The organism is Flammeovirga sp. SJP92 (genome assembly GCF_001583495.1).
Taxonomy (GTDB): domain Bacteria; phylum Bacteroidota; class Bacteroidia; order Cytophagales; family Flammeovirgaceae; genus Flammeovirga.
In genome coordinates, this window is record NZ_LQAQ01000043.1 from 57,672 (window position 1) to 112,059 (window position 54,388).

A 54,388-nucleotide genomic window follows, 5' to 3' on the forward strand; every position below is an offset into this window, starting at 1 on the left:
ATTTTATTCTATGATGCCAATGATATTCAATTATCAACAACTGTAGAGGAAGTAACAACAGAAGATACAGCAAAGAAGTATGAAGCTTGGCATTGGAATGTTATCACAATCAATGGTAATGATTCTACTGAAATTAGAAAAGCATTAGATGCCGCTCATGCCGAAAGAGAACGCCCAACTTTGATTATTGGTAAGACGATAATGGGAAAAGGTGCTGTTCAAGAAGGAGGAGAAAATTTTGAGGGGAAATGTTCTACACACGGTCAGCCTCTTTCAAAATCAGGTGCAAGCTTTGAGCAAACTATTAAAAATTTAGGGGGAGATCCTGATAACGCTTTTGAAATTTTTGATGAAGTAGCTTCTTATTACCAAAAGGTAATTGACATTAAAGAAGATCAAGCACGTCAAGCAAAAGCACAGGAAGAAAGCTGGAAAGAGGAATACCCTCAACTAGCGGAGAAGTTGGAGAAATTCTATGCAAGAGATACTTCAAGTGTAGATTGGGCAAACATCACACAAGTGGAAGGTGCAGCAACAAGAGCAGCATCAGGTAAAGTAATGTCTCATCTAGCGACTCGTTTAGATAACATGATTGTGGCTTCTGCAGATTTAGCGGATAGTGATAAAACGGAAGCTTTCTTGAAGAAAACAACTCCATTCCAGAAAGGTGATTTCTCTGGAGCGTTCCTTCAAGCAGGTGTTTCTGAGTTGACAATGGCGGCAATCATGGTAGGTATGGGCTTACATGGAGGTGTGATTCCAGTTTGTGCTACATTCTTCGTATTCTCGGATTACATGAAGCCGGTATTAAGAATTGCTTCTCTGATGAAAACACCAGTGATCTTTATGTGGACTCACGATTCATTCAGAGTGGGTGAGGATGGACCAACGCACCAACCTATTGAGCAAGAAGCACAACTTCGATTATTAGAAAAATTAAAAAATCACTCTGGGAAAAGAAGCTTTATTGCATTGCGTCCAGCAGATTGTTTTGAAACGACAGAAGCTTGGAAATTTGCAGTAGAATCAGTGGACCGCCCTGTAGGTCTTATTTTCTCAAGACAAAATATTAATGAAGTGGCTCCAAGCACTCAACGTTTGGAAGACCAATCAAAATTGAATAAAGGTGGATATGTTGCGGTTCAAAATGCTGCGAATGTAGATATTCAATTAATTGCAAATGGATCGGAAGTAGGGACGTTAGCAGAAGTTGCAAAAATATTGAAATCAAAATATGATCTTTCATCTAAAGTAGTTTCTGTGCCATCTGAAGGATTATTCAGAGATCAGCCTAAAGATTACCAGAATGAAGTCATTTCAGAAGGTGTGAAATCTGTAGGTTTAACGGCAGGGTTACCAATTACTTTAGAGCAATTGGTCGATGGAGAAGTATATGGATTAGATCATTTTGGATACTCAGCACCTGCTTCAGTCTTGGATGAAAAATTTGGTTTTAAACCAGAAGGACTGGCAGAAAAAATTGCTCAACAACTAGAAATGGTATAGCTAAAATAGATTCTGCGATAAGAACATTGGAAAGGAATTTACATTCACGAAACCTAAGCCAGTAAATACCTTTCCGGTTTTACTCTGTAAAAATGGACCCTCTATGAGGATCCATTTTTTTTGTTCTAAAATCCAATATATATTTCAAATGACTCCTATAAAAACTCAGTAGTAATACTATCATTGTTTTCACCAAGAAAAGGAGACCCTTTCGTATTTTTAATCACTTTACCATCAATTTTAATCGGACAGCGCGTAGTTTGATATTGATAATTGTCAGACATTTCAACAGTTTGCAGCATGTCCAGTACCTTAAATCCATCATGCTCAAAAAGTCTTTCCCAATTCATCACATCGGCACACCAAATATCTGCGGGTTCTAAAATTGAAAGCCAGTGTTCTGTCGTATTTGTTTTCAGATGATTGGCTAATTTTTGTTTGATTTCATCTCTTTGATCATACCAAGAGTTGAATTCTTGGTACTCCAATAAGTCCGGACAATCTAACAGTTCACCCAATTTGGGAATAGCTCCCATGGCTAGTGAAAGAAAACCGTTGGATGTTTCATAAATTCCATATGGAGCACCCAAGTAGGCATGGGCATTATTACTTTCCGTTCGTTGTGTAGGTTGTCCTCCGTCATGATAGAAAGTAGTGACGGTTTCAAATTGAAGATCAAGCATTGATTCAAGCATATTGACGCTCACTTTGCAACCTTTTCCTGTTTTTCCTTTTTGAACTAAACCTGCTAAAATTCCTTGTGCTAGATGTCCACCCGATAACATATCAGCCATAGCCAAACCTAATGGAACAGGTCCTTTGTTGGCGTTACCACTTAATGTTGTAACACCCGAAATTGCTTGAATTAGCAAATCTTGTCCCGGCTTCTTTTTCCAAGGACCTTCAGTACCATAGCCAGAGATTTCACCGTAGACGATATTGGGATTTAAAACTTTGACGGTGTCATAATCTAAACCTAGTCTTTGTATCACTCCTGGTCGAAAGTTGTGCACCAATACATCTGCTTTTGAAATCAATTGCAGTACTTTTTTCTTATCAAGGTTATTTTTTAAATCAGCACAGAAGCTCTCTTTATTTCTATTGATTGCCCTGAAGATAGAAGACTCCCCGTTCATGTTTACATTTGAAATATACATTGAACGACAAGAATCTCCCGTTTCCGGCTTCTCCACCTTAATTACTCTAGCACCAAGATCTGCGAGTTTTAAAGTACAGCATGGACCGGAAAGGTATTGGCTGAGATCAATAATGAGTACGTCTTGTAGTGGTTTCATTTCATTAAATTAAATTCTTTTGAAATCTGTTCAGTATGTTCACCCACACGAGGAGCTGCAGTTTTTGAGAACAGCTTTTGATCGTTGATTTGAATGGGAGATCGGGTCGTATGTACTTTTTCACCATTGGTCAGCGTAACCACTTGATCAAAAGACAAGACTTTATAACCTTCATGTTCGAGAAGGTTTTTGTAATCCAATACCTCAGCACACCAAATATCTTCAGCTTCCATTTTCTTGATCCAATGTTCAGATGAATGAGAGGCAAAAAAGTGCTTTAATATAAACATAATTTCATCTCTATTTTCAAACCATAAATCAGGATCTTGGTATTGCAGAAGTTGTTCGCATTCCAATACCTCACCTAGTTTAATCAATGATCCCATGGCTAACACAATATGTCCATCGGAAGTAGGGTATACTCCGTAAGGGGCACTTAAATAGGCGTGGGCATTTCCTTCTTTTGTTCTTTCAGGCAGGGCTTTTGGTTCATTCAAATAGGTAGTGATCACCTCAAATTGAAAATCAAGCATTGATTCTAAAAGGCTCACTTCGATTAATGCTCCTTTCCCAGTTTTATTTCTTCTGACTAATCCCGCCAAAATTCCTTGAGTAAGGTGTGTGCCACAATAAATATCAGCTACAGCCAATCCCATTGCAGTTGGCGTGTCATTTCTATCACCTGTAAGGTGAGTGAGGCCTGAAACACTCTGTGCCAGAAGGTCTTGTCCTGGTTTTTTTACCCAAGGCCCTTCAGTTCCATATCCCGTGACCGAAGCGTAAATCAGTGCAGGGTTGATCGCTTTGACAGTAGTATAATCCAATCCAATTTTTTCCATTACGCCAGGTCGGAAGTTATGCGTCATTACATCGGCTTGAGCGATCAACTTTTTGACGTTTTCAAGATCTTCAGGATCTTTCAAGTTGGCGGCATAGGATTCTTTATTTCGATTGACAGTATGAAATACCAAACTGCTATTGTCAACAAATAGGTTTTTGATTGCGATTTGCCTTCCACCTTCACCATGGATTGGGCGTTCTATTTTAATCACTCTAGCACCTAAATCTGCTAGTTTTAAGCCAGCGGAGGGGCCTGCCATAAATTGACAGAATTCAAGTACTAGAATTCCTTCTAATGGAAGCATTTTATATAAATTAAGATTGTAAAATGCACTGTAAACTAAGTTATCATCAACTTTCAAATGATGATCCTACTATCATTTAAGGTCCTACTTTCAATCATCTTTCTTCTTCATTTTTGTCTTGAAACAAAAACGAAGCAAAAAATTCAAGGCTTAGAAGTCAAAAGCTAAATTTCATTCCTTTCACCTAAATGATTTTAAACTCGCTAAAGCTCAAACAAGAAAATCATTCTTAACGGCTCAATACATGAAATTCTTAACACTTTTCCCTTCAAGGCCGATAAAAGTACTACCATACAAATTTTGTAGTAAGACCACTAGTACGAATGTTAAAGGGAAGTGTTATTTGTGGTCTATTGATCATCAGAAATCTCCTGATTTCTAAACACTATAAATATTTGAAACGTAGTTTACAGTGAATTAAGTACTAAGCCAAAAATAAATGATAATTAATTCTTAGTTATTTTTTGTGAGTACAACGCTCAAAAACGTATAAATAGTGGTTCTATTTAAAGTTTTTGCAAGGCAGTAATCGGAAAAAATAATATGAATTAGTATTATATAATTTTGTCTTAGTACTTAAGATTATTTATTCGTTGGTAACACAAAGTGACTCTTCGTAAATACTATTCAAGAGATCAAGTAATTTTCTTTCATCACCTCCATGCATCATATATTCTCTGATTGGTGCACCTGCACGATCTTGGAAATACATATGTCCGTGATACCTTGGTCTTAAAAAGGCTCTGTCTAATGCAGGTAGAGTGTCTTTGAAAAACTGATCTGATACTGCGTTGGTATGTTCATCCAACCAAGCAGCTCTATGTCCAGGTTGACCGCCATTATCGAAGAAAATGCCTTTTTGATTGTCTGGGTGAGCGGCATATTCAGCAAACTTACTTGCCCATTCTACTTCTTTACATTTAGACGAAATTGCTAATCCGGTACCGCCTAAAGTTGAAATCAATTTTTGCTCATTGATGGCCACCATATCATGAAACTTCAATAGTTTTCTAGCATATCCTTTTCTAGAATAATTCGTGTATCCATAAGCAAAAGGAGAATAGATGTACTCATCAGTTTGTGTCATTTTTTCATACACTGTAATGGGGTTCCAATCATAGCTTTCAGGTCGAATATTTTCACCCAGATCTCTTAACATTCTCAATGCTTTCAAGCCGACTTCATCAGATATTACTTTATCTTTTGAAACACAGACATCTTCACCTAAAGTTGAACAGACCATGTAAAAGCTCATCAATGTATCTTGTGGAATACCTGGTATGGCTACTTTACCCGTTTTCGATAATTCGACTAAATCATCCCATGTTTCAGGTAATTTCAAACCTTCTTTCTCAAAAAGATCAGGACGGCTAGCAGCAACAGGAGTAGCAGCATCAATAGCTAACGCCCATTGCTGTTGGTCATAACTGTAACTTTCATGAGATCGGCCAACACTGTTTTCAGCTTGGTCATCCAAAAAAGCTTTACTGAGTAATGTATTTAGGGGTTGAATTACTTGAGTTCTTGCTGCAAAACCAGCCCATGGGTGATCAATAATTAAGAAATCAAATCTTTCTGCCAACTGATCGATAGGTTCATCAGCAAAAGCTTGCAATGATCTTTTCTCCCATTTTATATCTACTTCAGGATGAAGTTCTGAAAAACGCTGTGCACAGGCTACAATGGATGTAAAACCTCTTGAGTGGTTCCAAGTAATGCCTTTTAATTGTTTCATATTTATTTTGTTTTATAAAATAGTTTATTCATAATTCATATAGATGGCTCTCTTCTGCAGGTACTGTTCAATACCATAAATGCCATCTTCGCCACCAATACCACTTGTTTTATGCCCTGAGTGAAAGCCTTGTATATAACCTACAATTCCCTTGTTGATGAAAATAGTGCCTACTTGAAGTTCATTGATTGACTTCATAATTGTTTTATGATTTTGAGTGAAAAGGTAAGCGGATAAACCTTCCTCTCTTTCATTTAATGTCGCCTTCGCTTCCTCATAACCTGAGACTTTCATGATGGGCAGTACCGGGCCAAACAATTCATTTTGAAGTGTAGCATGGTCTTTCTTGACATTGGTTAAAATGGTAGGTTCGTACCAGTTCCCGTTTTCAAAATAATCACCCTCTGGCTTTTTACCACCAAGCACTAATTCAGCACCTTGCTCCACGTTTTCCATCACTAATTCATGTACTCGGCTTAACCCTTTGGTACTGACATTGGGTCCCATATTCACATTGGTCATTGGATCACCTACAGTAATTTGCTTCGTTCTTTCAATGACCTTTTCAGTAAATTCATCCGCAATTTTTTCATGAACAAAAAGCATTTCATTACAAATACAAACCTGTCCACAGTTAGCGTATCTTGATATTACAGCCGCTTCAACGGCTTTTTCGATTTCGGCATCATCCATCACAATAAACGGTGCTTTTCCACCTAATTCAAGCACTAATCCTGCTACATTTTGAGCGGCAGATTGGTAGATAGCTTGACCAGCTCTAGTACTTCCAGTCATAGAAACCAGTTTTGTAATAGGGCTTTCCACCAATTGTTTTCCAACAGTATGTCCCCAGCCCATTACTAAATTAATGACTCCTTTAGGTAGTCCCACTTGATGAACTAATCGGCAAAATTCTGAGGCAGTAATCGGTGTAAGTTCTGAAGGCTTGATCACCATTGTATTTCCTGTGACCAATGCAGGACCAATTTTACGTCCAATCAAGGCGAGTGGATAATTGAAGGCCATCAATCCAACGGTAACACCATAAGGTACTTTATGAATGCTTAATTGTTCATTGGGCATATCGGATGGAAATATACTTCCTTCTATACGGCGTCCAGCTTCCGCGGAGTAGTTGATGTATCGAATGGTATCATCTACTTCACCATAAGCTTCGGCAAGAGTTTTTCCTTGTTCCATTACCAAAAGCTTTGCAAAGTGATCTCTTTCTTTGTGCAGTTGTTCAGTAATAGCATAGAGATAGTTGGCTCTTTCAGTGGCGGGTAGCATTTGCCATTTGAATTGTGCTTTTTCGGCAGTTTCGAGGGCAGTATCAACATCAGCTGGCGTACTGCAGTACATTCTAGCAAAAACTTGATTATTGGCTGGGTTTTCTACATCAATATAATCTCCCTGTTCAGTGTTCACCCATTCGCCATTAATATAGCATGGATAAACTTTAATGTTTTGTGTTGTTGTATTCATTCTATTAATTAAATTTTGGCTCTCTTTTTTCTACAAAAGCAAGGTTGCCCTCTTTGGCGTCTTCTGTCTCATAAAGTGTATCCACCAATTGACTCTCTAATTTTAATCCCAAATCCAGTGAGAGTTCCAATCCTTTGTAAACACATTTTTTTGTAGCGGTAATGGCTTGAGAAGGACCTTGAGCAATTTTCTCAGCAAAAGCTTTTACTTCCTCTCTAAATGTATTTTTGGGGTACAAATAGTTAACTAAACCAATTTCTTTTGCCTCTTGAGGTTGAATAGGATCTCCTGTTACAAGCATTTCTAAAGCTTTCCCTCTACCAATTCGTCGAATCAGTCGTTGTGATCCACCATTTCCAGGAATTAAGCCTAACTTAATTTCAGGCAGGCCCAATAAATAATTTCCTTCTTGTGCGATGATAAAATCACAGGCCATGGCTAATTCTAATCCTCCACCAAGAGCATGTCCATTGATACTTGCAATCACCACTTTTTTACTTGTAGATAATAGCTTCGCTGAAAGCTGAGCATGTTCCACCATGAGTTTATTTTGCTCCGTGGTATTCGCTTGAAATATTTTAACATCAGCACCAGCACAAAAGAACTTTTCCAGTTCACTTTCTACTACAATTACTTTAATTTCATCATTTACTTCTGCCGTTTTGATACAGAAAATGAGTTGCTGCATAAACACTAGGTCATAACAATTGGCCTTTGGTCTGTTGATTTTAATGTACCCTACACGGTTCACCACATGAAGAGTAATAAATTGATCTGTTGTTGCTTTCATTTAGATTTTCCATTTGCATTTCACATTTTCGAATATCTCGGGTTGCATATTATTCCCCAAGCAAATGGGTGTTGAAAAACCAATTGTCTATAGCAAGTCTATGACAGAATAGGCTGTTTTAGGTAGTGGGAGGCCCATTTTTCAATTTATTTTTAAAGGATTGTCCATGAATATAGTTTTTATAATTTGAATAAAAATGAGTATTATGAAGTAGTTATAAAACTGTAATATTTTTAAAGATGATCAACAGCAGCAGACTTCTCTTCATGGTATTTATTGCCTTCTTTTTTTTCAATTGTGAACTAGAAAAAAACTATACAAAAGGCTCTTTTGGAGAGGATATAGCCTTTCTCAGGATGTATATAGATGATTTGGTGATTTTAGAAGATGGTCAAAGTCTGGTAGCAGTATCACCAAAATATCAAGGTCGTGTTTTCACTACTTCCACAAATGGATATAAGGGTAAAAGTCTTGGTTATTTCAATAAAGATTTAATTGCTTCAAAACGTCCACAACTTTCAAAAATTGGAGGTGAATCTAGAATGTGGTTTGGCCCCGAAGTAGGAGAGTTTTCTATCTTTTTTCCACCAAATACAGTACAATCTGGAGAGAATATGAGAATCAGTCAGGCATTGGACACTACTCTTTTTAAAGTTACCAGAATCACAGCCAAAGAAAGTATTTCATCGAGCATTATGGAGATAGAGAATGCGTTTGGGACCACTTTTAAGATTGATGCATCGAGGCATATAACGTTGAACACTAAAGATCAGACAGAGAAAGCGTTATCCATTTCTATCCCTAATACAGTCAATTTTGTTGGTTTTTCAGCATCTACGGAAATAACAAGTTTAGACCGACAACAGTGGCAAAAGGAATCTGGTTTACTGCCTATTTGGGATTTAGGTTGTATGTTGCCCTCAGAGAATCAGTGGGTTATTATTCCAACAAATAATACTGACTTGAAAAGTGTAACAAATTATTTCACACCCCAAGAAGGAAGAGTTGTTATCAAAAATGGAATTGTATTTTATAAAGTTGACGCCAATTACTTAAACAAGATGGGCATCCCAAAGGAATACATTAAGCCAGTAATGGGAAGCTACTCCCCAGAATTGAACTTATTGAATATTGTGACCTATACCTTTGAAAATGATAGTCTTTATGTTAATTCAGATTGGGAGTCTAAAAACAATTATAATGGTGATGTAATGAATATTTTTAATGGAGAAATCAACTTGGAGCTTGATCGTAACTGGCCATTTTTTGAATTTGAATCCTTTTCAGCCGCTAAAGAACTTCGATATGGGGAAAAACTAAAACACAGACAATCCATTTATCATTTTGAGGGAAAAATGGAGGATTTGAATCATATTAGTACCAAAGTTCTAGGAATTGATTTGTCAGTACTTCCCCAAGGTCATTAAGAACATGTTTCAAACATGCTCTAAATATGGAAAAGTGCAGGTAACATACGAGTAATTCTTATAACCAAAAGGTAATACCCCGTAAATAAATGATTCACAATGCTTCTCTACTTTTGCACTGTTCATTACTTAAGGCGTCCATAAGAAATTGGACAATTAAGAGAAGGCTATATAATTAAATATCTACATAGATAAATTGAATTGGTTGACAAATATATTCAATTACCAAATTACCTTTTTAGCAGAATTTCCAGTTCTGACTTTTTAGTATAACGTATAAATTTTTAGATGTGCACTCAACTCCTCAGTTTTATTGAGGAGTTTTGTTTTTTATAAAGATTAATGTTTATACATTAGATTGTAATTCAAAATTATTTCTTTTGATAATAACCAATCCAAAGAATCAAAGACTTTACTAATCGACCTTTTTTGTATGACTAAATTAACTCGAAACGATATTCAGCTAATCAATAAGTATGCTGATTTTGAGGAAAATGAGATTGATACAACCCTTAAAGAAAATGTACTTATCAATAAAGAAGAGTGGAATAATACGCTAAGAATAATAATGCTGACACTCGGGCTTGGTTTTTTCGCCATTGGGCTTATGTTTTTTTATGCCTATAACTGGGATGACCTATCTAAAACGGGGAAATTGTTATCTGCAGAATTAGTTGTTATATGTTCTGTAGCATTATTTATTTTTTATAGAAATAATACAATTTACTCAAAAATTATAGCCACAGCAATCTCTTTTTTGATAGGTGTTATGTTTGCTGTTTTTGGACAAGTATATCAAACAGGGGCAAATGCTTACGACTTCTTTTTAGGATGGTCATTTTCAATAGCACTAATTGTATTCTTGACTGACTTTGCAGTATTGTGGTTCCTTTATTTATTATTAGTGTCCACCACTTGGCATTTTTATATTTTACAAGCAGTAGGAAGAAATGCTGAAGCATTAGAGCTGTTGGTCATTTTTCTTCTATATGTTGTGGTATTTGTTTTTACGCATTATCTACAAAATATTGGAAAACAGATTCCCGTTTGGTGGAAGCATAGTATTGTTATGATAGCGGTTTCTGTAGGTACCATTTTGGGAATAGAATATATTATTGAATTTAAAATAGGTCATTTACCGTCAGGGATGATTATAACTCCTATTTCGGTGGTTTATGCACTTGGTCTTTATTACTCATTACAAGAAAAATATATAGTGCCCTTTGCCTTAATTCTTTTTAGCTGTATCATATTATTGACAACTGTGATGGTAAATGAAGCAGATGATTTTATTACGGCAACACTCTTGGTCAGCCTTTTTGTTCTCATGAGTATGACAGGTCTAATTTATAAAGTTGTTTCACTACAAAAGAAATGGAATAATGAATAGAAGTGACAGAATTCGATTGTTTCTTTCTCAATATAGTGAGGAAGAAAACAATGCGTTGAAGATTGATAAGGATGGTTTAGAAGCAGAACTTTCAAAACCAAATATCCCTATGGGGTTGTTGATGAAGGGATTGATTTATTTCGGAGGTTTTATCTCTTCCATGTTTTTCATTTTATTTATTTTTCTTTTTGGTTTAGGAAATCATGAGTGGGTTTTAGGTGGATTAGGAATTTCATTTTTCATACTTGGTATTCTTATCCAAAGACATACAACTGAAATATTTTTCGATTCATTCAGTACATTTACTTTCATCATAGGTCAAATATTACTTGTCACAGGACTTGGTTTAGCAGATATTTCTGAACATATTATCATCTTGTTGTTGATTGTTATCAATTCAATAGCAATACTCTTACTCAAGAGATATATGTTACTGTTTCTTTGTGCTTTGACCGTTATTTCAACTTTTAATTTTTGGCTTCATTTATTAAAAGTACAATTGGTTCATCATCTTTTAATAGTAACGCTAGGAGCGTTCATCACTTTCTTTTTCATAAATGAAGGAAAGGTGTATTCTATGTTGAAGAAAAGAACAGAAATTATCAATCCCATATTAGATGCTTTTATAGCTTCTTTTTTAATTGGACTGGCCAACTTCATATACGATGAAAAAGGTTTTATTATACCTTATGAATGGATCACTACAGTAACAATAAGTGGTTTGATGCTTTTTTTCCTTATTTATTCCAACAAAAAATTAGACCTAGGTTACAAACCTCTTACGTTTTTCATTTTCGTAATACTTTTAGCTGTTCCTACTCTTTATGCACCTTATGTGATGGGATGTCTTTTTTTATTGATACTAGGAGTAATTAATAATTACAAGACATTAAAAGGATTGGGTGCCGTCACTTTAGTGCTTTCCTTGGCAAATTACTATTATGATTTGGAACTGACGCTTTTAGAAAAATCATTAGAAATGATGGCGTCTGGTATTGTGTTTTTAGGTCTCTATTGGTTTTTCTTCCACAAAAAGAATTCAAATGAAAAAGTATAAAAAAATAATTATCACTCTCAATTGTGCATTGGTTTTAATAGGGTTTAATTATTCTATTTATAAAAACGAAAAGTTGTTGGATGGGACCGAAGTTGTTCTTTTTGAATTGGCCCCTCGAGATCCAAGATCACTGATGCAGGGTGATTATATGGTATTGAATTATAGTAATTCAGATATAAGGGAAGAAGATAATGTATCAAGTAGAGGATATATGGTTTTTGAATTAGATGATAATAGAATAGGGCATAAATTAAGAATTCAAGAAGATAAAGAACCATTGAATCAAAATGAATATCTTCTGAAATACACTAAGAGAAATAATTGGTCTATCAACTTTGGTGCAGAGTCCTATTTCTTTCAAGAAGGACATGCTGATCATTATGCAAATGCAAAGTTTGGTGCTTTAAAAATTGATGAAGATGGCAACTCTCTATTGATAGGTTTGTATAATGAAAAGTTAGAAAAGATTAATGTAGAAGAGCAGAAATAGCTTTTCGTTGAATAATAACATTCGTTGGTTGATAATATTTCAGTGTTCAAAATATTTTTATAAAATTTGAATATCTAACAAGAACAAAAAATGAAGGGTAAGCTTCTTTTACAATAAAGAATTTCCCATCATTTCTAAACAGACCTTATCATTATCATCAAGAATGAAACTTAATTTACTATTCTGCCTACTTATTCTTCCAACTGTATTATTTGCCCAACAACCTAGCGGTGCAAAATCTGGAAATGGACAATTAAAAAAAGGGAATCGACCAAAAATTGGTACTGTTTCTGGCAAAGTTATAGATGCTGAAACCAAAGACAATTTAGAGTTTGTGACTATAGCCTTGTACAATGCACGTGATACAAGTTTCGTAACAGGGGCTTCAACAGATGCTCAAGGTCGTTTTAAAATCATCGAGGTTCCGGTAGGGAAAATTTTTGCAAAGGTTACCTTTATTGGTTATGAAGAAATCCTTACAGAACCCTTTATGATTAAACCCGATAAAAAGGACCAATTCTTAGGAACGATAGCACTGAGTACAGGTGCACAAAATCTTGATGAAGTGACAGTTACTGCAGAAAGAGATGTGATGGAACTGGGTATTGACCGAAAAACATTTAATGTCAGTCAAGATTTGAATTCAGTAGGAGGATCAATGACAGATGCTCTAAATAATATTCCTTCTATTGATATTGATGCAGAAGGAACATTGAGTTTAAGAGGAAGTAGTAATGTGACGATTTTTATTGATGGAAAACCATCCAATCTCACAAGTTCATCAGATGCAGATATTTTAGATCAAATACCAGCAAGTTCTATTGAAAGAGTGGAAGTGATTACGAATCCTTCAGCAAAATATGACCCAGAAGGCACAAGTGGTATTATCAATATTGTATTAAAAAAAGATCGCAAAGGAGGTGTGAACGGCAATGTGTCTGTCAATGTCGGGAATAATAACAAGTATAATCTTTCTGCGGGAGTCAATGCAAGAGTGAATAAATTAAATATTTATGCAAATTACTCAGGGAGATATCAAGAAAGGTTTGTCAACAAAGAATTACATCAGAACAACCTTGATGAAAATGGAAATGTGACAGATTATAATACACAAACTTCGAGAAGAGATGATGAACGCTATTCACATCTTTTCAAAGGAGGAGTGGATTATGATATCAATGAATACAACAACATCTATTTTTCAGCCACATACAACACAGGATATAATTACAAGAATGAAAAACTAAACTTGGATTATTTTGGTGCAGATGATGATGTCTTTTCTCAAATATATAGAATAAACGATTCGAGAAGAACATCAGAAAATCAAGAGTATAATTTTGGTTATAGAAAGACATTTGTAAAACCAGGTCAGAGCTTGGATATATCAGGACAGTATTCAGATGGTATAAGAACAAATAACGGTTTTTATACAGAGTACGATCATTTTGGGAATGATGTAAATGCTGATCCTATTTTTGAACAGCAAAATGAGAGCCCAGAAAGAAATAAGATTTACTTGGCACAAATTGATTATGTACAACCGATCGGCGAAAATGGAACTTTAGAAACAGGTTGGAAAACAACAGGCAGAATAATCCAAACAGACTTTTTCTCTGAAAGCATGCAGGGAGGTATGTGGGCCCCTGATGATTCTTTGAATAATAATTTTAATTATGATGAAACTGTTCATGCTTTGTATGCCATGTATCGTCATCAATTTGGTAAATGGGGATTACAAGCAGGAGTAAGAGCAGAGCAAGCTTATACTACTTCTCATTTGGAGGAGAATGAAGTTACAGAAGAACAGACGGTCAATAATGATTACTTTGCAGTTTATCCTACCCTTCATGTTGCTTATAAATTTGCAGACATGAGAGAGGTTTCTGTGGGTTATAGCCGAAGAGTAAACAGGCCGAGAGGTAGAAGTTTAAATCCATTTCCGGATTATGCCAATCCCCAATCATTACGCCAAGGTAATCCGTATCTGAAACCCGAATTTATTGATGCTATTGAAGCCACTTATCAGCATGGATGGGAGAATATCACCCTAACTGGTAGTTTGTATTATCGCTATACTCATGATGCTATTCAAAGAGTACAAATGGCACAACCTGATGGAGTTATGGTAATGACTTGGGATAACGTAGATCATTCTCAAAGTTATGGAGCTGAGGTAATCGCAAACTTTAATTTAACAAACTGGTGGAAAGTGACAGGTAGTGCAAATGTCTATAATATTTTGATTACGGGAAGTTCTGGTGAATTGGATCTCACAAATCAAGCGTGGGCTATGAATGGAAAATTAATGTCATCTACTTCTCTTACCAAAACACTTTCTCTACAAGTGACTGGAAGATTTAGTTCTCAGAGAGCAACAGCTCAAGGATACATTGCACCAATGGGTGGCGTGGACATGGCAATCTCTCAGAAATTATTCAAAGGAAAAGGTACTTTGCAAGCTAGAGTAACTGATGTATTCAATACGTACAAATTTAATGTCTACAGTGAAGGAACTGGGTTCAACTCAGATATGACTTTTGATTGGGAGTCACGAGTCGGTTACCTTACATTCTCCTACCGATTTGGCCAAGCATCAAAAAAGCCGAAGAAGAGAAGTAAAGACCGAAATGGAAGCCAAGGAGATTCAATGGATATGATGGATTAGACTGTCAAATAAAAAAGGATAGGAAAAAAACTACAAATGTGAGAATAACTCACATTTGTAGTTTTTTTGTTTAAAATGTTAGCAATTTTGATATAACATCATCTAAAGTGATCAATAGACAAAAGAAATAAGTATAAATATTTAAAAAGTGTAATATTTAAATTGTACATTTGATCAAACGATCATGCAAATTTTTGTTTAACGATTTAACTATTGTGAGAATATTACACATAAGAAGTGTACACAAATACCTATGGGTGTTTTTGTTCTGCTTCACTTATTACGCTACTACTGCTCAAACGATTTATTATTCTAAGACAAATGGAAACTTCGATTCGTTTTCAACATGGGCATCAAATAGTGATGGAACAGGTATTGAGCCTACTTCTATTACTGGAAATCATTTTGTTATTTTAGCGGCACATACAGTTACAATCACCGATAGTGATACTGAATCAATACATACCTTGGAAGTAGCAGGTACGTTGAAAATGGCAGCTAATGCTACATTGCGGATCTCAAATGATTATTATTATTACCAATCTGGATATACTGACTTTGATCCTACTTCGCTCATCACGTTTAACAACAGTTCAAACATTTCTGTGATTGAAGGCAGAAATTCAGATGGAAGTTATAATATGCTTCAGTTTAGTAATTTGTCTTTTGAGAAAGGAGGTAATAGCGTTGTTGTCAATGATTCTCCAATGAATATTGACGGCAATTTTACCATCACTAACACGGAGTTTGATTCGAAAAATGTTATTTATCTTTCTGGTCACCTGAGTATTGATTCAGAAAGTAAATATTCCACAGAAGCAAATAATGATTTGATTTTAGACGGTACTGGAGCACAAAGAATTTCTGTGCCTTCAGTGACTGACATGTCTTCGAAGGGGAATCCAGCAGCACAATTTAGTGATGTCCGATTTAGAGAAGGCGGATCCAATATCATTTCAGAAGGATTTTATGCAACAGGTACTGTTGAGGTTTATAAAGACGAAGGAGCTACTTTATCTTTTGAAAGTGGAGATTACAGCCTAAAGACAATAAGAGTACGAGATGTTGTTTCAAACTCAGGTACAGCTTTAACGTTTAATGGTGGAAATGTTTATATGAATAACAATGCCACTATTGAACATTACAATACTGAAGACAATACATTGGTGGGTACTATTGATATGGGTACAGTCAACTTTATAGCTGAGGATGCAAATCTTTATTTTGGTGGCTCAAGTTCAGATGGAGACATTATCACTTTTACGGGTAATGTTACCGTAAGCAATTCAGAAACATTAATTATCCGAACAAATACAGTATTAAATTCAAATGGAGGAACTCTTACGGTTAATGATGACTCGAGAGTCTATATAGAAGGTGCTACACCTCCTTCTTTTGCGATGCATACTATAGCTGTAGCATCAAATTTCTATTACAGAACTACAGATGATATCACATTATTAGCCATTCAATATGGTAACCTTCGTTTATACAATGCATCCAAAAAAACTATTAATGAGGATTTAGTGGTAATGGGGGATCTAGGAGTGTATGATGATGCTCACTTAATTGTCAGTCCAGGAAAGACATTGACCATTCATGAAAATATTGAAAATAGAAGTGAGGAGGATGATAAAAATCCGGGTACAATTGATGCTACAAATGCAACGATAACAATGGTTGTCAATGATGCCAATAGAACAATAGCTTTATCCAATGAACTTCCTGATGAAGGAGATAATATCTATAAAATTTCGAATTTCAATATTGAAGTGGGTGCCGCCCTTACGGCTAATAGAACGTTATCGATCTATAATAAATTGGATATTGATGTACTTACCATCACCAATAGTTCGGGTTCGTTAGCTTCATTATTAGTCATTGATTTACAAAACGACTCGTCTGATTTGTTGGATGTTTCCACAAGTATTACACAAGGCGACTTCACTAAAATTAGAACAAAAAGTAGTCACTCAACTTTCTTAACAGCACCTAGCACAGTTGCTATTGATCAGACGCATGCCTTTATTGAATTTAGTGGCGGTAGTCAAAACATTCCGTCAATCACTTATGGTAATCTTGAATTTAGTGGAAATGGAAATAAAACCTTATCAGGAGATATTACTGTTAATGGAAAAATTGAAACCATAGGAGGCAGTAGCGTCTTAATGGCAGGTTACAACACTATAAATATTTATGGAGATTGGAAATTAAATAATGCAGGAACGGATCATTATGAAGGTATAGAAAAATCTACAGTTATATTTCATGGAACAAGTGATCAAGTAATCAATGATGCTACGTTTGGTCATCTTATTTTCAATTCAACTGGTAATGTTACAATACTAGGCCCTATTTCTGTTTTTGGAGATATGATTTTAAGGGGAGGCGTAGATGAAAGTACTCTTTTAACTGTTACTGCAAATGAAAATATAGATTTAAAAGGGAATTGGATTGAGAATGCGACTTCAAAATTTACACAAACAAATGGTAGTGTAAGGTTTTGTTCTGAATCCTCAGTCACTGATCAAACCGTTATACAAAATAGCTTGAGTGAATTTAAAGATGTGACATTGAGCAATGATCCTTCTATTAAAACGGTCTTTAATACTAAAGTGAAAATAGGAGGTGACTTAAGGATGGAATCAGAAAGAGGAAGTCTTGAAATTACAGATGATCTTACATTAAAAGGACATTTTTATAACATTGGTGCTGGAAATGCTTTCACTCAAGCAGTAAATGCAAATTTTATTTTATCAGGTTCATCATTGCAAAACTTTAGAGTTGATGATGCAGCAAAAGCGACTTTTTCAGAACTAGTTTCCTTTTCTGGAGAAGGTATGAAAGTTTTCCAAGGAAATTCAACTTATACTTTTGATAAAGGAATTTCAATTAAAGGATCAATTGTAGATGGTAATAACAAAACAATAAATATAAAAGGAGATTGGCTGAATAATGATGGTCTCTTTAAAAGTACTAATATTGTCAATTTTAATGGAGGCAAAACTCAATCAGTACAATCTACAACTTTTTACAAGTTCTCAATCCAAGAGACAGGAACGGTAGTAAATCTAAATGGTAATATTGTTATTGATCAGTTTCTACAAGATGCATACACCACTTTAAATACAGATGGTTATACAATTATTTGTGCAAATACATGGACTGGAGATGGTACTTTTACTCATGGAAATGGTACTGTAACTTTCACTGGGCAATCTTCTGAAATTAATGAAACAGATGCTTTTTATACTATCAATAGTGCTCTGACAGCGGATGAGATATTGAAATTCAACAATGACCTTACTGTGGTTAATGATTTTACAATTAGTTTAAATTCTAGAGTCAATATCAGTAATAATAACCTAACCATAGGAGGTGATCTACTTTCTGATGGTGATATCTACAATGTAAATACTTTTACTTTTAATGGTGTAGATGCTGACCGAACGTATCAAATTAAAAATGGATTAGATAGAGGAAATGATGGTACTCCAGTCGATAATAATAATACTGATTTTATGATTGATCCTTCAGTCAATACCACCTATCAGTTGATATCTGATTTTAGAATGACGGGTTCTAAAGGTGATTTTACGGTCAATGTTGGTAAGTTTGATTTAAATGGTTACTCCTTAGAGCAAACTAATAATAATAAGCAGGTCATTGTAAAAGAGAATGCTGAATTGATTGTTGGTGCTGGATCTGCTTTACAATTGACAGGTTCTGATGCACAACCTTCACTTTTAGGTGAAGCTTTAAGTACGATTACAATTGTTGGTGATGACAATAACTATGCATTGATTGAAGGCTACAAAACCAATACCTACCACATTTTAATTGACGGTTTACTTTCTGCTAAAAATTATAAAATCACGGATTTGAGAGGTGATGGATTACAATTTGGACAGAATAGTTCATTAGCGTCCTCTCCTAATAACCTCACCAATGGACTCTTTATTAATGGTACTAACAACTCCAATGCCTCAATAACAATAGCTTCAGGAGCTACATTAACTACAACAACTATTGATAATGTTACTTTTGGTCAAGGTCCTGACTATGCTGTGGCAAATAATAGTACATCTATTGGAGATCTTACTTTTTATAATGCAAAAGGTTGTAATAAAGAGGTGGAAGATGATATATCAGGCAAAATTATCTGGTCTTTTGAATCATTTATAGAGTGGACAGGTGCTACCTCTACGGATTGGCATACTGAATCCAATTGGGCAGGAGGAGTGAAGCCCACCAAAACCAATAATGTTGTCATACCTACTGGTCTAACTAATTATCCTGTCATTGATGATTCTACAGGTAGAGCAAAAAGAATAGATATTCAAGATGGTGCTACATTGACTGTTGAAGAACGTCTTGAGGCTTATGATGGTATTTTTATCAATTACGGTGGCACATTAACAGGTGCAGTTACTAATGGTGATTCTATTGTTGTATTTGGTGATTGGATTAATGAAGGCACATTTACTGCAAATACTTCCCCCGTAAAATTCGCACAAGAAGATGGTGCTCCAGCAAAACTGATTTCTTTTATCCCTGGTCAAGAAACTTATACAAGTTTGCTTATTGATGGGAAAGAACATACCATTTTGCAATCAGATAATACTTTGAATGTTGTTGACATCACAATTAAATCCGGTATTTATGATGTTTCGGATACTGATATAAAGCTATCAGGTGATTGGAAAAAAGAAGGAGGCACCTTTGAATATAGAAATTCTGATTTGTTGTGTGAAGGAACAGCTGCAATTTATGGAGGAGATTTTTATAATATCATTGTAGAAGATAATCATTCAGTTACGTTGCATGGTAATATTACCGCACATAATAAAATTGATTTGGATGCAGCAACGGCTTCTTTTAATGCCGGAGAATACTTGATTTATATAAAAGGAGAATTCGATAATGATCATAATTCCCCTAACTTTTCACATACAGGTACTATCATCTTCGGCGGTGCTGGACAAGATATTAAAGGACAGACTACATTTGGCAATGTAATTTTCCAAGGTACAAGTAAAAAAAGCCTTCTTTCTGGAGCAAATATTACAGTAAATGGAGATTTGACAATTTTGGATGGTATTAGTGTCACATTAGAGGCAGGGAGTTCTTTAACTGGTACCGGTGTCTTTACTATGACAGGCGGAAGTGTGAAAATAAGAGATGTAAGTAATTACCCTGCAGGTTTTTCTCAATATCAAATCACTGGTGGTACTTTTGATTATGATGAAGGAGCACAAACCATAGGTGATTTCCAATATTATAATTTACATATCGATAATGGAGCAAAAACGTTAAATGGAGATATCAATGTAACGAATCAATTTAGAATAAATGCTGATGATTCTGATGTTTACGAAACAAGTTTAAATGTCAATGGCAAAGTGATTAATATTGGTTCCTCTTTATTGATTTTTGATACTAGAACTAACAAGGAAAATACTTTAATTACTTGGAATTCTGGTACACTTAGACACTATGGAGGCAATTGGTCTTTACCCGATGAATTAACATCATATCATCACTTAATTTTAGAGGGAATAGGTTCAAAAACACTTAATTCAGACATTACTGTCAAGGGAGATTTTGAAGTGGAAGATGGTGTCACTTTTAATCAAGGTAGTTCTGATGCGTATTTTAAAGTTACAGGCGTTTCAGGAAGTAAGTTGAAGTTAGGTGTAAATTCAAGATGGAATGTTTATCCTCAAGATGAAGATGATATTGCTTTTGCTTCTAATTTTGATATGTATAATGTTTCCAAAACAAGTAACACCTATGTCAATACCGCTTTTGAAGAAGATTGTATTATTAATACAGATGTGGCTTACGGCAATCTTTATTTGAGAGAAGAAGGTTACGTTGATTTGCATGAAAACCTTGTGGTATTAGGAAATCTTGATGAAAGATTAAATGAAGAAGGTGCTTTTGATATCAATTCTGAAACAGTATTTGTTGGAGGAAACCTTATTCTGAGTACTATTGATTTCAGAAGTGGAGGTACACTTTATTTAAATGGTGATACAGAAGGGGTAACACAGACTGTTGATTTAATGGTGGAAGGTTTGACACTACCCAATTTAACATTAACAGGCGCATCACAAAAACGTTTTGATAGAGATGACTATACTATAGAACATGATATAGTGATGGCATCAAATGCTGATGTATATATTTCTAGAAGTTTTGATTTCTGGGGTGAAAATTGGACATCTGACAATACTACGACATTGACTTCAATAAAAACGTTGAGAGTGAATAGAGATGGTGATTCTCAAACTATAAACTTTGGCAATGATAATACTATTGGAGGTTTAAAATTTTTGGAGTCGTCAACAAAAACGATAGTATGTCCTTTAGATATTGACGATGAATTGACAACTTTAGGTGGACAAGTAAATTTCGGAGCTTATACGCATAGTATCGCCGCTAGTGCAATTGATCTTGGCACGGAAGATATTACAAGTAATGCCAATTTTATATTAAATGGAGATAATCAGCAACTACCCGAAGATTTCTCAGTGAAAAACCTAACACTTTCCAATTCAGGAAGTAAAACAATCACAGGTAACTTAACGGCTTATGATATTATCGCTATTGATAATACAACTTTAGTACCTCAAAACGAAGCCTCTATAATCACTGTCAAAGGGAATTGGAATTTTGAATTTGGTAGATACAGCCCAAAAAAAGCAAAAGTAGTTTTTGATGGAGCAGATGCTAATGCGGAGTATACTATTTTTCAGAATGGAAATACAAGAATGTTTGAAGTTCAGTTCTTAGGAACTAACAAAAACACCTACAAATTAACTGATGACCTTTATACTTATACTAGTGTAAACATTGAACAAAATGTAACAGTTGATGTCAATGGTCATGTTTTTTATGTTGGTGCAAGAACGGATCTTGAAGAATATCCTTCTTTAGCTTCTAAAATGGTTGAAAATTTAAATATTAGAGGAGAATTATTAGTTTCAAAAGGAGGTAGTGTACAATTAAATGCACATGATGGTGATGGTAAATTGGCCAATAGACCTACAATTACAGTGGAAAATGGAGGTCATTTAAGTGTAGTAGGTGAAGAAGGACTTTTGTCAAAATTAAGTTCAGATGATAGTGGATCTGATAACCATAGATTAGTAGTAGATATACAATCAGGTGGGAAAATTTCTGCTAAATATTATGAATTTAGAAATCTTGATCATGGTGGTTTTAAAGTAGATGCGGGAGCTACTGTTGATGATACAAATAACTTTTCAGAAGGAGTTTTTTCAGGAATGTCAACCAACAATAGTTTAGGAGTAGATAGAATATACCTCTCCATTGAAGCTATAGTTAACAATGCTATTGAAAATGTAACTTTTGATTATAATGGAGATCCAAATGATGGTGTTGATTTATATAATGTCCGTCGTATGACAGCTACAAAACCAATTACTTTTGGTGGAATTGTAGCAGGCTCAATACAAGGTGAAAACTATGAATTAGATGGTGAAGCATTGATTAATTGGCCACCTAGCAATGATAAAAACTGGTTGGGTATTACAAGTTCTGATTGGTTTACAGCGTCCAATTGGGAAGATAATGCAGTACCGGAATTGAATATTCATAATGTAATTATCCCTTCAAAAGCATCTCCTACTACTTTTTATCCTATCATTTCAGGAGCATTAAAAGCAGAATGTAGAAATTTAATTATTCAAGGAGGTCGTTTGACATTAGATTCTGATCTTGATGGGGCAGATCCAGCTAATGTAGCATTGAATGTGGGAGGTGATATTCAGTTGGAAAGCGGTTTAATTACTGTGACAGATAACGAGCTTGTTGTGGTAGGTCAAAATCATTCTGTGACAAACAATGGTTCTTTTTTAGCTGGAAGTGGTACACTTAAATTAGCTAAATCATCAGGTACTGTTGTATTGGATCAAAACAACTCCTCATTTTATAACCTTGAAATTTCAGGAGGGGCGACAGTTGCTCTTCAAAGTCAGCTAAAAGTAGAAGGAGCATTTTCTATCTCAAACCAAGGCGGAATTACATTACCAAACAATCATGATGTGATTTTCAACGGAGATGTTCAACTCAGTCGTACAGCTTCTTTTGATACACAATCAGACGGTTGGATTTACTTACAAGGTACGTCTACTCAAAACCTGAAAAATGCCACTTTCAAAAGAGCACGTTTTCAAGGTGCAGAATATGTGGTTGAAGATTCATTAATCATTACTAATCGTGCTTATTTGGAGAAAGGAGCATTGATGCAAAAGAATGAAAACAGCTCTTTTGTATTTTATAACCGAGTGGATGTTGAAAATAATGAATTCAGTTTTGTGTTATATGATGGAGGTGGTACACACTATTTAAGAGATGCTAATTGGTATGGTTACGGGGCAACTTCCAATCTCTCAGACCCTTCTGGAAATGGCTCTTCGAATTTTATCTTTCAAGACATTGGAGGAAATATCAATATTCAAGGCAATAAAACATTCTTTGATAGTGTCACCTTAGCAGCAAACAGTATCACTTTATATGCTGATATGGAATTAACAACTTTAGATGCTACAAATACAGATATTTATACACAAGAAAAACAAATTACTGGTAAACATACTGGAGAATTTATTTTAGGTTCCGATCATAGCCTTTATTTGGAAGGGGCAGATAACTTTCCAAAAGGATTTGGTAATTATACTTTTGATCAAGACAGTAGAACATTTTATAGAGGTGGTCTCAATCAATCCATCCATACGAAGGAGGAAGTGAGAGATGAATCAGATGTATTACAATATATTCTGCCAATTTTCTATGGGCATCTTTATTTAGAAGGGGAAGAGTCAGTGAAAACAATCTCAACGGAAGGGGAATTGATTGTTAGAGGTAATTTAAGAATTAATCAGACAACCTTTAATACTAATAATGAGAATGTAAAAATCAGTAAAGATTTAGAGCATAATTATCAGAACTCATCTTTAGTATATGGTACAAGTAAGTTCACTTTTGATGGAACAGAAGATCAAATAATCGAACTTTTAAATGGCAGGGAAAATAAATTTTATGATATTAATGTCAATAAACCTGCTAGTTCTACACTGACAGTTACAGCATCTGATATTACAGTTGAAGGCGACTTAGTGGTTCAAAATGGTATTTTCTCACTTGGAAGTAACACAGCCACTTTGAATAAAAACTTATTGGTTAATAACGGTACATTAGCTGAAACAGGAACTTATTATATGAAAGCTTCAGGTACAGGAGCTATTATTAGAACAAATGACTCTAGATTTAGAGGCTTGAGAATTAATGGTAAAAATACAACGGTTTACACACTCACAGATGAGCTGACTATTACAGATAATTATGATTTGGAATTGGAGCAAGGAACGTTGAATACATCAGGAGCAACAATTAATATTGGTAATAATGGACAGTTTAATATTGCCACAAAAGGATCTTATGTTTTAGGGGAGTCAGGTCAATTGAAAATGGGTAATAATTCTACTTTGAATGTTGCTGGTAATATTAATGTAGTAGGAACAGCTACAACCCCTGCAATCATTGAGAGTACAGAAACAGGTTTTAATTATAGTTTTAATGTAGAAGGAAATATTAATGCACGCTATTACAATATAAGTGGTATGTCGACGAATGGTATTTTCATTAAGACTTCTGGAACGATAGATAAATATGATCAAGGAAATAACTTCTCTGATGGGACTTTAACAAATTACAAAGAAGGTGGTGTTGCACTGAAGATTGAAAATAACCAAGCCTTTGAAGCTCAATTTGATGGAGATGGTAATTATACAAGTGGAGCCATTGAAAATGTGAACTTTATACAAAGTGCTTTAAGAGGTACAGCCAATGTTGCAAAAGACAATTCTACGACTGGAAGGATAGATTTTTATAATGCCAACGGGCAATTATCTGGAAGTAATTTTGAAAGAGATCCGAATAATTTAATTAATTGGTATGGACCAGATGTATATACCTGGACGGGTGCTGAAAATACAAATTGGTATAATGCAAATAACTGGTCTTCATCCAATGGAGGTATACCAACAGCAGATAATGATGTGGTTATTGAAGCTACTACAAATCAACCTATCATTGATGGATCGGAAATAGCACGAGTTAATAATCTTACGTTAAAAACAGGTTCGTTATTGCTTATCAATTCATCTACTTCAGGTGTTGATTTAGTGATTAATGGTAACGTTGAGCTGAATGGACAGATGAAAATGGAATCCGTTAATGATGAAATATCATTCAAGTCTAATTGGGTAGTGAATCCAACAGGTACATTTACACATGGTGGAGGAAAATTAACTGCCAACGGTTCTGGTGTACAGCAAATTGATAATGCAGGCCTTGATTTCGGAGATTTAACCATTGGAGAAACCTCTGTTGTAATATTAAACCTAAATGGAGATGAAGATATTTTAGGAGACTTTACCGTATTGTCAGGAGCTTCAATTGAACTAAATGCATCACTTAAAACTTTAAGTATAAGTGGAAATATGTCTGTTCAAGGAGGTATTATAACCAATAATAATACAATCAACTTAAAAGGTGATGGAGATGGCGTCGCGGATGTTTTCACTGTAAGTATACCTTCTTCAAGTAATGTGATAGAGTTGTTGACTATAAATGCGGATGATGCTTCTGATGAATATGAACTAAGATCTAATATCTACACTTCGACCTCAGTTGATGTAGTATCAGGTACATTTGATGCTAACGGGCATACAATTTATTTCCAAGGAGGTGCTACTAATAAGATAAATGTAAATGGTGGTACATTAGATCTCACATCTTCAACCTTAGTGATGAATAATGAAACAATTTTCGAGCTAAATGATGGGGCCTTGATCATGGTAAATGATGCAAAGGTGACTAGTCAGAATTCAGTATCTGATTATTCGTTCTCATTGTTTGGAGGAAGCTTCACAGGCGATTCTTTTACATTTGAATATATGGATGAAGAAGGAATTGTCTTTAATGGAGTTACGATAAATACGGTCAGTAAATTAATCGATCACAATAATGATCCAAGTGATGCAGATCAAGACTTTGATGTATTATTACCTTTTGGTATTTTCCAAAATGGACAATCAAATGGGCGTTTAATCCATTTGGTTTCTTACACTATTGCAGGAACGCCAACTGCAGGAAATAGTAATCTTGATTATAAGTTTTACAATCTTTTCTTGAATGGACCTTCAATTACAAACGTTAGAAACAATTCAGGTACTATTGTTTATTTCTCGGATGCAAAAGGTAGTATTCCAGGTGATAACTTTGAAGATGAAGTAGTGGCTAATTCAATTGTTTGGGAAGCGACAAAAAATATTTACACTTGGGTTGGTGATGAAGGAAATTTCCACGAAGGTCTTGCAGATTGGACTGAACCATCCAACTGGGTTTTAATTGGAGGTACTGAACCAACTGTCTACCCTGGAGAAGAAACAGAACATGCAACAAATGCAATAGTAATTATTCCTGAAATTGATTCAGGCAATAGACCTCCAGTTTTATTAGATACAAAACAAATTGCCATTTTCTCATTAAGAGTGGAGCCTTTAGCAGGTTTGGTCATTAAGTCAAGTACAGACCCAAGTGTATTGGATAGGAGTGTTGATGGTAATTATGAAATGATTATCAAGGATGAATTCTCTATTCTTTCAAACGATGTACAAAAAGGTTATGTTGATTTTATAAGATCATTAGTAAGAGTAGAAGGCCGTATTCAAAATGATGGTATCTTTAAACAAGAATCTTCCATTATGGTATTAAAACCAGCGGCAGGAGATGAAATTAATTTGGTGGCAGGTGAAAATTACAATGACTTATACATTGATGGTTCAAATGATCCTGTTATCAACTTGACAGGAGATGTCAATGTTCAAGGATTATTCAATATGGACGATGGGACATTGAATGTAGGTGGCAATACTTTCAATGCAAAAGGTAACTTTGAATTGTCAAGTGCAGTGAATCTGAATTATGATGATGATTTTACTTTAGTATTGGATGGTGTAGATCAAACATTGAAACTTAATAATCACAACTTAAGAAACATAAAGTTTGGAGGCACAGGTACAAAAACTGTTTCAGGTTCTCTAGTTGTAGAAGGAGATTTTACTATTGAAGGTCTTGGTACAACTGTAGCTTTTGGTTCAAATAGTTTGGATTTAAAAGGGAATTGGATGAATGAATATGGTAATGGAAATTTTACGATGAGTGATTCTGGTTCCGTGACATTCAGTGGCACCTCAATTCAGACTCTAACAGGTTATTCAAGTGAAGAAACGTTTATAAATTTGATCATCAATAATTCAAATGGAATAGATTCTGAACTAGATATTAATATTAGCAATGGATTGACTTTGACCAATGGAATCTTGAAAGCGCCACATGTGATTTTAGCATCAGGTGTTGGTGGGCCAACAGGTGTATCATCCTCTACAAGATCATTTATCTATGGTAAAGTTACCGCAAAGAGCATCCCAGGAGGTGTAAATGCATGGTATGAATTCCCTGTGGGTTCTCAATCAACTTGGGCTAGAGCTGCTATCAATACACAAAACGTTTTTGCCACTCATGATTATTCTGTGAAATATACAACAGAAGATAGAGGTGAAAACCTTTTAATAGATGATAGTGCTGATGGAATTGCTATGGAGGTATCTCAATTTATTTGGAATATTACTAACGGCTCATCTGATGCAGATGGAATCAATATCCGTCTTTACTTAGAAGATTTATCACACTATTCATTGGCTACATCAAGTCTTAGAAAGTTAATCCATTACTATGACAAGAGTGATGGTAATGGTATCAATTGGTATGAGGAAACATCTACTTTTACAGGAGATGAAAATAGCGGGTATGTGGAGGCAAGTGGCATCATGCACTTCTCTGATTTTGGATCGACTTTAGAAGAATATATTAACCCAGCTGATGAACTTCCTGTAGAATTAACCTATTTTCAAGGGTCAGTTGATAAGGAAGGAAATGTTTTATTAGAATGGGAAACAGCTTCAGAAGTTAATGCTTCTCATTTTGATATTGAAAGATCTTTCAATGGAAAATCATATGAAAAAATAGGAAGTAGGGACGCAAGCGGAAATTCAAACGTTTCTATTCAATACAACTATGAGGATAAAATCAAAAACAAGCTTGTGTTCTATAGACTGAAACAAGTAGATTTTGATGGACAAGATACGTATTACGGTCCAGTGACGTTGGTGTTGGATCATAATAATGAAACGATTGCATCAGCTATTGAATTATTTGTATTCCCGAACCCTCTAGAGGAAGACAATGCTGTGATAACAATTTCAGGTTTAACTGCAGATGAAGCTTTTGAAGGCCAAATCACAACACTTACAGGTACATCTGTTTATACAATAAAGAGTGAAGCGGATGCGAATGGTATCCATAACTTAACTTTAAATACATCAGATTGGAAAACAGGAATGTACATTCTGAAAATTATGTCAAAGTCGGGTAAAACGGCTCACCTCAAATTAATGAAATAAGAAAAGGTTTATATATATAGTACCCAGAGTGACTAATTTTTAGTCTGCTTTGGGTTATTTTTTTATCTTTACTAAACCTCATTACTAAATAAAGGTTGTTACTTTCTTATTCTAAATGAATAACTGCTCAAAATTATTACTCACTTCTACATTGCTTTCACTGCTATTTTTTTCTCAGTCAGTGGAAGTTTTAGCACAGGAAAACTCTTCAGTGATTTTAAAAAAATATGAAGAGCATATTATCCGTGTCAAATTGAAAAAGGAAAAAATAAATGCTTTCACACAATTAAATAATGCACTTTCACAACAAGGAACAATTACCACAGGTGATGGGGAATTAGATCAATTGAATGCTAAATATGGAATAACGAAAATGAAAAGAGTTTTTCCATACTCGCCAAAATTTGAAGAAAAACATAGAAAATACGGCCTTCACCTATGGTATGAATTTACATTTTCTACGGATGAATCTCCAGAGAATGTAGCCTTACAGTTTTCCACTTTTTCAGGTTTTGAAATTTCTAAACCTGTTAATAAAAAAGTTCTTTCGAAGGGGAATTATTCTAAAGTTGAAAATAGTGAAGTTTATTCTAGTACGACACAAGTATCGATGAATGATCCACTTTTGACCAGTCAATGGCATTATCATAATACTGGTCAAAATAATGGTGAAGTAGGAGCTGATATTAGTCTTTTAGATGCATGGGAAATCAATTCAGGGAGTAGTAATGTCATCGTCTCTGTGTTAGATGCAGGCATTGATACTGATCATATTGATTTGGAAGAAAATATTTGGATAAATGAAGACGAAATACCTAATAATGGAATTGATGATGATGGTAATGGCTACATAGACGATATCAATGGTTTTAATTTTGTATTCAATAATAATGAAATTGAGGCAGGGGAACACGGTACTCATGTAGCGGGAACCATTGCTGCAGTCAATAACAATAACATTGGTGTGGCGGGTGTTGCTGGTGGAAACGGCACCGGTAATGGAGTGAAATTGATGTCTTGTATGGGGTTTGCAAATAATGGTGCCAATGGAGGTTTTGCACAGTCATACGTTTATGCTGCTGACAACGGAGCGGTAATTTCACAAAATAGCTGGGGGCATAGTTCTCCAAGTTATTTCGATCAGGAAATTTTAGATGCCATTGATTATTTTATTGCTGAGGCTGGAAGTCATCCGGATAGTCCAATGAAAGGTGGAATCGTTATTTTTGCTGCAGGAAATAGTAACGACAACGATTTATACTATCCAGGTTATTATGAACCCATTTTAACCGTTGCGTCCTCTACTAATCAAGATAAAAAAGCATACTACAGCAACTATGGCGATTGGGTAGATATTACTGCACCAGGTGGTGAAACAATTAGTTCAGCAGAAAAAGGAGTTTTAAGTACGTTACCCAACAATACTTATGGCTATTTTCAAGGAACATCTATGGCCTGCCCACATGTGTCAGGTGTTGCAGCATTGGTAGTAGCTGCGGCAAAAGGAAATATGACTAATTCTGAATTAAGAAAAATCCTTGAAACTTCTGTTGATGATATTGAATCAGAGAATCCTCTTTTTATTGGGGAATTAGGAACAGGAAGAATAAATGCCTTAAAAGCACTTCAATCCATTAAAACAATAGGAGTTTCTCCTGAAGAAATTACTTTTGACATAAATGACAATCAACCTCAATCCAACAAAGTTACAGTCTTTAATATCTCCAATACAGAAGTGACTTTTGATTTAACTGAAAACGCTTCGTATTTCACTTTTGATATAACAAATGGCACACTAGGAATTGATGAATCAATAGAGATAACCATCACTTTTTCTCCATCGGGTTTTGAGGTGGGCAGTTATGAAGAAGTAATTTTATTTGATTCTGAAATTGATTTAAGTGTGCAAACTAGAATGAATATCTATGAGGCCCCAGTTTTTTATATTGATTCAACCTCTATTGATTTTGGAGAAATTTACCAGGGGTTTACTGCAAAAAAACAAATTGAGATATTTAATAATGCATTTGCTAATCTTGAAATAAGTAATATTCAAACGAACACTTCTTCATTTCTTGTTGCCGAAGAAAATATCATAATACCACCTTTTGGTAATGTGTTTTTACCCATTACGTTTACCTCTATCAATACTTCTGATGAAAATGGAATACTAAGCTTTTCCACCAATGATCCTAATCATACCAATTATTCCATTTCATTGTCTGGAATGATAAACACAATTGAACCTCCCTCATTAGTAACACCAGATAGTATTCAATTAAAACAAGCTGTAAGTGGAAATATTACAGAAGTATTTGAATTACAGAATAATGGTTCTGATGACTTAATGTATGGTTTTCAACTAGAAGCGAATACAAATAAGGAAAGTGATTTGACTACAGCTAAAGAAAGTCATTACAGCCAATTGCAACCTCAGAAAGGCACAGAGTACACCTTAAGAGGAAGAGAAGTATTACAACATTATGGTTCTTCTTCAGATCAATTTTACCATTGGACAGATCATAGTATTGAAGGCGGAATTCAATATGTATGGGAAGATGTTTCCACAAAAGGAACACGTTTTAAGCTTTTTAATGAAGGCATAACATCCTTTCAGCTGACTCATTTTGATTTTCCTTTTTATAGTTCTTCCTACAATGATATTACAATTTTTTCTAATGGTTATCTGCAATTAGGTAACTCATCAACAAATCATTGGTATAATCAGGAACTTCCAATTGCAGGACAGTTTACCAATCTGATAGCTCCTTATTGGACGGACCTTGATTCTGTTGAAGTTTTTCTTTTAGAGAAAAAGGATAAACTAATTGTACAGTACAATGCTCAATATTATAACGCTCCAGAAAATCATGTGAAGTTTCAATTAGTTCTTCATGAAAATGGTGAAATTAACTATTTTTATCATACCATTGACAAGGCATATCATGGAACAGCAGGTATCTCAAATGAAACAGGAGTAGAAGGTTTAACAGTAGCTTTCAATAATAGCTATTTGCAATCAGAAACTGCAATTCAGATTACTCCTGATTATTTTGAGTTTACACCAACTAATGGAACGATTCCACCACAAGAGCAAACAATAATTCAATTAGCATATCAATCACAACTATTTTTTGAAGCAGGCGATAGTATAGAGCACGACCTTTTTATTTTTTCCAACGACCCTTTAAAACCTGTTTCGATCTTTCCGTTTGCTATTCGATTTGGCGATGTTGTCTTAAACCTGTCTGATACTTCAATTGTAGATACATCTTATATAGGAAATCAATACATCCAAAATATTGTGATTTATAATAGAGGGTATAATGAGCTATTGGTTACTAATTTAGCAACTGATATTGAAGGGGTTTCATTTGATGAAACTAGCTTTACAGTTCAATCAAATGATTCCATGGTTTTACAACTTGAAAGGTATTCTGAGGAAATTGAAAAGGTAGAAGGACATATCTCATTTCAAACCAATGACATCAACCAGCCTAGTGTTAACATTCCAGTTGTGATAGATAATATTGATTATGCAGAATTAGAGATCAATACAGCTCAACTACAATTTGAAGGTTACTTTCAGCGAATAAATGGATTGAAAAAGTCTTTTGAAATCAATAGTCTTAGAGAATTGCCATTGGAGGTAAAAGTAGAAGCAGAGTCAGATGATACAACACCTTGGCTATACGTCAATGATTCCACTACTTTGTCCAACTTTACGCTCTCTGGAGCCAATGCATCAAGACAAATTTCAGTGGAAGTGAAAGAAAACCTTCCTTCGGGGTACTATACAGGAAAAGTGATTGTCATTTCTAACGATCCTTTTCAACCAAAAGTAGAAATAGAAGTTGAACTTACGGTCAGTCCATCACCACACCTTTCAGTTGTTGATTTTATTCAGTTTGACCAAAGGTATATTGATAGTACTAATGTTTTTTTAACTGAAATACAAAATACAGGAGATGAAGACTTGATCATTCATTTTGATGCTTCAAGCAATCAATATTTTAAAGTCGTTAACCATTCACCTTTAACACTTGCCCCAGAAGAAAAAGAGACGCTTGAATTTCATTTTTCTCCAGTTGATGAAAATGATATCAAAGAAAACTTTTCAATAGGTACAAACATGCCTGATATCCTTCTTTATTCCATTGAATTAATTGGTAAAGGGATTTTTGAAAGAACTCTACAAGTAACGGAAAATAATACCAAGTATGATATAGCATACAATGAATCAGCCATTGGCCAGATAAGTTTTCAAAACACCTCAAATTCCAATGCCACTTATAAAGTTGTGGTGAACCATAAAGGTACTTTAACACCACTTGAAGCAGTGTATTCAGTGATGTCCAAGAACAATTTGGAGAACACGCGTACACTGAATGAAAATGAAATCATCACTTCTCAGGTCATCTATAAGCAAAATACCACACATAATGATGGCTTTAATGTGTTACTCTTAGGCAGTGGGAAAATGGAATGGTTAGAAAGGTCGGTTGATGAACTGTATGCTACCAGTAGGTTTACTTCCGTTACAGGAATAAACGCATTTGAATATACACCGACACTTACAGAAGTTGAAGCTTTTGATGTGATTGTGATTAATGGAATTTATGGCTATAATGATTCCAATGCGTTGGGAAATGTATTGTATCAATATATGGAGAGAGGAGGTAGTATAGTTCTTTCAGCATTTGTGAATTTAGAATCAACTGATCAGATTTTGGGTTCGTGGTATGAAAATGATCTTGATCCCATTGATGTGACAGAAGAGCAATTGGCTTCTAAGGGCAATGGACTTTTAGAAAACGGAAGTGAATTATTAAACGGTGTTGATTTTTTTGATACGTACAATAGAATTGGAATTCCTTCAGATAAGATAAAACCAAATACAGAAGTCCTGATATGTTATAATGATGGAGTGCCATTTTTACTTAAAAAAGAGGTTAACAATAAAAATATCTATTACATTAATTCTTATACTGCTTATTGGCTTGAGGGGGCAGATGGAGGACAATTGTTTGCCAATGTCATTCAAGAGGCGTATACTGTTAATGCATGCTCAAATCTCTCGTGGTTCACTTCATCAATTCCTTTTGAAGGAGAAATTAAAGCACATCAATCTATTGATTTTGATTATACAGTCAATGAAAATAAGAAGATTCTTGGCGGTGAACATTCAGCTAATTTTCAAGTGTATGTCAAAGAAGGAGCATATGATATTTTGAAATCATCAACAGCAATTAATGTAACTGTTCAAGCCACACATTTCATCACTATAGATAGTCAATTTGTATTAAACAATGAACGACAGTTTAAAGATATCTCAAAAAGAATTACATTAAAAAATGAAGGGGCAGGGTATTTCAATATCAAGCAAATCATTACAACCTCTAATGATATTGTGATTGACAGTACCGATATTAAAGCCAACGAAATAGCTCCGTATAGTGATTATTACTTGGATATCACTTACACTCCAAATCAATTGGGCAACATCAAAGATTCAATTATTATAAATGGCGAAAATGATGATGAAATTGTAATTCTAATAGAAGGAACAGTAGTTCCAAATGGTACATTGACTTTTGACCAAAAATTTGAAATCAATGTGGAACATAATGAAATTAAAACAGTGGCTCATACTTTCACAAACCCTTCAGAAGGTCCCATAGATTTTAAACTGAGTAGTTATTATGTTGATGAAGAACTAATTTTTTCTACAGTATTTCAAAATGAAGAACCACTTTTAAAAGAGCAATATAACGCCTCTTATTCTCAACAAAAAGAATATGGAGAAGGGACAGATGGAAAATACATTTATGTAGATAGCAATGAGGGAGAAGAAGTCGATTATCAATGGATTGATATTACGTCAATTGGAACTGAGTTGAAGCTCAATGATGACGATTTTTATGCTTTACATAATACCAATTGGGATTTTATTTTGTACGAAAAGCATTTTGAAACAATCCTAATTTCTTCCAATGGTTATCTCACTTTTGATAAAGAGAACGGGGATGCCTGGAAGAATCATGAGTTGCCCAATTCAGATAAACCACACAGTTTGATTGCACCTCTCTGGTGTGACCTTACGCCTCAAGTCAACGGATCAATTTATTATCTATTGGATGAAGAAAAGCTAATAGTTCAGTACACGAAAATTCCAACATATGATAATGCAAATACTGAAAATACCTTTCAATTGGTGTATTGGAAAGATGGAAGCATTCAATATAACTATAAACAAGTAGAAACGGCTATTTATACCGTTGGGCTTGAAAGTTATTCTGGTTCGGAAGGTTTAACTATTGCTTATAATTCAAGTTATCTGTCATCCAATATGACAATCAACATTTCTCCTCCTAAAAGAAATTTAGCTCCAGAAAAAACAAGATTTACATTAGAAGCTGGCGAAAGCAAGGAAGTTTCTTTTTTGGTTAATGCTGAAAATTTATTTTACAAAGACAGTTTTGAAGAAACCATTCAAATCACAACTTCTAATCCCAATCAACCCTCATACAATTTTGATATTGATTTTAATGTTAAAGGAGGTGTTCATATTAAAAATGCTTTGAGGGACCAAACAATAGAACTAAATGATTCTGTTGAAATTAATCTGGACAATTTCTTTTATAGTTCTTTTGAGAACAATGTCATAGATTATACTATTTCAAGTAATGAAAATATAGCAACAGTAATTGAAGGCAATATTTTGAAAATCAGTGTTCTTCAATTTTTTGAAACACCTCAATTAATTACTGTCTTCGCAACCAAAAATGGTATTGTAAAACAACAGACTTTTGATCTACACACCTATTCCACGAAACCCTACATCAAAAAAGACTTTGAAGCTCGGAACCAAGTTGTTGGGAAACCTTTTGAATTGAACTTGAATGATTATTTCGGCTTCCAAAGCATTGAAAGAGTATTTTCTGTTGAAATGGAAAACGACCAACAGCTTAATTATTCTATCAATGATTCAGTATTAACCATTACAACTTTTGTTATTGATGAAGTACAACTCAAAGTTATTGCATCCAATAATAATGGGGAAGTAGCTCAAGAACTTTCAATAATTAGTTTCAATAATCCACCTAAAGGAAAAGTAGGAGATATTTTAATGGACATTGTCAAAACAGAGAGTACTTACCTTATTGTTCCTTCCAATAGTTATTATGATATCGATGATCATCACTTAACCTATACACTTTTTATTCCTTCAAATGATGTGATAAAAGTAGAGAAGACAGAGACTTCTGATTTTAAATTGCTTCCACTTCAAAAAGGGACTGTTACACTTATTATGACTGTTGATGATGGTTATGAATTTATAAAAGATACTATTGATGTTGTCATTGATGGAAATTACCCTCCAATTCAAAACTTTTCAATTGTAGATCAAACTGTTATTGTAGAACGTCAAAGTGAAATTAATATAAATGGGCTTTTTACTGATCCGGAAAATGTAGAACTGATTTATAATATTTCAACCTCAAACGATAATGTTTTGGTAGAACTTGATAATCGTAATCTTATCATTGATCCATTATTGGAAGGAGAAACTATGGTGACAATTCAAGCAACTGATGGAGAAAATACTAAAGAGACTACCTTTAATGTCACTATTACAAATACTGAAGTTGATATTTTAAAGGAAATTGAGGATACGGAGATGTATTTGACAGATGAAGGTTTTCAAATTGACTTGAACAACTTTTTCATTGATGCTGATGATCATATTTTAAACTTTTCCATTGAGGTGACAAATGAAGGCGTTGTTGATTTTACCAATTTACAAAAAGCAGAATTTACTTTTTATCCTCTTGAAATTGGAGAAACAACACTCACAGTAACAGCTTCTGATAACTATTCAGAAATTTCCTCAACCTTTAATATAAGTGTATTGAATAGGGCGCCAATGGTGATCTCATCTATTGAACACCAAGTTTTCTACGTTTCAGATCTGGGTCTGAAAATTCCTTTGGAAAACTATTTTGAAGATGAAGACCAACATCCAATAGTGTATAAAGCAAGTTTATCAAATAGCAAAATGGCTAATTTAAATATTGAGAACGAACAATTGGAAGTCATTTTTAATGAGGCAGGGAATGGAACGGTTATAATCACTGCAGAAGATACTTATGGAGCAAATGTAATAGCTGATTTTGAATTGACGATTCTTGAAGATACTATTACAAGTTTAGATAAGAATATATTGAAACCGCTAGAATTGAATGTTTATCCTAATCCCGTAAATGACTTTGTGGTGATTGAACTTAATCAAACCATAGATGCCAATTCGATTCGATTATTTAATGCTTCAGGTATAGAAGTATCAAATTTTACGGTGAAAGCTACTATTGATGCTGGAGTAAGTCGTTATACTATTGATACACAATATATTGTTGATGGTTTCTATTTCATTAAAATTAATTTAAAAGAAGCGTCTTCTCTGGTCTCAAAATTCATTAAGAAATAGTTCATAAAATCAATGTCAATTCATAGAGTAAACTTACATATGTAAAAATCAATAAAACATTATTCCTTTAAGTGCTTGATATTCATCGCTATTATGATTAAATTCAGAAAATTGTATAGTAGCTCAATAAATTAGCAGTATTTACTCTAGCTGAATTACTACCACCTTTTTAAATCTAAATAATTTACTATCACATTTGACCCTTCTAAATAACACAAAAATGAAAAGAATCTATAAACGTACATTTTATTACAAGTATTCGGCACTTCAGAAATTTATCTTATCAGTGCCTGCCGTCAGTTTGGTTTTTCTACTAGTGTACCCTCTTTCTTTCGAAGAGGCAAAGTTAGCAAATCTTATCCTGTTCTCATTTAGCGGATTAAGTCTTCTATTGGTTATCAATAAAAGAAACTATTTGAAATGGGATTTGAATGAGATTGAAATTAAAGTGAAAGGAACCTCAAAAACCACAATAAGGAAAGACAAGATTGATGAGTTTTCTATTAATAATAGGACTTTTATTGTCACTCTTTATAGCGGTCAACAACACATTTTTGATTTGAGTGGTTTAAAAAGTAGTGAACTTGATGTTTTCTGCAAGACCTTTAAAGAAGCCATCAATGAATCTGAGAAAACCGAAATTCTCTTTCACAACTATAATAAAATGTCTCTCATATATAGGGACGATCAATAATTTGTATAGAATAAAAAAGTAAGACCTCAATATTTTCATATTTGAGGTCTTTTTTGTTGAAGTCTAATATTAAATAGAATTTAATATATAAGTAAAACGAAATGAGGAGTTTGGACTATATTTTGATGGCGAAATAAATAATTGTTGGTAGTTTTGTATTTTGTTATGACAAAGGTAAGCAGGAGTATTTACATAACATATCTTTTTATTTTTAACAATTGCTAAGTAACTTTCAAATCATACGTTACAATTAAATTATTAGAATAATAATGTCAATAAACTTTCCCTTAGCAAAGCTTTTTTTAGTAACCTTTTTTATCAATATGTCTTCCGTATTTGGCTTTTCTCCCAAAGAAAAAGTTGACCAATATGTGAAGGAAAATTATCCCAAGCGATTTTCTTCCATAGAAAAGTTTGCAGACAAGATAAGAAGTGATTTTAACAACAAAGAAGATCAAGCAAGAGCTATATTTTGTTGGATGGCCAATAATATTAGTTATAATGTAAAAGGACTGAATGAGCAAAAAGTATTTAAATACACTTATAGCAATGAAGCACAAAAACTAGCCATCGAAAAACAGATTTTCCATGAAATTGCATTAGAAGCCTTAAAAGACAAAAGTGCTATATGTGATGGTTACTCCAAATTATATAAAGCAGTTTGTGATGAATTGTCTATAGAATGTGAAATTGTGGAAGGTTTTTCAAGAGTTTATTTATCAGATTTAAATCGAAAGTTTCAAAATCCAGATCATGCTTGGAATGTTATCAAATTAGATAATAAATGGTATTTGGTAGATGTGACATGGGGAGCAGGCTACTTAGATGAATCAAATAAATTTGTTTGGGAATATGAACCTCTTTACTTCAAAGGAAGTCCTGAAGTATTTTTTAGAAATCATTATCCTTTGGATACAAAATGGCTTTTCATAGATAAATCACTAACAGACTTTACGAATCAGCCTTTATATTACCTTACGTCCATCACAAAAGGGACAGAAGTTTTATCGCCACTTACATCTATAATTAATTCAAAAAATCAGGTGGAGATAAAACTCAAAACTGAATTGGAGGCTAAGAAATTCAATTACGCTTATGATACGGAACAATATCTGCAAAATTTCAAAGTAAAAAATAATAACGACCATTTATCATTAGTGGTAACACCACCTAAACGTAAAAGTAAATATTTAACCATCTATTATAATGGGAGCGGTATCATCACTTACAAGTGTAAGTAATTTGAAAAAATCTTAAAGGTAACACCAATAATATGTTAAACAATATTATTAAAGCTTACTTATTGTTGCAGTATAAACAACAGTAAGTGAGCTTTTTAGTTTTTAGTTTTTGAAAGTTCGAATTCTTGTATTACGTTAATCAAACCCCAAATTATATTAACAAGCTATTTTGAATTAAATAATCAGCGAATCTTTGCCACTTAAAAGCAAAACCTAATAATTCACAAATGAGAAAACTAATAATGCTATGCTTAATGGTTTACTACAATCCATTATTCGGACAAACCCTAGAACAGCATAAAGACGAAAACGAGCATCATAGAAGTGACCTATTTAAAAGAGACATCAAAAAGACCACCTTCATCCCCAAAGGACAATGGTTAGTTGGAACAACTTTTAAATATAAAGAAAGCTCTACGGAGAATTTTAAATTTCTTATGATGGAAGATTGGACAGGCAATGGTTACAACTTTGATGTTAGTCCTTTTGTTGCTTATTTTCTAAGAGATGATTTTGCAGTAGGTGCACGATTTACCTATACCAGAAACTTTTCAAAGGTGGATGACATGAAAATTAAAATTGATGATGATGTGTCATTTACTATTCAAGGACAGGAGGAAATTGCACACACATTTTATTCTACTGTTTTTATGAGGCATTATCTCACGCTTGGCAATAGTAAAAGATTTGCTCTGTTTAATGAGATAGGAATTTCTTATGGATATGGTGAATCAAAGAGTATGACTCATGGAGAAACACCAGCAGACACTAAAGGAACCTACTCAATTATTAATGAATTTAATATTGGTGTTTCTCCAGGTATGGTGGCTTTTATCAATGATAATGTTGCTCTAGAAGTAATGATCGGCATCATGGGCTTCTCCAATAAATGGGTACAGCAAATTGAAAATCAAGTAGAGGAAGGTTGGAGAAGAACAAGTAATGCCAACTTCAATATTGATATTTTTTCACTTAACATTGGACTAGCATTCTACATTTAATCATGAAAATACAAAGACTTTTTATCTTACTCATCCTATTTGTTTTTAGTGTTTCTTGTATTGAGAACGACCTGCCTTATCCAAAAGTGTTAGGGGAAATCTTATACATAAAAATGAGTGATCAAGTAGGAGAGGCTGTCATTTCACCAGCAGATCAAAATGCAAAGGTATACGTTAATGCCTACAGTGATTTGACAAATCTTTCTATCGATTCATTAATTATCACCGAAGGTGCTACAATTTCACCAAACCCTGATTCTGTTACTGATTTTTCTAGTGATGTGAAATTTACTATTTCGACATATCAGGATTATGATTGGAAAGTGATTGTTGAAAAGGAAATGCCGGAAGTAGAAATCACTAAATTTGAAGTAGAAGGTGAACGTTCTTCTATTATAGATCACGGACAACACTTAATTACTGTAGTGATGCCTGTGGAAGCAGATTTGTGTAATTTAAATATCACAAATTTTGAATACACACCAGAAGAACATACACTTTCACCAGATTATACTTCAGTACACGAATTATGTGATACCGTTTCATTCTTCTTCTCAGAAATGTTAGAATGGAAAGTGATTGCTCAGCATGAATCAGCAATGTTTACAGCATTCACAATTGAAGGTCAGATTTCTTCCACATTGAATTTTGATCAAAATACTATAGATGTATTGATGCCTTCAACTGCAGATTTAACCAATCTAAGAATTGATAGCTTTCACTATCTACCGGAGAATAGCACTATAACACCAGGAGATGAAGTAACAGATTTTTCATCACCTGTGACGTATCTTTTTGAAGATGGAACTGAATGGGTAGTTACTGTTACAAAGGAAGATTTTGTTGGAGAGCAGGTTCCTTTTAGTGATTTCACAACTTGGTTTCTCAATGGTAATTCTGAAAATAGAGGATATTATTTACCGGGTAATGACATGTCAACCCCTTGGAGAAGTGGTGACAAAGGTGCTGCGGAAGTAATTGTACCTGCATTCTTACACACTGTTTTTCCATATCCAAACCCTGCATCACCAAGAGGTGGTACATTAGAAACCAAATCAGTTTTGGGGAAATTAGCATCAGGTTCTTTATTTACGGGAGAAATCCATGGTTCAGGTTTTGATAAAGTAGATACAGACTTTGGCGTTCCTTTTACAGGAAGACCTAAAAGTTTTAGTACTACTTTTTCATATGTACCTCAGCCTTATGATGGAACAATGGATGAATGTGATATTTATGTAATCCTTCAAGTTAGGGAAGGAAGTGGCGACCAAGAAAAAAGGTATAGACTTGCAACTGCTTGGTACCGTTCTGATGAAGAAGTGTCTAGCTTTAAAAATATGTCGATGGATTTTACTTATGGCGAACTTTCAGGAGTTCCATCATATATGATGCCTTCTGAAGAAAACCAAGAAATGCCAGAACATGGTTTTTATTCTGATAAGGACGCTTCTCCAACACATATTATTGTTGTTTTTGCCTCAAGTGCTCATGGTGCTAGTTTTGTAGGTGGAGTAGGAAGTAAAATGGTAGTGGAGGGAGTTCATTTAAATTACTAACCCCACGGATCACGAAATAGTAAGGCCAAATAGTATCATTATAGTTTTCTATTCTACTATTTGGCCTTTTATGTTATTGCCCAAATAAAATTGACTATATTATATAAAACCCATTTCTCATCCACTCTATATCATAATTCACATTTAATTACATAAAAGCTGTTAATGAAATAAATATTATTATTAATTTTGATAATACATATTAAAACCATTCGATTTAAATTAAATTTCAATCTACTCTTCAACATGAAGAACACATACAAAACACTTTTTCTCTTTTTATTCTTTTTTTGTCCTTTTTTTGCACAAGCTCAAGTATTTAGTGTCCAAAATTCACTTCACGTTGGTATTGAAGGTGTATTTATTAGGAATGAACATGGTGAAAGTGCCATTACAGATGAGCAAGGAAATTTTGAATTATTTGGAGAAGGTAAAAGATTTACTTTCTCACATGTCAATTATAAATCAGTAACTGTAAGCAAAGATTATCTTAATCGTTATTTAGTAGTTTACCTTGATGAACAAATTGTTTCTTTAGAAGAAGTTGTTATCGGGGGAAATAAATGGGAAGAAAAATCCAATGAAAACCCACAACAGATTCGATCTATCAAGAGTTGGGAAATTGCCAACGAAATGCCTCGTACTTCAGCAGATTTAATTGGAAATACGGGGGAAGTATTTGTTCAGAAAAGTCAAATGGGAGGGGGAAGTCCAATGATCAGAGGATTTGCGGCTAATCAAATATTATTAGTAGTGGATGGGGTGAGGATGAACAATGCTATCTTTAGAAGTGGAAATCTTCAAAATATATTAAGTGTTGATCCCTATAGTGTTGAAAATGCGGAGGTTGTTTTTGGGCCAGGAAGTGTAATTTATGGTAGTGATGCATTGGGAGGTGTTATTGATTTTCATACTAGAACGCCAAAATTATCCAATCAAGAAGAGGCATTTGTTCATGGAGATGCAGCTATCCGTTTGGCATCAGCTACTGGTGAGGGAACTGGGACTGTTCACTTAAATGTATCCAACAATAAATGGGCTTGGCATGGCGGTTTTACCTATTCTTCATTTCAGGATTTATTATCGGGAAAATGGTATAGATCAGACAGTGATAAATTTGGTCAGCGAAAGTTTTTGGTCAACCGTGAAAATGGACAGGATTATATTCAATCCAATTTTGATCAGCTGGAAAACCAAACTCCTTCAGGATACGAGCAATTCAGTACACAGCAGAAAGTTAAATTTAAGCCTAATCAGTATTTAGATGTTCAATATTCATTTCTATTGACTACAACCACTAATGTACCAAGGTATGATCGTCTAACTGAGTTAAACTCTATAAAGGATGAAAATGGTAATACAATTAATATTACTTCAGAAGATGTGATTGGAATAGATAATAATGAACTTCAAACCCTTTCCGGTAACACTACACCAAAGTTTTCAGAATGGTATTATGGTCCACAGTTTTGGATGATGAATGCCTTGAAATTTCAATTCTCTCATCCTACCTCTTTCTATGATAATTTCAAAGCTACTTTATCGCATCAATTAGTGAAAGAAGAAAGACATAATAGAAAGTTCAATAATGCTCAAAGAAATAATGATTATGTAGATGTAAATATCTGGGGTTTAAACTTCGATTTGATTAAGCAGTTCAATGAGAAATTTGAAATGGCATACGGTTTTGAAGGCACTACTAATAAAGTCAATTCCAAAGCAGATACTCATGATATAGCCACTGGTGAACGAAATATTGCGTTGCCTAGGTATGCTGGAGGAGGAAGTCATTATTCTACTTTAGGAGTGTATGGTTTAGGGAAATACAAGATCAACTCTAAACTTATTGTTTCTTTGGGTTTAAGGTATTCACATACTTTTATTACATCAGATTACACTGATTTAGCATCAGAACAATTGAATTTGCCTTATGATCATTTTAATTACGATGTGGGTTCATTGACAGGAAGTATTGGATTAGCTTATCAAAATAACGATTGGCTGTTCAAAACTCAATTGGCTAAAGGTTTTAAAGCACCGAACATTGATGATATTGGGAAAGTTTATAATCCATCAAAAGATGATTTAGTTGTTCCAAATCCAAATCTTAAACCAACAGATGTTTACACGGTTGATGCGACTATTGAAAAAAGATGGGATGAAATTCTTCAGATTGGAGTGACAGGTTTTTACTCATGGTTGCAAAATGCAATGGTGAGAAACCCTTATCAATTTAATGGTCAAGATTCAATTGTGATTGATGATGAAAAATATGCTGTTTTTGCATTACAGAACACAGGAAAAGCTAGAATCGCAGGTTTTACTGTAAACCTGAAGGCGAACATTAACAAACAACTTTCATTGCAAGGAGCCTATACTTTTACCTATGGAGAAGATCAAGCTACTTCCGAACGACTGCGTCATGCACCACCTGATTTTGGGAAATTGGCGTTGGTTTACTCTAGAAACCGCTGGCATGTAGGGTTAAATACATTGTACAGTGGAGGTATTGCATTTGATGATTTAGCACCTTCAGAAAAAGAAAAGCCATATTTATATGCTCATGAAGGAGCATTATCATGGTGGACTCTAAATTTTCAAAGTAGCTTACGCTTAAGAGACTTTGCAGAATTGCATTTCAATATTGAAAATATCTTTGATCAGAGTTATAGGACTTATAGTTCTGGAATAAATGCAGTAGGTAGAAATGTTACATTTGGTATGAGAGGTTTTTTCTAAAAAAAGCACAGTGATATTTTAAGAGTTGTGATATAAGTGATTGAATCAAATTAATTCCTGATGAAAATGCACAGTATCATTAAAAAAGTATTTCTTCAAAGTTTAGCATACCTATTTATCTCTTCCATTACAACATTGGTTTGTATTTTGATAGGGACTAATTTTCAAATACTTCATACCTTAAAGTCTTATTTTATTTAACTCAAAACTAAATTATATCTGTAATTTCATTGGATAAATTTAAGATGACTTGATATTAGTAAACAATGTTGAGTGATTGGTTTTTGTTTTTAATATATTAGAACGATTCTTATTTAAAAATTAAAACCCACTATCTAAAAATGTACAGATTACTCATTGTGATAGGTATGTCAATGTATCTGATGGGATGCAGTACCTCAACATCAAGTCCTACAAAAAATTCTGAATTATCCACAGAAGATAAGAAAACCAATATTCTAGTATTAATTGGTGATGACATTGCTTTTGGTGATTTAGGTGTATATGGTTCTGAGATCAAAACACCAAATTTTAATAGATTAGCCAAAGCTGGAGTTCGTTTTTCCAATTTCCATTCCTCACCAGTTTGTTCTGTTACCCGATCAATGTTGATGACAGGATGTAATAATATTGAAGTTGGTTTAGGGTCATTTGATTATTCGTTTTATCCAGAATCTAAAGGGAAACCTGGTTATGAAGGATATTTAACAGAAAATGCAGTGACTATTTCTCAATTATTTAGAGATGAAGGTTATGATGTGATCAAAGTTGGAAAATGGCACTTAGGTGGAGAAGAAGCCGGAGGTTTCGGCCCCTCACATTGGGGTTTTAATAAAGAATTTGGAATTCTTTCTGGTGGTTCAAATCATTGGAATAACTTAAGAATGACTCCGATATTTTCGGATCCAGATTTTATGAATAAAAAGTTTGAAGAACATTGGACACTGAATGGTAAGAAATACGATAGACCAGATGGTGTTTATTCTGGAGAACTTTATACTAATCAGTTATTGAAATTTATAAAAGAGTCTGATCAAGAAGGGAAGCCATGGTTTACTTGGATGGCCTTTACAACAGCACATTTCCCTATTCAAGCACCCCCAGAATTAATTGATAAGCATTATAAATTCTATCTGGAAAAAGGATATGAAGGATTAAAAAAATTCCGTTATAAAAGTTTGAAAAAACAAGGCTTAATCTCACATTCTGCCACTGAGGCTCCTGAAAATGATCTTGTGAAAAAATGGAATGATCTTTCTGAAGAAGAGAAAAAATATCAGGCAAGAGTATTTGCAACCTATGCGGCTGAAATTGAGGACCAAGATAACAGAATTGGTCAAATTTTAGATTACTTGAAAGAATCAGGACAGTTTGAGAATACAATGATCGTTTATCTTTCTGATAATGGGCCAGAGGGTATGGAAGCAGAAAATCCGAATACAGGAAATGAAGTATTTGGTGAGTGGATTGCAAAGAATTATGATACAAGTTTTGAAGCTATTGGTACTGCTAACTCATGTAACTATATAGGTACTGCTTGGGCTAATGCAGCAACAGGTGGATTATCTTGGTGGAAGTGGTTTATTGGAGAAGGAGGCATTCGAGTACCAATGATGATAGTTCCTCCTGGAGCAATGTCTAAAAAATATGAGAGAGCAGGAGAGATTAGTAATGTAGTTTTTTCTGTAAAAGATCTTCCAATGACTATTCTTGATTACGCTGGTATCAAGCATCCAGGAACTACTTATAAAGGAAAAACTGTCACAGCCCCAAGTGGAATTTCAGCAAAGTCGTTTCTTGACGGAAAATCTGATAAAGTTAGATCAGAAGACGATTGGTACGCTTTTGAGTTATTCGGCAATGCCTATTTGATGAAAGGGAACTACAAATTGATGAAAGTTAGAAAAGGAATGTTTGGAGATGGAGAATGGCACTTGTATGACGTTGTCAAAGACCCTTCTGAACGAGTATTCTTAGAAAAAGAAATGCCTGAACGTTTTAAGGAAATGATGAGCCTTTATAAGGCTTATGAGCATAAACATAATTTGGTTCAAGTGGATGAAGGCTGGAATGCCTTTCAAGCAGCAAGTGAAGCAAATTAATCATATAGTAGAAGGAGGTGATGTATGTTACCTCCTTTTTTAATCAAAAGCAAATAATATAAATTTTGGACTTTGGAAGAGGTATAAAACACCTTTTAGTGAGCATCTAAAGTTACATATTCATAACCTGTTGCATCAATAAAAAAGTGTTTGGTGGTGATTCTCTTTTCATTTTCAGATCTTAGAACTTTCGCAAAACCATTTTTGAAAGGTGAGATATAATCGTATTTAGGCTTCACAATTACTTGAAGATTATTATTCAATACACCGTAATAAGGATTATTAATTTCCGAATAAATAAGTAATCCTTCCTTTCCCTCTTTTAAATCATCAACATTGATGGAAGGGGTTATTTTATCATAAGATTCACTATGATGAAAATGATATGTTCCATCACTCGTTTTAAAAGCGAGAGGTGCATTTTCACAGACAACACCATCTAAATGTTCTCCAAATGGAATTTTAATTTTTCCTTCATAATCAGAGAAACAAACTTTACCATCCCAGCTTTTCAAAATAAAACCATTCTTATTTTGCCCTAAAAAGTTTTGTATAGGAACAGTGGCCAAGATAAGTTTCCCTCGTTTATCAATAATACCATTGGGTGAGTCCATCACATACACATGCTCATAGCTACTAGCTATATAATTATCGTTGTACATATTGGTTCTTCTAGCATGAGTAAAGCCATATTTAAAATCATATGCCTCAATAAATTGAGCCGGAATAGTCATGATACCGGAGTGATCAATATAGCCTCCTTTACCATGAACAATATTTTTCACAACAAGAGCTAACCCTTCAGAGTAATCTCCAACTTTCCCGTATTGTACAGGTACAACTTCCTGCCCTAATGTATTAATAAACCCATACCAAAGATCACCCAATTCACCCCAACGTTGCCCTTGATTATTGTCTCTATTACCTCTTGTTGTAAATGTTTTACTTTTAGAAAGAATACCAATATTTAGTGTTTTATAATTTTCAACCCTATAGTTGTAATCAGTTGGATCCTTCAACATTCCGACTGCTGCTTTACCTTCAGAAAATTTCCCGATATAATCATATTTAAAGGGAACAACGACTTCTCCTTTTTCATTGATGACTCCAAATTTTTGATTTTTAGCAACAGCCAGTAAACCTTCATTAAAATGAGGAGGTTCATCATAAGTAGTGGTGTAGGTTCCAATTTCTACTATCTCATTTCCCTCTTTATCTATAAACCCAAATTCACCCCCTTTTTCAACATAAGCCAAGTTTCCATAAAATAACTCTGCGTGATCGAATTGAACAGGTATTACAATTTTTTTGGTTTCAGATGACATATACCCATATTTTCCAGATTTAAGGTAAGGAACAAGGTGGTTTTGAGAAAAAAGTAAATTGGTTATCAGCAATAATACAGTAATAGTGCAAAAAGTTTTCATTTCTATTAGTGAAGTCTGAAAAAAATATATTGTCACCAAATGTAATAAAATTATATGTAATTAACATCGCTGTAAGTTGAAATAATCACTTTATTATAAGTCTTTTATCCTAAAAAAAGACAATTTTAAGATGAAAGGTTTTAAGTATTAGTAACCAATAGGCTTAAGTGGAAAAGTCAAAATAATTGGTGTTTTAACATAAAAAATGGGCATGTCACCTTTTGTAATTTCAGTTTTTTTTAATTCTAAAATTAAAATGTGATGTTTGTTTCAAGAAAAATTCACAAATACAGAAAGAATTTTGTAGAATCATCATTTAATTAAATAGCCTCGAAAAGAACATTTTTATGAAGTGTTCTTTTTTTTTGTTGTATAATTTACTCTTTATAACATTTTTACTAATCTGTATTACTGAAAAAAGTTTTATAATTAAAACGATGTTACTAAAAAATATTAAAAGTAGATAGTGTGAGTAATGTTAAAATAAATACCGTTAATTCAATGCAACCTTTTATAATAAGATCTATTATTCTTGTAAATGAATAGCTAATCGAATAAACCTAGTTTTCAAATTTTAAATACCATTGTCTATAGAAAGATAATTACTAATACCATTAAATCATTTCTTTTATTGAATTCCATAAATCGTTAGAGTGTACACATATGCTTTAATTGAACACATGGATTTTTATAGATGTCTAAAGTTACTTTGAATGATTTGTATCAAAGTGCCTTTTTAGACTTAACTGTCTTATAATAACTATTCACTAGAACCTGATAGTTTTATTAGCCAACCAATTAATTATAATCAACTTTATTATCTTATTATGATCAAGAGAGTACTCTTTTTACTCACTTTATTGACGTGTAGTATCTCATCTCTATACGCCCAAGAAAGAAGAGTGACAGGTGTCGTTTCTGATGCCGACGAAAACACTATGCCAGGTGCTACAGTAATTGTAGTAGGTACAACTGTAGGTGCCGTAACCGATTTTGAAGGAAAATATTCAATCAACCTTCCTGCTGAAGGAGGAGATCAATTAGAAGTAAGACTTATTGGTTTTACGTCGCAAGTTGTTGAGATTGGAACACAATCTGTTATCAACTTTGTATTAGAAGAAGATGCTCAGGAACTTGAAGAAGTCGTTGTAACTGCTTTGGGTATGGAAAAAGACAAAAAGTCTTTGGGTTACTCAGTAAGTGAAGTTAAAGGTGACGATTTACAAAGTGCTGATAATGATATCTTAAGCTCATTAAACGGTCAAGTTGCAGGTGTTCAGGTAACTGCTTCATCTGGTGCTGTAGGTTCATCTTCAAGAGTTGTAATCCGTGGTAACTCATCTTTAACAGGTGATAACCAACCGTTATATGTTGTTGACGGAGTTCCTGTGGATAACACTTATAACTCAGGTAACACTTCATCTGGTGGTGCTGACTTCGGTTCACCAATCTCAGATTTGAACCCAGATGATATTGAGTCAATGACAGTCTTGAAAGGACCAAACGCAGCCGCTTTATATGGTTCAAGAGCCGTTAACGGTGCAATCATCATAACAACAAAAAAAGGTAAAGGACAACAAGGATTAGGTGTAACGCTATCTAATACAACAACTTTCCAAACGCCATTAATCTTACCTGATTACCAAAACACTTATGGTCAAGGTATGAACGGTGAGTTCAAATTCGTTGATGGTAAAGGTGGTGGTACTCATGATGGTTTTGACGAATCATGGGGTCCACGTTTAGATGCAGGATTAATGATTCCTCAGTTCCACTCAAATGGTGAGCCAGTGCCGTGGGTATCTAATCCAAACAACGTAAGAGATTTCTTTGAAACAGGTCACGTTTCAACTTCAAACCTTTCAATCGCTCACGCGAATGACAATACAAACATGCGTTTCAGCTTAATGTATTCAGATCAGAAAGGTATGGTTCCAAACACAGGTTTGAATACATACAGTGCTTCAATGGCTATTGGTCATAAGATTACAGAAAAATTACGTTTTGATGCTAAAGCAACTTACTCTCATAGAGGTGCTGATAACTTACCATCACAAGGTTATGACGGTAACAACGTAATGCAACAATTCGTATGGTTCGGTCGTCAGGTTGACGTAGCTGGTTTACAGAACTATAAGAAGCTTGATGGTACTCCATATAACTGGAACTACAACTACCATGACAACCCTTACTGGATTTCTTACGAGAATACTAACTCACAAAGAAGAGATCGTGTAAACGGTTACGCTCAAATGAAATATAACTTCACTGATTACTTAAGTTTACAAGTAAAAGGTGGTACGGACTTCTATTCTGAAAACCGTATGCAAAGAACAGCGAAGTACTCGATCAACAACCCTACAGGTGGTTTCACTGAGGAGAACTACTTTGTAAGTGAATCAAACTTTGATTTCTTACTTTCATTCTCAAAAGACTTTGGTCGTGATTGGAACGTGTCTGCAAACGCAGGTGGTAACAACATGTATAGAAACTACAAGAGAGATGCTATGACGGCAACTGGATTAGCAAACCCTGGTATCTATACTCCAGCTAACGCAGTAGGCCAAATTGATGCAATCACTTACTTCGAAGAGCAAATCATCAACTCATTATATGCTACTGCTTCAGTAGGTTTCAGAGATTACTTATTCATGGACGTTTCAGTTCGTAATGACTGGTCTTCAACACTTCCTGCAGCAAACGACAGCTTCTTATATCCATCAATCAACCTTTCATATGTGTTCTCTGAGCACTTTGATTTGCCACAATGGATCTCAAATGGTAAAGTAAGAGGTGGTTGGGCACAAGTTGGTGCAGCAGCAAACCCTTACATGTTACAAAACGTATATGGTTCTCCACTTCCTTGGGATGGAAACCCAATGTTCAAGTATGACAACGTTCAAGCAAACCCTGACTTGAAGCCAGAGACAACAAACTCTTGGGAAACAGGTCTTGAGATGTCATTCTTAAACAACAGATTAGGATTTGAGGCAGTTTACTACAAGAAAAACACTTACGATCAAATCGTACAAGCTGACGTATCTTCAGCATCAGGTTATAGATTCTCAGCTATTAACGCAGGTGAGATCGAAAACAAAGGTGTAGAATTCTTACTATATGCTACTCCAATCCAAACTACAGATTTCCAGTGGGATGTTTCATTCAACTATACAAGAAACGTCAACACAGTAAAATCGTTAGCTGACGGTGTAGATTCATTTATCTTAGGTGACTACTGGGGTCTTACAACAGAAGCACGTCCAGGTATGCCATTAGGTACTTTCTACGGTATCAAATACCAACGTTCTCCTGAAGGTGATATCATTGTAAATGATCAAGGTATTCCTCAAAGAACTACTGAAAAAGAAGCTCTTGGTGACATCAACCCAGATTGGAGAGGTGGTATCCGTAACTCGATCACATACAAGGGAATTACATTCTCAGCGTTGATCGATATCCAGAAAGGTGGTAGCATCTTCTCAGTAACGAACATGTTTGGTGAGTACGCAGGTGTATTAGAGAAAACAGCTATCAACCGTGAAGACGGAAGAATTGTAGGTGTAGTTCCTGACGGTAACGGTGGTTATAAGCCAAACGAAGTTGCTGCTGACGCAATGACTTACTACCAAGGTTTATACGGTATCCACGAAGAGTATATCTATGATGCTACTTATGTGAAATTAGCACAGTTATCAATTGGATACAACTTACCTCAAAAATGGTTGAAAAACACAGGTCTTAAAGGACTTTATGTAGCAGCTGTAGGTAACGACCTTTGGATGATGTACAAAAATGCTCCAAACATTGACCCTCAAGCAGGTTTCGGTGCAGGTATGTCAGGTCAAGGTTTCGAATTTGGTCAGTTGCCAACAGCAAGAAGTTTCGGATTTGATATCAAGATGAAATTCTAATTAGAATCAATTCTCTATCAAATTTAAACATCCATTTAATAGTAAAGAAAAATGAAAAAATATATTAATTATATATTCTCAATCATTGTTTTGGCAAGTATGACTTCTTGTTTCAGAAACTTTGATGAATTGAGACAAAACCCTAACAGTCCAAGTGAGGTTGAGCCAGAAACTTTATTCGCTAACGTACTTTACACAAGTACTGGTAGTTTCTACGGAGCACAAGGACAATACTTCAACTTAACAGGTGCAGGTCTTTGGGGACAGCATTTCTCAAAAATCCAATACTTAGACGAGGATTGGTATGAGTACCGTCCAGGTGTAATGGATGAGAAATGGAAAAGAATGTACGCTGGTATGTCAGGTTCAGGAAACGACATCAACTTAGCGGGTCTTTATGATTTAGAATTAGCTTTACACAGCATTCGTAAGCGTAAAGAAATTGCAGAAGAATCAGGTGATGCTATTGCATTGAAAGACGCACAAGCATTAGAAGGTGCTATGTTAGTAGCAAAAGCATATTTCTTCTCAGTGACTACTGATGCTTGGGGTGATATTCCTTACTCAGAGGCATTCCAAACGGTTGAGTTAGGTTATGAAACTACAAACTTCCAGCCTGCTTATGATGCTCAACAAGATATCTACAATTCTTTATTTGAGTTGTTAGAAGACGCAAATGAGTTATTATCTCATGGTGGTGCAATTGATTCTGGTTCTGACATTATTTACAGAGGTAGAACTGATAACTGGCAAAAATTAGCCAACTCATTGGCTGCCAGATTATACACTAGAATCAACAAAGTAGATGCTGGTACTTCATCAGCTGGTTTATCAAAATTATTCGGCAACCCTGGTAAATACCCTATGTTTACAAGCAATGCTGATGATGCTGAGTTAGTATACATTGGTTCACAGCCATACATGCAGCCAATCTACTACAACCGTCATATTGACAACCGTGATGACTTTGCTGTGTCTAAAAATGTTGTAGACTTATTAGAGGAAACAAACGATAAAAGATTATACATCTACGCTCAACCTACTCCAAGATCAATGGACCCAGACAGTGATATTGATATTGAGTATGTAGGTCAAGAAAATGGTGTTCCAAGATCTGAATTCCCAATGTTGAACGCAGTATCAAGAATTGGTTCACTTTACAGAGAGCAACCAAACGGTAAATCTTTCTGGATGACTTATTCAGAGTTGAAATTTATCGAAGCGGAAGCAGCATTAAACGGTATTGCAGGTGTTTCTGGTTCAGTTCAAACTTTAGTAGAAGAAGGTATTAGATCTTCATTTGCAAAGCAATATGCTGACGTTGAAGCCTACCAAGCACCAATGATTCCAGTAGAAGGTGACGAAATTTTAGGAGCAGCAGCAGATGCTGATGAGGTTATTTCAAACCTTGACTGGGCTAAAAATGGTGGTCAATTCAGAATCATCATGGAGCAGAAGTATCTTTCGATCTTCACAAATGGTCCTGAAGCATATGCTGAAATTAGAAGAACGGGATGGCCTGCGATTGATGAAGTAAGAGGTGCTACTCAGTACACTGAAGGACTTCCTAACCGTTTCCCTTACCCATTCTCTGAGCAAACTTCAAATGCTGCTAACTGGGCAAAAGCATCTGAAGGTATTGTAAACACAGTTTATGGTAAAAAAGTTTGGTTTGCTGAAAACACAGAAATCAATTACAAATAATTTGGACTATAGGATTATTTCCTGTTTCAAGTTTTAATAATCAATAGCGAAAAACTAAAACTATTTCATCATTAAATAAATTGAATTGTTAAATAAAAAGGCATCTTTATGAGGTGCCTTTTTGCTTTTATATGACTTTTTAAAACTAAATCAAATTGATTTTAAAGTACTTATACAGAAATATATTTTTAAGCAAATGAATAATTTGGATGTGTTGATAATAATTCAGTTTTAGGATTAATTTTGTAATTCAAACTTAGATCAAATTTTTTAACTTGACTTAAAGCTAAAGCAATGAAAAGAAGTTTATTCGTCATATTATTTTTTTCGCTCACTCATTTATTATCGGCTCAAAAAGTAGCTTTGATACCAGGTTCTCAACAAATCAGAGAATTTATGGAACATTTACCAGAAGAACTTGAAAAGAAAGAATTGATTGACCTGAGACTATTGGATGATGAATTTAATATCCGAATATGGCAACCTCACGCTATTTTCTCTTTGCATTTTAAAGGCGGAAAAGCCAACTCTAATTATAAAGTTTTTGCAACTGGTGGAGAAGCAAAAGTTCATACGCACTTTATTGAAGAGGATTTATCACAAACTTTTTATGATTCATTAATGGGATGGAATATCATGGATATTCATAGTGAATCAAGAAGAGCAAATGATATTTTCCCTGTGATTGTAGAATTTTCAACCACAACGCAATACAGAGTCAATTATGTATGGTCTCCTCAGCGAAGTAGAACTGCAAACACTAAAAAGGTACTTGCTATTATAGGCTTTTTATCTGAAAGAATGGGTGTTACTGAAATCATTTCTGAATATAAAAACAATCTACCTGCAGGACAGTATAAGTGGGGTAAAGTAGATTTAGACATTGATTGTTTTTTAGATGAAAGTGTTTCAAAAACTGATTTCTATATTAAAATAGAAAAAGAGATAAAAGAAAAACTGATAGTTAATTCAGAAACAAAC

At 34.4% G+C, this 54,388-nt stretch carries 23 protein-coding genes (1 of these 23 running past the window's edge); 17 read left to right on the forward strand and 6 right to left on the reverse strand.

Features of this window, described 5'->3' with window-relative positions; all coding sequences use genetic code 11:
• On the forward strand, nucleotides 1–1,506 hold the 3' portion of the coding sequence (locus AVL50_RS11220; protein ID WP_062616594.1) for a transketolase. Its footprint begins 522 nt before the window's first position; 1,506 of the gene's 2,028 nt are visible here — the last part of the coding sequence; its start codon lies off the left edge, out of view; the stop codon is at nucleotides 1,504–1,506.
• 155 nt (nucleotides 1,507–1,661) lie between these two features.
• On the opposite strand, the gene AVL50_RS11225 is transcribed toward AVL50_RS11220, so the two are convergent.
• The 5 genes from AVL50_RS11225 to AVL50_RS11245 all read right to left on the reverse strand — a co-directional run bounded on the left by AVL50_RS11225 (nucleotide 1,662) and on the right by AVL50_RS11245 (nucleotide 7,956).
• Entirely contained in the window at nucleotides 1,662–2,801 is a 1,140-nt protein-coding gene (locus AVL50_RS11225; RefSeq protein ID WP_062616595.1) for a CaiB/BaiF CoA-transferase family protein, read from the reverse strand.
• A complete protein-coding gene (locus tag AVL50_RS11230; RefSeq protein WP_062616596.1) occupies nucleotides 2,798–3,946 on the reverse strand; it encodes a CaiB/BaiF CoA-transferase family protein in 1,149 nt (382 codons plus the stop codon). Before AVL50_RS11230 ends, AVL50_RS11225 begins: the two co-directional genes overlap by 4 nt.
• Nucleotides 3,947–4,532: 586 nt before the next feature.
• Nucleotides 4,533–5,681 (reverse strand): extracellular solute-binding protein, encoded by a 1,149-nt coding sequence (locus AVL50_RS11235; protein WP_062616597.1) that lies wholly within the window; start codon nucleotides 5,679–5,681, stop codon nucleotides 4,533–4,535.
• A 24-nt stretch (nucleotides 5,682–5,705) separates the two neighbouring features.
• Nucleotides 5,706–7,166 carry an aldehyde dehydrogenase gene (aldA, locus tag AVL50_RS11240; protein ID WP_062616598.1) on the reverse strand — a complete coding sequence of 487 codons (1,461 nt, stop codon included), beginning with the start codon at nucleotides 7,164–7,166 and terminating at the stop codon, nucleotides 5,706–5,708.
• 4 nt (nucleotides 7,167–7,170) lie between these two features.
• Nucleotides 7,171–7,956: an enoyl-CoA hydratase/isomerase family protein gene (locus tag AVL50_RS11245; RefSeq protein WP_062616599.1), complete on the reverse strand. Its 786-nt coding sequence runs from the start codon at nucleotides 7,954–7,956 to the stop codon at nucleotides 7,171–7,173.
• 239 nt (nucleotides 7,957–8,195) lie between these two features.
• Between AVL50_RS11245 and AVL50_RS11250 the strand changes: the two genes are divergently transcribed.
• From AVL50_RS11250 to AVL50_RS11310, 13 genes are all read left to right on the forward strand, one after another.
• Nucleotides 8,196–9,383, forward strand: coding sequence for a DUF6786 family protein (locus AVL50_RS11250; RefSeq protein ID WP_157491279.1), 1,188 nt, complete (start codon nucleotides 8,196–8,198; stop codon nucleotides 9,381–9,383).
• A gap of 433 nt (nucleotides 9,384–9,816) precedes the next feature.
• Nucleotides 9,817–10,773: a DUF2157 domain-containing protein gene (locus tag AVL50_RS11255; RefSeq protein WP_062616601.1), complete on the forward strand. Its 957-nt coding sequence runs from the start codon at nucleotides 9,817–9,819 to the stop codon at nucleotides 10,771–10,773.
• Nucleotides 10,766–11,830, forward strand: a complete 1,065-nt coding sequence (locus AVL50_RS11260) for a DUF4401 domain-containing protein (RefSeq protein ID WP_157491280.1) — start codon at nucleotides 10,766–10,768, stop codon at nucleotides 11,828–11,830. The genes AVL50_RS11255 and AVL50_RS11260 overlap by 8 nt, the downstream gene beginning before the upstream one ends.
• Nucleotides 11,817–12,320 (forward strand): GDYXXLXY domain-containing protein, encoded by a 504-nt coding sequence (locus tag AVL50_RS11265; protein WP_062616603.1) that lies wholly within the window; start codon nucleotides 11,817–11,819, stop codon nucleotides 12,318–12,320. Before AVL50_RS11260 ends, AVL50_RS11265 begins: the two co-directional genes overlap by 14 nt.
• Nucleotides 12,321–12,483: 163 nt before the next feature.
• The gene (locus tag AVL50_RS11270) at nucleotides 12,484–14,988 is read left to right on the forward strand and encodes a TonB-dependent receptor domain-containing protein (RefSeq protein ID WP_062616604.1); all 2,505 of its coding nucleotides are present in this window, start codon (nucleotides 12,484–12,486) and stop codon (nucleotides 14,986–14,988) included.
• Between the two features lie 215 nt (nucleotides 14,989–15,203).
• On the forward strand, nucleotides 15,204–28,544 hold the full coding sequence (locus AVL50_RS11275) for a T9SS type A sorting domain-containing protein (protein WP_157491281.1): 13,341 nt from the start codon (nucleotides 15,204–15,206) through the stop codon (nucleotides 28,542–28,544).
• Between the two features lie 115 nt (nucleotides 28,545–28,659).
• On the forward strand, nucleotides 28,660–37,032 hold the full coding sequence (locus AVL50_RS11280; protein WP_062616606.1) for a S8 family serine peptidase: 8,373 nt from the start codon (nucleotides 28,660–28,662) through the stop codon (nucleotides 37,030–37,032).
• A 220-nt stretch (nucleotides 37,033–37,252) separates the two neighbouring features.
• Entirely contained in the window at nucleotides 37,253–37,726 is a 474-nt protein-coding gene (locus AVL50_RS11285) for a hypothetical protein (protein ID WP_062616607.1), read from the forward strand.
• A gap of 323 nt (nucleotides 37,727–38,049) precedes the next feature.
• Nucleotides 38,050–38,967 (forward strand): transglutaminase domain-containing protein, encoded by a 918-nt coding sequence (locus AVL50_RS11290; protein WP_062616608.1) that lies wholly within the window; start codon nucleotides 38,050–38,052, stop codon nucleotides 38,965–38,967.
• A 227-nt stretch (nucleotides 38,968–39,194) separates the two neighbouring features.
• Nucleotides 39,195–39,968 (forward strand): hypothetical protein, encoded by a 774-nt coding sequence (locus AVL50_RS11295; protein WP_157491282.1) that lies wholly within the window; start codon nucleotides 39,195–39,197, stop codon nucleotides 39,966–39,968.
• Between the two features lie 2 nt (nucleotides 39,969–39,970).
• Nucleotides 39,971–41,524, forward strand: a complete 1,554-nt coding sequence (locus tag AVL50_RS11300) for a PCMD domain-containing protein (RefSeq protein ID WP_062616610.1) — start codon at nucleotides 39,971–39,973, stop codon at nucleotides 41,522–41,524.
• A 246-nt stretch (nucleotides 41,525–41,770) separates the two neighbouring features.
• Nucleotides 41,771–44,263: a TonB-dependent receptor domain-containing protein gene (locus AVL50_RS11305; RefSeq protein ID WP_062616611.1), complete on the forward strand. Its 2,493-nt coding sequence runs from the start codon at nucleotides 41,771–41,773 to the stop codon at nucleotides 44,261–44,263.
• Nucleotides 44,264–44,604: 341 nt separating this feature from the next.
• Complete coding sequence (locus AVL50_RS11310; RefSeq protein WP_082795760.1) at nucleotides 44,605–46,365, forward strand: arylsulfatase; 1,761 nt, start codon at nucleotides 44,605–44,607, stop codon at nucleotides 46,363–46,365.
• A 95-nt stretch (nucleotides 46,366–46,460) separates the two neighbouring features.
• On the opposite strand, the gene AVL50_RS11315 is transcribed toward AVL50_RS11310, so the two are convergent.
• The gene (locus AVL50_RS11315) at nucleotides 46,461–47,792 is read right to left on the reverse strand and encodes a WG repeat-containing protein (RefSeq protein WP_062616613.1); all 1,332 of its coding nucleotides are present in this window, start codon (nucleotides 47,790–47,792) and stop codon (nucleotides 46,461–46,463) included.
• Nucleotides 47,793–48,619: 827 nt separating this feature from the next.
• Here AVL50_RS11315 and AVL50_RS11320 point away from each other — a divergent pair.
• The 3 genes from AVL50_RS11320 to AVL50_RS11330 form a co-directional block, all read left to right on the forward strand.
• Nucleotides 48,620–51,703, forward strand: coding sequence for a SusC/RagA family TonB-linked outer membrane protein (locus AVL50_RS11320; protein ID WP_062616614.1), 3,084 nt, complete (start codon nucleotides 48,620–48,622; stop codon nucleotides 51,701–51,703).
• A gap of 51 nt (nucleotides 51,704–51,754) precedes the next feature.
• Complete coding sequence (locus tag AVL50_RS11325; RefSeq protein ID WP_062616615.1) at nucleotides 51,755–53,407, forward strand: SusD/RagB family nutrient-binding outer membrane lipoprotein; 1,653 nt, start codon at nucleotides 51,755–51,757, stop codon at nucleotides 53,405–53,407.
• A 294-nt stretch (nucleotides 53,408–53,701) separates the two neighbouring features.
• Nucleotides 53,702–54,388 (forward strand): hypothetical protein (locus tag AVL50_RS11330; protein WP_157491283.1); only part of this gene is annotated, 687 nt, incomplete at its 3' end.

Coding starts and splice junctions, on each gene's coding strand:
- AVL50_RS11260 (WP_157491280.1), top strand. CDS start 10,766: ATGAATAGAAGTGACAGAATTCGATTGTTTCTTTCTCAATATAGTGAG.
- AVL50_RS11320 (WP_062616614.1), top strand. CDS start 48,620: ATGATCAAGAGAGTACTCTTTTTACTCACTTTATTGACGTGTAGTATC.
- AVL50_RS11310 (WP_082795760.1), top strand. CDS start 44,605: ATGTACAGATTACTCATTGTGATAGGTATGTCAATGTATCTGATGGGA.
- AVL50_RS11245 (WP_062616599.1), bottom strand. CDS start 7,956: ATGAAAGCAACAACAGATCAATTTATTACTCTTCATGTGGTGAACCGT.
- AVL50_RS11290 (WP_062616608.1), top strand. CDS start 38,050: ATGTCTTCCGTATTTGGCTTTTCTCCCAAAGAAAAAGTTGACCAATAT.
- AVL50_RS11250 (WP_157491279.1), top strand. CDS start 8,196: ATGATCAACAGCAGCAGACTTCTCTTCATGGTATTTATTGCCTTCTTT.
- AVL50_RS11315 (WP_062616613.1), bottom strand. CDS start 47,792: ATGAAAACTTTTTGCACTATTACTGTATTATTGCTGATAACCAATTTA.
- AVL50_RS11265 (WP_062616603.1), top strand. CDS start 11,817: ATGAAAAAGTATAAAAAAATAATTATCACTCTCAATTGTGCATTGGTT.
- AVL50_RS11230 (WP_062616596.1), bottom strand. CDS start 3,946: ATGCTTCCATTAGAAGGAATTCTAGTACTTGAATTCTGTCAATTTATG.
- AVL50_RS11255 (WP_062616601.1), top strand. CDS start 9,817: ATGACTAAATTAACTCGAAACGATATTCAGCTAATCAATAAGTATGCT.
- aldA (WP_062616598.1), bottom strand. CDS start 7,166: ATGAATACAACAACACAAAACATTAAAGTTTATCCATGCTATATTAAT.
- AVL50_RS11235 (WP_062616597.1), bottom strand. CDS start 5,681: ATGAAACAATTAAAAGGCATTACTTGGAACCACTCAAGAGGTTTTACA.
- AVL50_RS11300 (WP_062616610.1), top strand. CDS start 39,971: ATGAAAATACAAAGACTTTTTATCTTACTCATCCTATTTGTTTTTAGT.
- AVL50_RS11305 (WP_062616611.1), top strand. CDS start 41,771: ATGAAGAACACATACAAAACACTTTTTCTCTTTTTATTCTTTTTTTGT.
- AVL50_RS11295 (WP_157491282.1), top strand. CDS start 39,195: ATGAGAAAACTAATAATGCTATGCTTAATGGTTTACTACAATCCATTA.
- AVL50_RS11285 (WP_062616607.1), top strand. CDS start 37,253: ATGAAAAGAATCTATAAACGTACATTTTATTACAAGTATTCGGCACTT.
- AVL50_RS11280 (WP_062616606.1), top strand. CDS start 28,660: ATGAATAACTGCTCAAAATTATTACTCACTTCTACATTGCTTTCACTG.
- AVL50_RS11270 (WP_062616604.1), top strand. CDS start 12,484: ATGAAACTTAATTTACTATTCTGCCTACTTATTCTTCCAACTGTATTA.
- AVL50_RS11325 (WP_062616615.1), top strand. CDS start 51,755: ATGAAAAAATATATTAATTATATATTCTCAATCATTGTTTTGGCAAGT.
- AVL50_RS11225 (WP_062616595.1), bottom strand. CDS start 2,801: ATGAAACCACTACAAGACGTACTCATTATTGATCTCAGCCAATACCTT.